Genomic DNA, 47,024 nt, shown 5'->3' with positions numbered 1-47,024 from the left:
TTTTTTTCGCTTACAATATCTCATTATATCGCGTTTGTTTAATGAAGTCAACAATAAATTTAAATTCTTTTTTTAAGAAATATGTTATTAATGACTCAACAAAATCTATAATATAATGTTTGAATTGAAAGTTCAATAGTCAAAATTACACTTTATCAACATTTGCTTTAAAAAGTTAATGAAATCTTTTCAAATAGTTAATATCGTTTTGACGACTTTTATATATTACCAAGTAATCATTTTTACGTCAACGTATTTCAACTATTTAATTTGTATAAATTTACTCAAAGTATAGTTAATTTTTATATTAAGTGAACAATAGTTTATAAAGTGTAATCCGCGTCTCAGGATTTATCATTCATCTACCCTTTATGTTGTCTCTGAAATAACTTCGCTATTCTTAATTAATAGTTACTATTCTTTGAATAGGATATAAAGGTGTTCATATGATTAAGTTGATCACATTACTCCATACTAAAAAAATAAACCATGTTTGACAATTATTGAATCAAACATGGTTTTGTTTATTGTTAACTTTTATCTTGATGAGTAAATGATGCCTATTCTTCTTTATCTTTGCATTCTTTACAAATTCCATAAATTTCCATTCGATGATGTGTTACGTCAAATTCAGTAACATGTTGTGCTAGCTGTTCCACTTCGTCTAACTGTGGATAATGGAAGTCAACTATTTTACCGCATTTTTCACAAATAATATGGTAATGATTGTGAGTATTGAAATCAAATCGACTTGATGCATCACCGTATGTGAGCTCTTTTACAATGCCAATATCTTTGAATACTCTTAAATTATTATATATTGTCGCAACACTTATATTAGGAAAATCTGGTGAAAGTGCTTGATAAATTTCGTCGGCACTAGGATGTGTTTTTGAAGAAATCATGAATTTCAAAATTGCTTGTCTTTGTGGCGTTATACGTATACCAGCTTTTCTTAAAGACGCAATTGATTCTTCAAGTTCATGTTCTATTGATTCTAATTCCGCACTCATTTTTTTCACCATCTTTCTAGTTAATAATGATTATTACTTAATACTAATATAACTGTTACAATTTACTAATGTCAATAAAACAGTTGTATTTTCATTAATATCCTTTTACTGGGTCTACTTCATTCTCAATTAGATTTCCATAATTGAGAAAATGTTTTAAGTTTTTGATGAATATTTCTGTAACATCATGATTAATACCATGATCATTGCCTGTAATATGTGCTGTTACAGTTACGTTGTCTAGATCATATAATGCGTTATCTGATGTTAATGGCTCTTTTTCAAATACATCTAAGTAGGCATGTCTTATTTCATTATTACTTAATGCTTTAATCAGTGTATCTTCCTCAACTACAGTACCTCTACCAACATTAATAAACATTGCACTTTCTTTCATGTTCTCAAAGTCTTTGTATTTGATTAAATGAATCGTTTCGTCTGTTTCCGGTAAACTATTGATTACTATGTCTCCTTTTCCTAATAAGTCACTTAGATTATCAATTGTTTGTACCTCATCAAACCATTCTTTATGTTCACCTGATTTACTTACACCTATTACCTTCATATCAAAAGCTTTCGCTAACTTTGCTGTTCGTTGTGCGATTGCTCCTGTGCCTAAAAATAATATACAATCACCATTTAACCTTCTGCCAGTCATTTTCGAATCATATATCCTATTTTGTTGATTAATAAATGATGTTTTCATTTTCTTATAATCATCTAATATAAAAGCAATGATGAATTCAGAAAGTTGTTTTGCCTGTACACCTCTACTATTGGTTAATTTAATATTTCGTTCATTAATATAGTTTAATGGTAATGAATTAACACCAGTAGCATACCAAGCAATCCATTTAAGATTAGGGCAGTCCTCTAAAAATGTTTCATCTAGACTTCCATCATATCCAATTAAGATATCTAGTGATTGTCTGTCTTCATTTGGTATATTTTTAGCTTTTTTAATAAATTTAAACTCCACCTGTGGAAATGTCTCTTTTAATTTATCTTCTAACTCTCCTAATCTGAACAGACTAACTACTTTCATCTATATCACTCCAAAATGTTTTTTAGCTCTTCAATATGGGTCTTAACTTTAACTTTTTCAATAACATCTTTAACTATGCCTTGCTCATCTATAACAAACGTTGTTCGAACTATACCCATACTTTCTTTACCAAATGATTTTTTTAATTGATATACACCAACTTCATTTGAAAGCTGATAGTCTTGGTCTACGAGTAAATCAAAGTTAAGCTCATGTTTCTCTATAAAATTTTGATGTTTTTTCTTAGAATCCCCACTTACTCCATAGATATTGACATTCAAATCATTAAACATTTCAATATTATCTCGAAAATCACAAGCTTCTGTAGTACAAGTTGGCGTATTATCTCTAGGATAGAAATATAATATTGTCACTTGCCCTTTAATCGTTTCATTAGTAATAAGTTCTCCATTTTGATTTTCTAGTGAAAATTCTGGAAATTGATCACCTTTATTTAACATTTAATCACCTGTTTCTTCATTAAGTTAATTTTATGATACGATAATAAGCGACAATATTAAATTAAAAGAGGTTGATAGTATGAACTTTACTGAAAGTGAACGACTTCAGGAATTATCAAATGAATATATTTTAGGTGGTGTAAATTCTCCATCACGTTCTTATAAAGCAGTTGGTGGTGGCGCACCTGTAGTAATGAAGGAAGGTAACGGCGCTTATTTATATGATGTAGATGGCAATAAATTTATAGATTATTTACAAGCATATGGCCCTATCATTACGGGTCACGCACATCCTCATATTACGAAAGCTATTCAAGAACAAGCAGCCAAAGGTGTACTATATGGAACGCCTACTGAATTAGAAATTGAATTTAGTAAGAAATTACGAGAAGCTATTCCTTCTCTAGAAAAAATTAGATTCGTAAACTCTGGTACTGAAGCTGTCATGACTACTATAAGAGTTGCACGCGCTTATACTAAACGAAATAAAATCATTAAATTTGCTGGTTCATATCATGGTCATTCTGATTTAGTACTAGTTGCTGCTGGTAGTGGCCCTTCTCAACTTGGTTCTCCTGATTCTGCAGGTGTCCCAGAAAGTGTTGCTAAGGAAGTAATTACTGTGCCATTTAACGATATTGAATCATATAAAGAAGCAATTAATCATTGGGGTGACGACGTTGCTGCCGTTTTAGTAGAGCCAATTGTAGGTAACTTTGGTATGGTAATGCCCGAACCAGAATTTTTAGAAGAAGTTAATCGTATTACACATGAAAATAACAGTTTAGTCATTTATGATGAAGTGATTACAGCGTTTAGATTTCACTATGGTGCTGCCCAAGATTTACTTGGTGTTATACCTGATTTAACTGCTTTTGGTAAAATTGTTGGTGGTGGCTTACCAATGGGTGGTTATGGTGGCCGTCAAGATATAATGGAACATGTAGCGCCACTTGGACCAGCCTATCAAGCAGGAACTATGGCCGGTAACCCATTATCTATGAAAGCTGGTATTGCATTACTTGAAGTTCTAGAACAAGACGGTGTCTATGAAAAATTAGATAAGCTAGGTAAACGATTAGAAGATGGTCTTTTACAACTAATTGATAAACATCAAATCACTGCCACAATTAATCGTATTTATGGCTCTCTCACATTGTACTTTACTAATGAAAAGATTACTCATTACGAACAAGTAGAAAATTCTGATGGTGAGGCATTTGCTAAATTCTTTAAATTAATGTTAAATCAAGGTATTAATTTAGCTCCTTCTAAATTCGAAGCTTGGTTCTTAACTACAGAACATACTGAAGAAGACATTGATCAAACACTTAAAGCAGCTGATTATGCGTTTAGTCAAATGAAATAATTTTTGATTATTCAAGCGGCTATGATAAAAGAGTCTTTACCTATAATCCTGCTTTGGGGATGCCGTTAATTTATCCAAGACATAATCTTTGTCTTGGATTTTATTTATTTAAAATGATTTAATTCTGGTTTAATAGACTATATCTTATTGAAAATAAATTACCTTTTCTACTTATAAAATTGTACATTTATTTCATGTTAAGTACTGGCTACCTTCTTTCTTATAATTAAACTATTCTCATTATTAAATTTAAGACCATAGTTAATGCAATTTTAAAGTCATCTATAATGGTTATATTCACTTGAAATTTATTGTCAGTCAGTGTATAACAATAGTGAATACGAATTTAATATTATATTCAATAAATCATAAAAGGAGCGCTATTTTTTGAGACTTGGAGCTCGGATTTTAAAAACTGGTATAGCAATTATATTAGCTATGTCTATCGCTTCTTTACTACCTGATGATGTTGGTCTTAAATCATTAGCCGGCGTCAGTGCTGTTGTTGCTATGCAACCCAGTGTCTATAAGTCGATAAAAACAGTTTCAGACCAAGCTATAGGTAACATCATTGGTGCGTTATTGGCTGTCACTATGGTGACGATCTTTAGTGATAATTTCATTATCATGGGTGTCACAGTTATATTATTAATTGCAATTTTATTCAGATTTAACTTAGCCCATGTTGCTACTTTAGCAAGTGTAACTGCATTAATCATTATGGGACAACATACAGGGTCTTTCTATGTTGCCGCTTTCTTTAGATTTGTTCTAGTCATGATTGGTGTACTAAGTTCTTCAATTGTGAACTTGTTATTCTTGCCTCCTAAATTTGAAACGAAAATCTATTATAATTCTGCTAACATTTCATCTGATATATTTGTATGGTTTAAACTCGTACTAAATGATACATCCGAATTTCATAATATTAAACAAGATGGCAATCAGTTAAATACTAGGATTAATAAATTAGAGCAGATTTATAATTTTTATCACAAAGAAAGACCACTATTTAAAAAGCATATCCACGCACAATATCGAAAGAAAATTTTATTCAAAGAAGTAGTAAGAACGACTAGATTAGCATATGAAGTATTAAATAGAATGTCACGTTATCAAAATGATTTACATCAACTAAATAATCAATTACTATTACAGATTAAATTAGAATTGGATTCACTTATTGCTTTTCATGAACAAATTTTAAAAAGTTTATCTAAAAAAGCAAAATATAATGTGGCTCAATTTCAATATGAAGTTGATAATCCTCAAAAGAAAGATTTAATGGATGCCTTTCAAAATGAATTGATCCATAATCCATATCAAACACATTATTCTTATGCTAATATTATGCAAATCATCGCAGCTATTGAAGAATATCGATATCATTTGGAACATTTAGATCGTTTACGAATTAGTTTCTTCACCTATCATCGTTCAGATTCTGATATTGATATCGCTGATGAAGATTTTGATTTATAATACCGAATATTTGTTAGCAATAAATATCCAACTCCAAATTAAAGAAGAGCTTAAGGCAATAAATGCCTTAAGCTCTTCTTTGTCTTATTTATAAATTTTGAATACTGTATAAGTGTTCGTATGCACCTTTTTTATCGATTAATTCTTGATGTGTACCCGTTTCGACAATTTGTCCATTTTGCATCACTACTATCTTATCTGCATGTGTGATCGTTGATAATCGATGTGCCACGATTAAAGTAGTACGGTCCTTACTTAACACATCAAGTGCTTCTTGTATGATTGCTTCACTTTCTAAATCTAATGCACTTGTTGCTTCATCTAAGATTAGTATTGGTGGATTGTTTAAGAAAATACGTGCTATTGATAGTCTTTGTTTTTGACCACCTGATAATTTGACACCACGTTCCCCTACTTCAGTGTCATATCCATCTTGCAAATTCATAATAAAATCATGAGCATTAGCCATCTTAGCCGCTTCAACGACTTCTTCGTCTGTTGCATCAGGTCGACCTAATAAAATATTTTCTTTCACAGTATCAGAAAATAGGATATTATCTTGTTGAACTAAGCCAATTTGATTTCTCAGGCTACCTGTTAGGAAGTCTTTAATATTATGTTGGTCAATCAATATTTCACCATCAGTTACGTCATAAAATCTTGGTATTAAATTGATTAAGGTAGATTTTCCTCCACCACTCATTCCTACAAAAGCAACTGTGTCTCCTTTATTTATTGTCAGATTAATATCTTTCAAAACTTCTTGTTCATTTTCATTATATTTGAAGCTTACATGTTTTAATTCAATTTGTCCTTGTTTAATCTCAATAGGTTGTGCACCTACACCATTTTTAATGTCATAATCTTCATCAATTAATTGAAAAACACGATCCATTGAAGCAAAACTTTGTGTAAGTGTAGTAAATGATGAAACTAAACGTCTTAAAGGTCCAAACAATTGTTCAAGATATCCAACAAATGCTGCTAAGGTACCGACTGTAATTGAGCCACTTATAGCTAAATATGCACCTACACCTATAACAATAATTGGTCCAATATCCGTTACGGTGTTTATCGCTGCAAATGAATATGCGTTCCATCTTGTATGTTTGAAAGCTTTTTGTAAAAAGTTTTGATTTCGATTATCAAAATTTTGAGCTTCATTGTCTTCAATAGCAAAGCTTTTAATAACTGACATACCTTGAACGCGTTCATGTAAAAATCCTTGAACTTCCGCTAATGCTTGAGATCTAACCCTAGTTAACTTTCTTAATCTTCCAAAGAAGAAATATACAGTTAAAATATAAAATGGGAATATAAATATTGCTGCAAATGTTAATTTTACATCAAGGAAGAACATGATCGTTAATGCAATTATAATTGTAATACAATCTAACCAAATGTTCATAAGACCTGTTAAGATAAAATCTTTAGTTTGTTCAACGTCATTAATTACTCGTGAAATCACTTGACCAACTTGATTGTTGGCATAAAAGCGAGCACTTAATGCTTGTAAATGATTGTATAACTGTTTACGAATATCATATAAAATTTTGTTACTTGTCCATTGAGCTAAATATTGTCTTATAAATTCAATTGGTGGTCTTACTATTAAAAAGATAAATAAAGCTATACCTATGGCAATTGCCAAATGTGAATACTTTTCACTAGCGCTTAGGGAGTGATTATTAATAACACCATCAATCGCATATTTTATAAGTAATGGAATTAACATCGGTATACCGAATTTAATAATACCAACAATAATTGTAGCAATGATTCGATATTTGTACGGTTTTACGAATTCTAAATATCGTCTAATCATTTGTTGTAATCCCCCCACATTTTATTTGATATTGATTTATTTAAAATGGAACAGAGGTTGGATACGGTAAATACATCATGAATAACGATTCACTTCAACTATCTCTTTAAATTAGAGAAATAGTTAATAGGTGTTATTCTTCGGTAATTTACTTACATATCTCAACCTCTGAATGATATGATTATCAAGTTTAGCTATATTGATAGAGATTGGTTCATATCTAATAATCATTTTAAATAATCCAATGGCAATATTAAATAATATAAACCATCTCTATATGTTTTACATCTTATTTGCTTAATAATCTCTAATTTTCTTATATCGTTCTTTCCATACTTTAATAAAGTCTGGTGCGAACGGCCCTTTTTTCTGTTCAATCCATTGTTGTAAAATATCAACACTACGTCTCAATATAACATCAATATCATGAGGGTAGTTCATTTGATTCATATGTTGTTCATACTCATCTTCATCTAACAAATGATATTTACCATTTGGATAAACTTTAATATCAAGATCATAGTCTATATATTTTAAAGCTTCCTCATCACATACAAATGGTGAAGACAAGTTGCAATAATAGTAGACACCATCTTCACGGAACATACAAATGACATTAAACCAATACTCTGAATGAAAGTAGACAATAGCTGGTTCTCTCGTAATCCATGTACGACCATCACTTTCTGTTACTAGCGTATGATCGTTACCACCGATAATGACATGATCAGTTCCTTTTAAAATAGTTGTTTCAGACCATACACGATGGATATTACCATCATGTTTATAACTTTGAATCTTTATATCTTGTCCTTCTTTAGGTATGGATTCTTTTACCATACTCCACACCACCTTTATACTTTTTAACCATTTAGATTATATCATATTTATAAAGTACTTCTGAACTTTGATGCAATTAAATTGATACTTTTAATACATTTATTTCCTTACTGTTATCCTTCAATAAATTGATAAATTTTAGCCATAGGTACTGGAAAAGTAAATTGATCTCGTTGTTCTAAATCAAACCATATCATATTCTCAGGTAAAGACGACGCTTCAATCTCAAGTTCCTCTGGTACGCTATACACCTTAATATGCCATGTTAAATGCGTGAATTGATGCTTTAATTTAAAAATCGGTTCAGATAAAGGTTCAATCTGGTGGTTTAATTGCTTTGATATTTGGTCAATTGCATGAGATGTTTCAAACATCGGGAATTCCCACATTCCACTTAATAATCTTTCTTGTCGTTTTTCTAATAGATATTCACCACGTTTATTACAAATGAGAAAAACACTTTGATCAATCGTTTTCTTTTTAACATTCTTAGTTTTAACAGGTAAATCTAATACAGTACCTTTATCGTATGCCTCGCAGTTTTCTTGTACTGGACAAAACATGCAGAGTGGATTTTTAGGTGTACAAATTAATGCACCAAGTTCCATCATAGATTGGTTAAATGTACCAGCTTCTTCACGCACGTATGGTAATAATTCTTGTTCATAAGCTTTACGTGTGGATTGTAGTTTTATATCTCTACTGTCATTATTAAGTCTAGACCAAACTCTAAATACATTACCGTCAACAGTAGGTAGCGGATGATCAAATGCAATACTCATAACTGCCGCTTGTGTATATGGCCCAACACCTTTTAAGGCTTTAAAATTCTCAGGATCTGACGGCACAATACCTTGATACTCATGTTGAACTTCTTTGATTGCATGATGAAAATTTCGTGCACGACTATAATATCCTAGCCCTTCCCAATATTTAAGTACTTCATCTTCATGCGCCTCACTTAAATCCGCAATAGTAGGGAATCGTTGTATAAATCTGTCATAATAATCAATAACTGTTTTAACTTGTGTTTGTTGCAACATAACTTCGCTTAACCATATATAATATGGATTCGTCGTTTCACGCCAAGGCATAGAACGTTGATTTTGATTAAACCATTGCATTATATTTTTTTTAAAATTGTCTTCTAAATACATATATTTCCCTTTCTTCAACGTGTTTTGATGTTTTAAATTAAGCACAAAGGCTATCTTACATACATGTTATATAAATTAATGTGAGTTGATTTTTTTATTCCAACTTTTAGATTATAATATATTATAAATTAAGACGAAATGAGTGAACATATATGGATACAGCCACGCATATCGTGATTGGTGTTGGCCTTACAGCACTTGCAACACAAGATCCTGCTATGTCAGATACATTTGCAGCAACCGCTACAACACTAATTGCAGGATCACTTATACCTGACGGAGATACAGTTTTAAAACTAAAAGATAATTCAACGTATATTTCACATCATAGAGGTATTACACACTCTATTCCTTTTACAATCTTATGGCCTATTTTAATCACGTTTTTAATTTTTGTCATATTCAACCATACGAACCCTTTACATGTATGGATGTGGGCGCAATTAGCTGTGTTCTTGCATGTATTTGTTGATATCTTTAATTCCTATGGTACACAAGCTTTAAGACCTATTACAAATAAGTGGATTCAACTTGGTGTAATTAATACGTTCGACCCAATAATATTTATTATTCTATGTATTGGCGTGGCATTGTGGGCATTTGGTGTACATCCTTACTTAGCCTTTTTCCCGATTATCGGGGTTCTCGTAATATACTATATTGTCCGCTTTAAAATGCAATCATTCTTGAGAAAACAAGCATTGAAGCAAATTAAACAAGAACATAATCCTGTTAAAGTTTTCGTGATTCCTACTTTAAAATTTATGGAATGGCGTATAGCAATTCAAACTGATGAACATGATTATGTAGGTAGATCATTTGGTAGAAACATTGTTTTTAGTGATAAGGTCAAACGTCAACATTTATCAATTGATTCATTATTATGGAAAGTTAAAAACAATAAAGATATTAGGACATTTTTAAATTTTTCATCGATTTATCGTTGGCAAACAACACCATTAGAAGATGGTACTACTGAAATTAGATTAATGGACTTGAGATATTTAAATAATGATCATTATGCATTTGTTGCAATTGCTCATTTAACTCAACAAGATGAAATCGACCACTCATATATTGGATGGGTATTTAGCGAAGATAAACTTCAGCGTAAATTATTCGCCAAATAAAATAGCCGAGGCACTTGGATAACTTCATTCTCCAAGTCCTTGGCTATTTTTCCTATTATTTCTTTTGCTCATTCTCTACTTTTTCATTATTATTTATTTCATTCAAGCTATTTTTTTCATCATTAGATTGAATTACTTTTTGTAGTTTTATATTTTGATTTCTATATTTCGCATGTGCTACATAACGTGACAATGCAAAATTGATAATAGAAATGATTGCAATAAAACATAACATGTATAGATAATATGGAAGATTAGCTACACTCACGTTTCCAAATAACACTGATTGCGCCAATCCATTAACTATATAATATAAAGGGTTTAACATTAATAGGTGTTCGATAAGCGTCAAGTGTGTCTTTGGCATATAAATTATAGGCAATATCAAAAATTCTACTACACAAAAGATATAGAAATATTTATCAATTTTGTAATTTAGTATTTTCAAAAGACCGAATGTTACTGACAATAAACTTATCAACACTATAGAAACAAATAAAAAGAATAACGTCGCTAATAATGAACTTTCATAGTTTATGGGTTTTAATAATGCAATGATAGTCATTAGTATAAATATCACTACACTTCCAACAATCGTGGTAATTACAGTAGGTGTTACTGGTGTAATATGAAAAGATTTCGTAATTAAATAATCTTTAGCATATAATCTATAACATCCATAAAAAGTTAGCATGATAAAGATAAATGCAAATAGTGTTATTAGTCTATATAACCAAATACCATGGATAACTTCTGTAGCATTTGTAAATTTAAAAAATAGTTCTGCGATTAAAATAAACACTAAGCCAACTATAAAACTTAAGGTGAACCACTTCCATAAACTTTTAATTCTTTTTAACGTGTATGTTAAAAGATGTGGTAAGTTTTTAAAATATAATATTATATTATCAATCATGTTTACACCTACAATTCAATATATATCCATTTATTATCTTTTAAATCAGCAATAAAGTAACCATCTCCTGATTTACAAATCCAAATATCCTTCTTGATATTAAACTTATCTTTCAGCTCGCTTTTATTCACAATCGGCATCACAAAACCATTTAATTGATTCTCATCGTTAAATATCATTTTAATCGGCTGAGATGTTATATCAGCAACAAAACGATTATCATCTTCAGGTACTAGTGACTTTTTCACAGAACTATGTTCTTTATGTAAATGGCTATTGAAGTAATCCACATATTTACTGTAGTTGGATTTAATATATGGAGATAGTGTTTTAAAACTATGTTTTTCATATAAACCTGCTGGATTAAAGTATTCTAATTGATTCTTTGCTATAGTATAACGATTACCACTTACATCAATACGATAATTTTTACTGTTTTCACCATCAATAGTCACAACACTATATTTGGGCAAAGTTAAATTACTTGAACCTGAAAGTTTACTACTGCCCTTTAAGGCTATACCGTATGCCAATTTATCCTCATATGTATCTTTAGCTTGTGTTTGAAGTGTGGCTTGGTTATTTTCAGGTACGTTAACTATGCCTAAATTATTGAATATAAATATACCCATCAGTGCTAAACCTAAAATAAAGCTAACCATCAATGTCCAAAATCTTACCAAGAATACTGGTGGTTTAGCATGATTATATCGTTCTATTCGTTTAAAATTATAAGTCATCTCTGGCATTCTTGTTCTACTTTTTTTCCAATCCAGGTCAAATGACGCAAGTGCTTCTTTAGATTCAATACTTTTTCGATCTTTTTCATGTTCTATAAAGGTAGGAATAACTTGGTTTACAGAGCCCTCCATACGAATTTGACCATGAGAAACCCATGTAATATAGTTACTTACTTGTTCGATTTTATCAATATCGTCATCGATAAAGACCATTGTTTGATTATTATCTATGTATTCATTAGATAGTTCTGTAGCTCTATTCATAAATGTTTCATCTAAATATTGAAGCACATGATTTAAAATGATGATGTTAGATTGGCAAGATCTCGCTATACTTAATAACAATTGCGCAAACTCTTGTTTTGACAATTTAGAAATCACTTGTTGCTCATCTACATGGGCATATTGTATCACTTGATCAGCTTTATGATTTGATATTTTATAAGGAAATAATTCAACGATATGAGTGACATAATCCTTAACAGTTTGATGAATCATACGTCTATCTTCAATATCTCCATAATATATATGATCAAGTTGAACTAATTTCCCCTTGTCAGGTTCGATAGATCCGGATAACAACCTTCCTATTAACCTTTTTGATGAACCTGGTTCTCCAATAATACCTAAAGATTCTCCTTGGTATATATGTAGTGAAATATTATTTAAATCAATGTCATCTGCGCCGTAACCAAAAGGTAAGTACCATTTTTTAGTTTTTTTGTTTCTATAATAATGAGTGACTTTCAGTAACTTTAAAACGATTGAACTTCCCATTTTATTTCATCCTTCTACAATTTTAATAATGCAATTGGTAATCCTTCTTCGGGTTCACTACTTTTAATTCGGAATCCCCAAGCAAATATACCTTTCAGTCTTTCAACTTTAAAATATTGATCACTACCATCATTTAATTGATAAATACGACCTAATTCTATTTGGTTACGATCAACAAGGTAGCTTTCTGCTACAATGACTTTACTTTGGTAAACGTCATATTCATTTAAAATACCGTTCATTTCTGCTTTTCTCATTTTTTCTTTATATGTTTGAATTTCATGTCTTAATTCTTGTTCAGACATCTCACTCAATTTCTTCTGTTCCATGTTCGATACCACTTTCTTCTAATTTAGATTTAATTTTATCATATTTATAGCCTTTTCTCATAAGTGTTTCTATCGTTTTTCTTATAACTTGTTGACCTTCATATTTACGTTGTTGCTTGTTATAAACTTTTTCTAAATCTGTTTGTAACATATGGTCCAATTGATCTTCATCTTCTGAAAAGTCTAATTCATCCATAGCATCTTTAATTCTTTCCATCGTATACCCTTTTTGCATCAATGATTGCATGACTTTTTGTTTTACCTTAGACGTCGGTCCTTTCTTAGTTCTAATTACTTTCTGCGCAACTTTAACTATATCCTCTAGTGGCTGTTGCTCTATATATATTTCTGTATACTGGTCGATAATATTAGGCTCTACGCCAGCTTGATACAACTTTTGTTTATATATTTCAGGGCCTTTATCAGTTGTATTAATCATTGTATTTTTTAAACTTTCTGCATAATCATCATGGTCTATTAATTTTTCTTGATAACAATAATCTATAACTTGTTGAATTGCACCTTCAGAAACTTCATTTTTTGATAAATGCTGTCTAACTTCTTTTTCAGTACGTTTTCGATATGACAGAAATTGAATTGCATCATTTAAACCTCTACGATAATGATCATGTTTTTGTATCTGTTCCATATCTGAGGGTTCTAATACTTGACCTTTTTTTAAATTGAATTTAACTAAAGTATCAATATCAATTCCCATTTCAAATTCATTATCAAGATATAGGTTAAACCGCTCTTTATTTTTCTTTTGAACTTCTAATTTAGTGATTTTAGGCATCATGCACCTCCACTTGCGTATTGTATATTACTTATTATGACATAGTTTGATAATTATCTAAAAACCATTGCTTTACAAAAATAAATACCCTATCAGCTACCCAATATTAGGACTTCAGTTACACATAACTGTAATTAAGTCTTTCATATTGCATATGATAGGGTAAGTTTTAGTTACCTAATTGTGCCATTGCTTCTTCATATTGTTCATCTGAAATATAATGAAGTTGTTTCATCTTTTCTAAATTTGTTTTAACTCTATTTATAAAATTATCAGACATATCGTCAATATTATAAACACTTGGTGCATTGACTTTACTAGCTAAAATAGCACTTTGCAAAACACTAATTTGCTTTAAGTTTTGATTATCTTTATTAGTAGTTGCACCGAAATAATGATTGGCTGCACCTTCTACCGTATATTGATTGTCACCAAAATATATATTGTTTAAATAAAAACTTAGTATTTGGTTTTTATCATATTGTTTCTCAACTTTATGTGCTACAAATAATTCTTTTAATTTTCTTGTAAATGAACGTTCGTTATCATAATAATAATTTTTAACAACTTGTTGTGTAATCGTGCTACCACCTTGAACATCATGATCACTTAATGTTGAAAACAATGCACGCGATGTACCCTTAAAATCAAATCCATGATGTTTATAAAATCGTTCATCTTCTAACGAAATAAATGCACCTCTTACATATTCAGGCATTTGATCAGCAGCAACGTAATCATTTTTATTTTCTATCGATTTTAAATCATCCACGTTAGCTCTAGAAGACATAAAGTACATTAATCCTAAAAACAGAACTATGATAATTGTTAATATGATTAAAATTCTCAAAAAAATACGTTTGCTTTTTTTCTTTTTAGGTGGTTTTCCTACTGGTTGGTAATAAGTATTATAGTGAGGTTCACGCATATCTCGTTGATACGTATCATTCGATTGTGCAAATCTATCGCTTCTTTTCATGCATTTGCTCCTTTACTTAAACTCACTGTTATAATGTGAGTTTACCAGTACTTACGTGGTTTAGCTATAGTTAATCATAAAAATCAGTCCCAGGGTGTACGTGATCACAAATGGTATTAACTATATTTTGTTGAAAATTTATAGTTACATTATATCCATTTATATATCAATAAATATAAAAATAGCCTGTTGAAATTAATCAACAGGCTCTATATCAGTGCTTAATTAATGCTTAAATTAATTTTCTAATTGTTTAACAATTTCTCTGTTAAAGTCATCTAAATCATCTGGTGTACGACTAGTTACAATGTTGTTATCTACAACTACTGATTCGTCAACAACATGTGCACCAGCATTAGATAGGTCTTTTCGAACATTTAATACTGCTGTTAATGTTCTACCATTTAAATCATCAGTATCAATTAACACTTGAGGACCATGGCAAATTGCGAAAGCAGGTACATTATTTGTTGTGAAATATTTAGCGAAAGTACCGTATCTACCCTCTGCATCACCACGTAAATGGTCAGGTGCAAATCCACCTGGTATTAATAAACCATCGTAATCTTCTGGTTTAGCATCAGCAATACTTACTTGAACGGTTGCTTTTTCTCCATGTTTACCTACAACCTCTTGGTTTTCATTATCTCCAACGATAACTGTTTCAATACCAGCATTTTCTAATGCTTCTTTAGGGCTTGTTAACTCTATATCTTCAAATTCATCTGCTAAAATAATAGCTACTTTTTTACTCATAATATAATCACCTTTCTATTGTACGATTATATTTATTACTTTCACTCTTTTACATAATTTTAAACATCTTCTAACAAATGAAAACTAATCGTCACTAAAGTGTCACTAATAATGATAACCTATAATTATTTTGAAACTTGTTTCACTTTTTCTTCTAATTGATCTAATAATCCAATCCACTCATCAATGTCTTCAACGCGTACTTCATCAGGGTTTACGTGATCAATATCTTCAATAAATTTGTTTAATCGTGTTTTAATTTGGTCAATCGTTTGTTGTTCACTCATATTAAATAAGCGCTCCTTTAGTTTGTTTTTTGATAATATCATCCTAACAGAATTTGACAAAAAGCGATATAATCTTAATAATGTTTACTGTACTTTTTACAAAATTTAAAGAGAAAGACTCGGTAAAAGTTAGATTTAACTATATTTTGTTATGAATCAATTCATATTAATGATTTACTTCATTTACATATCTAATTTTATACTAACGTCCCCCTCTTTTAGGAGTAATTTTCATGTTAACAACTAATAAAAAACCTATTTCAATACATAATGATCCTTGGGAAGTCGAATTTAAATATATGTAATTTTTGTGAGACGAGAAACGTTGATTTAATGCGGTTTTCGTCTTTTGTATTTTTCTCATTTTCTCAGTTTCAAAACAAAATGGTATCAAAATTGGTATCAAAAAACCACACTCAATTAAGAGTGCGGCTAAAATATTTGAAAGGTCTATTTTGGGAGCCGGAGCATAGGAACTCCAAATATATAGTAACATATTGATAAATAAAAAGCCACGCTCATATGAACGTGGCTAGTAGAATATAGTATCTTAATTTAAAAGACGTTATCGTTAGGTATATTATAACATATTATAAGTTATTTAACTCGTCTTTTACCTCTTGAATTGTGTAATCGAATTGTGTTGGTTCTTCGATTTCTTCGCCGTCGAAATGCAAATTTAAATCTTCATCTTTAATTAATTCAAGAATGTAATCTTTTTTATCAAACCATTGTGGACTAATTTCATACAAGTAGAAACTTTCTCCTTCTTTTGTAATAATTTCTAAGGTCTTATCTTGTTTGTGCATATCTACTACATAAGTTAATTTATTCATTTCAATTCGATCTATTTCGTATTCATATAATTTTTCGGCTGTTTCAAGTGTAACTTTGCCGATTTCACGTTCACCATTTCTTAATCTGGATATTACAGAATTAGAAACACCCGTTTCTTTTGAAATCTCATATGATGTGATATTGCTATTCAATAGATCTCGAATTTCTTTTCTCATTATTCGTTCTCCATTTCTTTAGTGTAATTGATAGCCCAAGAAACTGCAGGTAGGTTTCTACTTGAACCTACGAAAGAACCGCCTTTTTCATAAGTTTCAATCTCAATAGTATCTCCGTTATCTGCAGGGAACACATAGAAACTTTTATTTTCCGTCTCGAATTTAAACCAATCTTTTGTATCCATAAACCATTTACTGCTTTCTTTAGCCCATTGTTTGAATTCAGAATATATATTTAACATTTTATTTTTCCTCCTCGATTACTTTATATTTATATTATAATTGCCAACTGGCAATAAGTCAACAATTATTTTGCCATTTGGCAACATTTTTTTAGGCATAAAAAATAAGGCAACCGTCGCAACAGTTACCTCAAGTACACTCCTCAAATATGTACCGCAATTTCTATTTAATTATAGCATATTTGCGAGTGACATCAATGTCAGTCACAAAACTAGAAAATTACTAGAAATCTACTAGAAAAACCACCCAGTGACATGTGTGGGTGGTTATTGTAGCGACTATAGATTACCACTATAACACTTTACATGCGTAGTCGTATAGCTTTTCGGTTGTTCCCAACCTTAAATTATCAACATCACGCTTACCAGTTCTTAAGGACGACATAACCGTTTGGCTTAACCCTGTATCTTTGAAAACTTGATACCCTGTTATATCACTCTCGATCAATTCAATTATTTTTAATTTGTAGTCACTCATATTATCTACGTCCATTCTTTTTATATAAATAATAAAAATGCGTTTTTCTTCCTATGAATAGTAGCAATGGTAGGCTTAATATAAACAATGATAAATACATTTGTCCTGTCATAATTGAAAACCTCCAAAATTTATTATATACTTCAAGTGTAGGGAGGAGCCCTAAGGCTCCAGTTGATTACTTGTCTTAATTATCTTTAGTGATGTTTAGATAATTTAGATGCCATATTCTTAGTTGTTTTATAAGCGCTGGAAGAACTAGTATCAGTAATGATATCGATTGTTCTAGCGCTTTTTCTATCAAGTAAACCAAGGTTTTAACCTCCCTTCACTTGAAGTTCGTAAGTCATTAACTAACTTACAAATACAATTATACTACACATTAAGAAAGCATCCAACTATTTTTTTCTTTTTTTTGGTTTATTTTGTGTAAATATTTTGGTATGATTGTGTAGTTCATCTTTATATTTTAAGGTGAACTTAAAAAATCATTCCTTTCTGTGATATTTAAACTGCAATGCGCTATCTTGTCTTTTCTCGGTACAAGATAGCGCTCTTTTTTTGTATTGTAAAACTCTCACATAAAAAAAGAGGTGTCCACAAAATGGACACCCTAAATGTAAAAAGTTTTGGTTTTATGTTTATTAATATATCATATTTTTTAAAAAAAGACAGTCACGAGGACTGCCCTGAAAGGAAAAAGAAAAGTAAGGTTCTTATGAAAAATAATTCTTATAACTAAACAAGTTGGATTCTCATCCACGAGTAATATAACATATTATTTCTAATTAATGAAACCCTAATACTATTTTTTACACAAAAAAAGAGGTAGTCCCCACGACTACCTCTAAATAGAGAAAAAATATGAATATAAAATATCTTATAACTAAACTGGATTGAAATCCATATATAATATAACACATTATTTCCACTTAATGGAACCCCAATACTTCTCTTTTTTAATTCTTTCTTGCTTATCTGTTATCTTACACAAAGCACAGTAGAAATAACCTGATGATGGATTAGTAGGATATTTGAATTTCGCCCACCAATAGCCATCTTTTTTAGTAATGCTGACAAAGTCTACCCATTGATTTGATAATAACCAATCAGAACTTGGAACTACAGAACCTTTCAAGCTTGGACTACGTCTTACTTTGATTGTTGTATTAGTAGTAAATCTACCTTTCCAATTCCATGTGATCTGTTTTTCTTTCTTTTTCTCTTTCGATTTCTTGAGTAATTTAGATTCTGCTTTCTTGTTACTAAATTTAGGGCGTATAAACCACATTTGCGTGTCGTATTCGTGTTTACGACGTGTGACTGTTTCCCAACCAGTACCGTTATTGATTGGTCCACTTGTCCATCCACCGCCAAGCCAATTTTGTTCAAGTACAATGATGTAGTCGAGTGTTGCCTCAACAACCCAAGCAACATGACCCCAACCATTGCCCATTTGTTCTCCCCAAACGACTAAATCGCCTGGTTTAGCTAAAAAACTAGGTGTGTTTTTATATACTGTAGCCTCATTTTTAAACTTATCTTTATTATAAGCATTAAAAGGAATGTCTTTCGCCCCATTACCTTTAAGTCCATGACCAAATAATTTATCCCAACCTACATTTGCGTAATCGAAACATTGAAAAGCTGCGTATAAATCATAATCATATTGTTTACCTACTGTAGATTTTAACCATTTTACGAATTCATCACGTGTAAATGATGTCGCGACTTTTTCTACTTTAACTGGTGTAGCTTTAACTTTTACGTTTTGTTTGTAGTATTTAGCGACTAATTTATCAAGATTTGATGTATTTCTGCCATATCCCGACGCCTCTAATGCATTGCCTGGATCTTGTTTATCTGCTTGAATATCTTGATGTCCAGGCATTCTAGTTTTGTAATCAATATGCCAATATTCTGCAAGATATGCTAATACTCTAGCACCATTGTCTAACGCTTTTCTACTACGTTCTCTATCACTGAAATAACATATTTCAACACCTATCGCTACATCGTTAGCGTCTTTGTTGTACCAAATGTTATCTGTAGGCGCATCATAAAGCACGTGCCAAGCTTTCTCTGTCGTCGGTATACAAATGATACATTCTTTATCATCAACGAATATATGCGCGCTAGCTACACTGTTCCAAGGTATATTATAAGTATTCTCATAGTAAGTCACATTTGATTGTGCAGTTGTGTTGATATTACCTGTATCATGCGCAACGATGAACTGTGGTTTACCACCGTCCATTTTTTCACCATAACGTCGCGTGCCTTTAGTTAATAATTGGTATCTTACTTTAACGCCTTTCCAATTCTCTGTAGCCATTAATAACACTCCTATTTTAAATTATTTTCTTTTAAATATTCTTCTTGTGCTTTTGAATGCGAGTGAATAACATATGTGTTTTTATAGACGCCATATATCGCAATTACAAAAGGTACTATTGACGTAGCAAAGTTTTGCCATGCGTCTAATTTATCTGGCATTAAAAAAGGAACTTCGATACCACTTGCTTTTAATGCAAGGTATAAAGCACCTAACATACCACCAAATAATCCGATGTATTGTTTTAATTTATCTGCAGTCATTTGATTATCTCCTTTTGAGTAAAATAAAAAGCCAACCGTTACTGGTTAGCTTTGAATGTGTATTGCTTTTCTGGAATTGCATGACCGTTGTAAATGTAGCTTGCAGTGAGTGAACCTGTGTTATTTATTAACACATCAGTAACATCTGGATTATCAGTGATATTATTATGTTCTTTTAACAATACTTCTGTTTCTGGATCATTAATGTGCATGTTAATTTCTACATTGAATTGTTGTGGTAAAACCACTTTTGTATCTTCCATTTCCTTAATAAAGTTGTTTAGTTTGAAATTTTTCTTGTTTGATAAATTATTAATATAATCCTTAAAGAAATATTCTAATGTATCTCTGTCATAGTTTTTAACTGATTCACTATCGACAAATAAAGCTACATATATTGGTTCTGGTAAATTCGGGTCATCTTCTGTTGTGTATTTCAACAACCAACATTCAAGTTGTCCTTTATGTGATAACCAATCATCACGCATAATTTCTACGACTTTCTCTGCGATTGGCTCTGTTTCAACTACGACCCAATTTTCTGTTTTATCATCATAATACTTCAATACACCATTTTTAACTTCAGTCATTATTCACTCACTCCCGTATCTATCCAAATTTTATTTTTGTCTGTTGGTGGTTGATTACCTATAACGAAGTCAGAACCACTGTCTTGTTTAATCATGCCATTTTGAATGCCATAAGCTAGAATGTCATCCCACAAATTATGCGTTTCTACATTAACTATCTGACGACCAATGACACTTTCAGTCACTTGAATCTTGGTTTTTGTGTCTGATGGGAAAACATAGCGATTATCGACCCATATTTCTAATGTATACGTGCCTGCCGGTATGATTTGATTGATCACTACATCGCACACATATGCATTGTCTGATTGCTTAACCGTCGTATCGTAGGTGTATTTGACACCTGTCACATCAGTTAAATAAACTTTTGCAGGTTTACCGTTAATGTTTAAATCGTCACTATTAGCGTCAGTTAAGATGTATCTCATGTGTGATAGGTCGCCCTGCTTTATACGGTTGCCATCGTTCGAATCATTTAAATTTAGTACATTTTCCATTACTTCAACTCCTTAAAATAAAAAAGCCGACGCGTTGCGCCGACTTTACTTAAATAATATAGGTGCCAATCCAACTGCAGCAGTGAGTAAACTAAACACACCACCAACTATTGCGGTCGCTATACCTACATTAAATGTTTGTTTCTTAGTTAATATTTGACTGAAACTTTTTAATTGTTCGTCATGACCTTTAACTTCATACCTTAAATCATTCACTTCTGATACAAAACCGGTCATTTTATCACTGATTTTTTCTAAATGACTTTCTTGTTTCTTCTGTGATTCATAGGTTTGTTCTTGTATTAACGTTTGCTTGTCCACTTTATTGTTCAAACTATTAATTGCCTCTTTTTGTTTCCTGTCATTCTCATTAATTCGTTCATAAATTTTACCTGTATTACGCTCCCACTCATGACGTAATACATATTTTTCATCGTTTTCGGACAATGCCGATCACTCCAAGCACACAAATTATAAAATTTAGCACTGCGAGTGTGGAAAACTGCAGTGGACTAAGCCAATTAATAGCATGAAATATACTTGCAGATGTCATTAAGAAGTAGAACAAACCATTACCTGCGCCACCAATCATAATTAAGTAGTTAAATGTATTATTGATTTGATGTTTAGGTAAGAAAAAAGGTGCAATAATTAGCATTAAGCTAAAAATCATGCCTAATGTTCCCCATATCCATATAGGCATGATGTTGTGAAGCGCTATATAGAATTGTGAATCTCCTAAAACAGCTCCTTGTTCTTTTGTCCAAAAGAAACCTCTTTCGAACATCAACAGTCCTGTACCCATATACAGAATAACTTTATGGATGTAATCAAAGTAAGTTTTTTTCATAAAGCCACTCCTATTCTACTACATCTGTATCAGTATAAGTAACATCAACAATTTGTTTCGCTACTTTAACTACATATAATCTTGTAACGATGCCAAACTCATAATTCATCTGGTTTAATTCGCTTAATCTTGAAGCTAACTTCTGTGCTTTATTTAAATCATCAATCTTATAAGCTTGTGATGGAATTGGCGTAAAAGAAAATTGACCTCTATAGTCTAGATTTAAAACTGCCTCTTCTCCTTCTGGTGATACCTGTACCAAAATATAATTTTCTTTTCTATTTACTACTTCGTTTGCCATGATAAATTCCTCCTAATTTTTTTGTATAAAAATAGTGCCAAAGATTACTCTTCTTCGGCACTTTCTGAATTTTGTTCTTGTATGATTGCTTTTAGCATTGCATTTTCTTGTGTTAGTCTTGCTACTTCCTGTGTAAGATAGTTAATTGTTAGTTGTGGATTAGCTTGTAATCCTTGATTATTATTTTCCATTGATTTGTTCCTCCAATTTCTCAACTTTTTCATTTAATTGTTGAATAGCTTTTAAAGCATAAGTTAATAATTCATTGGTATTTATACCATCACCTGTTACAAAAACATTTGGCGTTTTATAATCATCTCCAATTACTGGACCATGATGAATTATTTCTTGTTCATCCTCTTTATATTTATAACTATATAAATCTAAATCTTCTGCGATAGTTCTTAAAGCATCTGTTTTCCAAAGTGAAATGTCTTTTTTATACTCAGCTCTTGAAGCTTTTACAAAGTCACTTGCTACAACTGGTTTATATCCAATATCTCCACCGTTATACATTAAGTTATTAGTTACTCGTAATTCACCTGTAGAAACACCTAGATAAAAGTTATTACCAGTGTTAACACGTATAGTATTAGCTTGAATATCTTTACACTGCAAATCTTTATAATTAGTATTACCGCTATTGTAACCTTTGATGTCTGTGATTCTTAACTTGTTGTTAACACATGCGTATAAGTTATCTGTTTTTGTTGTCCAATCACCGTACAGTCTATTTCCATAAAAACTACCACTACCAATATCTCCTGCATTATTTGTAGCATATACAATAGGCTCATAATCGCCATATGTTTCTGTTGGCATACCAGCTTTCCTAAATCTAATACCAGAACCTGCATTACCGTATCCAGGTATGTTTGTTTCGTTACTTATTTCTCCGAATAGTAAAACACCGTCAGTAAATTGCGGCGTGTCGTTTTGTTTTATATAGAATGAAAATTCGTTAGCTCCAACACGACCGCCTGCCCATGGTCTTAAATAGATAGAGCCTTCCCATGTTTCTATATTGGTTGTAAAACGTGATCTAGTATATATACGACTTTGTTCAGCTTGTAAGAATACAACACCGTAGGTTGAACTTAATCTTACACCTCGTGATTTATCATTCATTAAATCATAATGAAATTCTAAAGCACCCGCTTGTTCGGAACCTAATCCACCACTCATCATTGTGGATAAACCTTTTTCTGTCATATACAGGTTATAACCCGTATCTTCATTTGAACTCATAATATAACCGTTACGAATCCCTACGGTTGCATTTGGTGTATCCGTAACACCTGACCATGTTCGAGAATACTTTCCTCTAGATAAAATTTGATTATTTCTAATCGTTAAATTATTCGTTGAATCCCCGCCGACAATACCTAGTTTATTGACGTTAATATCTAATCCCTCATTAGATAAGTTAAGTCTATTGACAACTTCATCTTTACCCACTTTATTATTTAAATTTTGAGTGACTACATTAAAATCTTTGTTAACTGTGATATCAACTTTATCACCTTTCAACTTAATACCGTCACTACCAATATTCATTAATTGAATTGCGCCATTTTCGTCGTATGTGAATGTCATACCTGTAGCAACATTGTTTGTGAAGTCCGATATTACTTTAGATAATGTTTTCTTACTAGAGTTGAGTTCTTCTTTTGTAGCACGTTGTTGTATATCTTTACCGTTTTGACTGATAGAAGTATTCATATTGGTAAGTTTGGTATCTGTTTCTTCCGGTGCTATATCATAATCAGTCGGAATAGTACCTTTTTCAAACTTAATTTTTGCATTTCTGATATCATCTAATGTCATATCCGTGTTATCAGAATATCTGAATAACATTTTAATTTTTTCCACACCGGTATCAAAGTTGTAATTCAGTGTATCTGATAGTGTTGAAAAACCACTACTTTTAATTAATGCATTATTCGCATCATACTGATAAATAGACACCTGTAATGTTTTATTAGCTATAGGTTTGTTGATTTTCATAATGTAATTATCAAGTGCAGTGATAGGTATGAAATTTATATTTCTTACTCTAGTTGTTGGTGTACCTGCCGGATCACCTGTTGATGAAAAGAAAGTACCAAATTCTACATTGTCATTTGCTAAATAGTTTCTTCCGCCTACTTTTAAATTACGATACTCACTTAAACTCACTTTATCGCTAATTTGATTGCTTAATTGTAATCTTTCACTATCGGCACTATCCAGCCGTTGAACAATACCGTTTTTATCAGTTTGATAATCTATGCTTTTTACATAACTTTTCAACTGTTCTTCTGTATCCTCACGTGAAGCTTGAACGGCTTTCTCTATAACGTCTGGTGTGCCGACCATATTGTTGTTTTCATCAATAGTTAACCCAAACTTAGTAGCCACTTTATTCAATGCGTCATTAAATTTCTCATCAGTATATTGGGATTGAAGTAACTGCAATCGTTTATCTGCCGAAACTTGAGCGTCACGCATAGCTTTATATAAATCTTGTAACTTTTGTCTATAGGAACTAAATTGACTTTGAACATCTATTAAAGCACCAATAGTAGCAGTATCTGGAGTCATAGCGTTTAAATCATTTTGAATACTTAGGTAGATTTCATCAATATTATTAATTTCAGTTTGAAGTTTGTTTTTAAGATCTGTATCAACCAAGTATTCACTGTTTAATACTTCGTTTGTATCATTCAATATCTTACTATGTTGAATTGAAAGGTTGGCAAATGTGTTTTGTAATTCACTTAGTAGCGCTTTCTCTCTCGTGATACCTCCGATTTTCTCAACATCATCTACAGTTTCATTTAACCATTCACCATTCCAGTAACGACGTAACACTGCAACATTAGGATTGCTCGTATCGTACCAAAGCATATCGTTAACCGGATTTTCCGGTGGCGTATCTTGTTTAAATATCTTACGTTCAAAGTATTCTAATTGGCCTGCAACTACATCATTCACAATAGTATTGATATTCGTTACGTTATCATTCAATTTCTTACTTATATCGGCAAGTTTTTTATTGAATATATCTCTTAGGTTATTTTCTTCATATTCAACTACGTTGCCGAATTTATAGTTACTTTCATCAGTGAGTAAGTTGTAATCAACGCCAATGACTTCTGCTTCTATATAAAGCGGTGGTCTGAAATCTCTATCTTTAATACGTACTGTGTCGTGCAGAGATACAACCATTTCTGGATAGTGTTTGTGTATATCTGTAGAAGTTATTTCATAACTGATTGCCGATTTATTACGTTTGTTAAGTTCGGTTTTAGCAAGTGTGGTTAAACGCTTATCAGTCATATTACTATCGTCTGATTCAGGCTCGTATACACTCCATAAGTAACGCCCAGGCAATCCAAACTGTGCCTGAGCGTCATCATCTGTAACTATTTTTTCTAATCGTTGTCCAGTGTCGTTTTCAGGACCAATCGCATATAATGCAGTCCGTACTTCTGACATATCAACGGTACGTGTCATTCCTGTTAAGTCTTTACCTTTAGTAATTTCTTTACCTTTAAATAGACTAACTGGTTTCTTTAATGTTACATATCTATGTTCTACTGTATGAGAACCAAGTTCTATATAGTATTCTGCCACCATACCGTATGTTGTGCATAACATGTTGATCACTTCATATGGTGTTGAATAAGAAGTCCATGATGTTGTTCTCATACCACCATGTTCAGTGTCATCTGACATTTCCCAACCAGTATTACGTAGCGTCTCATTCAATGCTTGAGACGTGCTATACGAACTATATTTCCCAGGTTTAATTGGACGTGATTTATCGATATCTTCTAAATATGATGCATTACTTTCTACATCAGTTGTACCATCAAAGTTATCTACCACATGAGAAATAATGAACTCACGATAAACACCATTATTATCTTGTGCAATAATACGATTACGTTCACGCAAATGTTCAGCACGATCATTTAACATTGTGAAATCGAATGTTTCTGATTTTTCTTCGGCGTTGTTACTCATCACTGCATTTAATAATGCGCCGTCATCACGACTAATATAATCAATAATTTTGTCATTAAAATCTAAAATATGAATGCCTGTATGTTTCAATTCGTCACCTCCTTATAAATATCTATCTTGCCAATAAACGGTAGTATCAAAAGTTTTTTCTGGATAGATGATACATTCGTTATAACCACTATTGATATTAAAGAAATCACTACCAAATGTTTTTAAATCAAGTGACGGATCTTCATTAATCGTCACAGTTTTATCTTGTGTATTAATGTTAATCACATCACCTTTTTTGATTATCATGTCACGTGCTTTAGGTGGTTTAGGTAACTTCTCATGAGTGTAACTACCTAAAACGTACGTAGGCATGTGATTATAATTACCATTCTTTGCGATATAAACACTTACTGCTGCGATAGGTCGTTGGTAAAACTTCCCACTATCTTCCCATTGTTTTTCGTTTACATCGACTGGAATCACACGTTTAGGATAATCGAGTTCTTTATATTTCCATGTTTTGATTTTAAAGGTTGTACCTACACGTTCTAATCGCATGTATATGACGATGTCATCCCATTTATAAAACATAGGAGAGTTCGTATATTCGTATATCTTTTTCTGTTGACCTAACTGGTCAAATAGTGTAATTACAATACTTCCAATTGCTTGGTTTGCTCTAGCATTTCGGTAGCCGATACTTGCAATTAAGCGATTATCTGTATCGTATAAGTATTGAGCAAAATGTGTAGAACCTTTATTCTTTTGATTCACATGAATTTTACAAGTGGAAACAAAATCTTGTGCAGACTTACCAAAGCTATGCTTATATTCTGCGCCATTCCAACCTGTTGTCGATGTGATACTATCTTGTTTTAATTTAAATGCATCGTTTGATGAACTCATTTCAAAACTACCGCCATTGGTACCACCTGTGTAGTTATCATTGATGGTGCTTCCTGATTGTTTTCCCCAACCTGTAAAAGCTCGCATTTCATTATTCCAAAGAATTGGAGAGTAATCTTCTACTGGTTTATCCAAGTCATCGTCGCCAATCATGAAGTAATCTTCATCGTTTTTAGTAATCATATAGTAACTTGCATTTCGTAATGCAGTTGCTTGCACAATTACTGGACTATCTGCAGTTCCTGTACTAACCACACTGACTTGGTCTGAAATAGCAGTGTTTTTGGTGCCTTCAACGGCGTATTTGTAAGGGTCTGCTAAAACAACATTTATTTTAAAAGACCAAAAACCGATACGGTCTTTGTCTAATTCGATGGGTCCTTCTATATATGCATTCCAATACCAATCTTGAGACGTGAACTGTAACTTAACTGGTTCATCATAATTGAAAAATCGTACGACTTCATTTAATACATCGTCTAACTTTTTCATGCCTCCATGCGATAAATAATCATTACGTATGATAAGAGGTAATTCAAAACGATATTCTTTTAAATTTCTACTTTTTACAATGCTTCCTGGTCTCCCAGCTATTTCTTCACTTTCAATAGCAAAATTAAAAGAGGGTATTTCAAACCCTCTTTCAACAATCAACCATGGAAGTGTTTTATCATTTACCTTTATTGTATCAAGCATTATCTAACCTCCCACTGGTTTAAATTTTGCTTTTCTTGATTTCTGTCTTTCGTATTTATCAATACCTTTAAAAATTTGTTTTTCGTTCGCAAACTGATCAATGACAGGTTCAAAATCTTTGTCTGCAATGTCTTGATTGCTACGTGCAAGTTGCATTAATAGTGAAATCTGTTGTTGTTGTCCCTCAATCATTTTGAGTAATAATTCAGTATCGTTGTTATTAGTTTGTACACTTTTACTACTAAATGCACTAGGACGTTTATTACCTTTTGTCTTAGAACCTTGAATGTCTTTAGCAGCAAGTGCTAGTAATTTCATAGCGTCTGTGCGACGATTTGGATCTGTTGGGATTACCCATTCAGGGTATCCACCTTCTGCGATATTGTACCAACCTGAATCCTTAATCAATCCACCTGTTGCAAATCTTCGATGACCTGATGGCCCCCAACCAGAACGTCCGTAAGGTAAATCTCGACGCCAATTTGAGTTATTGAAGAATGCTAATAATTGATCATAACCATTTTTGATATTTTTATGACCTCTTACTGCATAACTTCTGAATGTACTAGGCACATATTGAAGTAATCCTTGTGCAGGTGTACCACGTAAGTTGTTTATATCACCAATATTACCTTGAGTAACACCTGCATTACCATTTGACTCACGTTGAATTTGAGCTATGATACCATTCAATTCTCTTCCTGAAAGATTTACTTTCATGCGTTTAGCAGCACGTCGAATATCTCCACGCCATTTTGATGCAGCTTTATTTTGACCTCCACCGCCACCATTGTGTTTCTTCAACCAACTTGTAGGGTCAAATGGTACACCATTTCGTTGCATTTCATAGTGTAAATGAAGCCCGGTGGAGCTACCCGCACCTGCTCCATCTTCGCCAGGATCACCACCAGAAATACCCAAATAGGTACCTGGTCTCACTTTTTTAGTTCCATTAAACGCTAGTTTATGTAGATGTCCATAAATAGATTTTAAACTACCGTTCGTAATTTCTACGTGGTTTCCAAAACCACCACTCCAACCTCTAAAAGTTTTAGCTGTACCTGACATCGTTGAGTAGACTTTGTCATGTTTATAGTTAATATCTAAACCGTGATGCGGTCGAGGGAATGGGTAACCTGCTCTTGCAGCTTCAGCAGCAGTTCTTGCAAATCCAAAGTTGATGCCTTTGGATAAGTCAATGTAACCACCGTCGCCCCCACCACTTTCTTCTAACCATTCTCCGATTTTTTTAGTAGCAGCTTCTTTAAGTTTTTTAAACATACCAGTCATCATATTGTATGGTAGTTCGGCGGCCTTACTTATACCGAAACTATCCTTACTAATACCAAAACCTTGAAGGACTTTATTAAGTAATTTCCCTGGATGTTCTATGTAGTCCAACACATCACCTACAGATTTTTTAAGCCAGTCTTTACCTTTACCTGCAGTTTCTAGTGTTTTATCTACAATAGCTTTCCCGCTTTTAACAACCTTACCTGTAATAGCACTGGCTTGTTTACCAACGTTACCTGCAGTTTTTTTAGCATTCCCTATAACATCACCAACTACATTTTCTCCGTGCTTGTGTTTTTTAGGCTTCTTGCCTCCGCCAAGCAAGTTGAAACCTGTGCCATTTGCAAAACGTGGTAATGTTCCAGTTGAGAATTGAGGATTATTTTTTAATATAGAGTGTGTCTGTTTACCATTTAATACTGAACTACCTTTAGGTAAATAAGCTGTAGTATCTCGATTAGGTGTGATTGCAGTTTTTCCATTAGGATAACGAATCATTTCATGACGGAAACCACCTGGACCATTTCCACGTCCTTTGTCTCCAACAGTAGCAAGAGTATCTCTGTTTATTTTCCCGTTAGTTACAACATTTTGTGTATGGGTTGAAGTCGTACCAGTGTGTAACTTGATATATGGTAATTTATCCATACTCAATTTACCGGCTACCCAGTTAACACCTTTGATTAATTTGTTTAATCCGCCTTTAACTCCACTGACCATACCACCGATATGACCTTTGATTCTACCAATCAATGTTTTTAATCCACTTGCCATATTTCTAAATGTATTTCTAACACTGCTCCATAAACTTTTTGCAAGACCAGTAACAGAATTTTTGATACCTTTCCATTTAGAAATCGTATCACTTTTCACTCTACTGAATGTGCTACTTGTACCACTTTTTAAGCGGTTCCATGTATTTTTTACGCCACTCCAAAGATTTTTAGCGTAATTAACCACAGAATTTTTGATATTTTTCCAAGTCTTAGTAAGCCAACCACGTAGTTTACCAAAAATTGATTTAGTGATATTCCAAGTTGATGTAAAGTTACGTTTGACACCGTTATATAATCCTTTGGTTAAACTAACTACTTTATTTTTAATATAATTCCATACTTTTACAGAAAAGTTCTTTATATTATTAAATACGCGTTTTACAAAGTTCCATGTACCAGTAAAAGCACGTTTTACACCATTATAAAGGCCTTTTGCTAAAGCAATAACCTTATTCTTAATATAAGTCCATACTTTGACTGTAAAGTTTCGAATACCAGTAAATATCTTTTTAACTATACCTGATAAACTTGTGAAAGCTCTTTTTACTCCTGCACCTAATGCTTTTGCCAATGCAACGACTTTATTCTTAATGTAATTCCACGCTGCTATAATCCAACTTCTTAAAGCGCCAATGATTTTACGAACACCATTTGAAAGTGCTCGAATTGCTCCAATCACACTGTTTTTTATAGTATTCCATATTCGAATTGAGACACTTTTAATGACATTCCAAGCGCTTGTAACAAATGCCTTTAAACCGCCAATTATGGCTTTTGCTCCTGCAATGAAAGCTCGAATAATAGCTAATACACTGTTCTTAATAGAGTTCCATATTGCTATTGAAACAGTTTTAATTGAATTCCATACCGAAGTAATTACGGCTTTCCACATGGCAAAGGACGCTTTCATCATAGTGAACCAAACTCTAATAATCGCCATTACACCATTTTTAATGGCATTCCAAATCGCAATTGATACATACTTAATACCATTCCACACTGCAGTGATGACTGTCTTCCACATACCGAAGTAAATTTTAACGGCAGTAAGCCAACCTTGAATTATTAACATAACCGCAGTCTTGATGCCTGTCCATGCAAGCACTGCGCCCATTTTAATGGCATTCCATACTGCAGTGATAACTAGTTTTAATGATTGAATTGGATGTAGTACGGCCATTTTAATAGCATTCCATGCTAATGTGGCTGATGTTTTCATTAATCCCCATATAATCATTGATGCCGTTTTAATTCCGTTCCAAATACCGATGATGTAAGGTTTAAGGAATCCAAACACAGATATAGCAGTATTTTTTATGGCATTCCAAGCAGAGATAACGAAATTACGAAAAGTTTCATTATTTTTCCATAGATATATAATACCTGCAACTAAAGCACTAATAGCAGTAATAACTATACCGATTGGACCAGTCATAAACCTAATGGCTAAACCTAATCCGCGTGTTGCTATAGCTGCCATTTTTGTAGCAATAGAATATTTACCTGTCATTATGGTTGCTAATGAAGTGTTCCTAGCATTTAATATTTGTGCTAATGCAAGAGCTCGTGTAACACCTGTCCAAATAGCCATCGAAGTTTTCGTTACATTTACTATAGCATTATATGCACCTGTTACTAACGAGGCACCACCAACTACTGTTCTATATACTCCCCACATTGGAAGAATTGCAGCCAGTGCACCACCCACTGCTGTTAAGATACCTGTCATTAGTCCCATTGTGTTATTAGCCGTAGCACCTTTAGCGATAAAGCCTGTCAATGCAGTAGTTATTCTTAACATTACTGCGCCAACTGGTGCCATTCCCTTAATTAACCCTACAATAATGGATCCAATATTCTTAAGTAATTGCCATACAATAGGTCCGTTCGTCTCTAAGTATTTCAAGAAGTTTTTAAAGCCTTCTGTGTTCTTTAAGTTCGCCGCCCAATCTTTAAACGATTGTGTCACACCTTGCATGCCTACTAGTACGTTATGTGAATGACCACTAAAAGCACTAAACAGACTGATAATACCACTAAACACATTACCAAAAATTTGACCTACAATTGGCAAGTTCGTTTTAGTGTATTGAATGAATTGAGCTATACCTTTATCTGTACTTGTGCTATTTGCCCAAGCATTAAATTTATTAGCTAGACTTTCAATACCTTTACCTGTCCATGTAAATAATGGTCCAAACTGTGTAAACATGTGGGTAATACCGTCTCCCACTTTCATTGCTGCATTTAATAAGTTTTGGAATATCGGCGGACCTATATTATTAATGAGTTTGAATGCATTGTTTGCATTATTAGATGAGTTAACCCAATCACGCATTCTAGCAGATGCTTGCGCTATTTGACTTGTGGTTTTTGAAATGAATGGTGTAAGTCTTGTCAACGCAATCTTAGCGATATTTATACCATTAGCCATAGTATTAAAGATATCTGCTTGATTAGCTTGCACTAAACCTTTCCATTGATTTTGCAAACTACTTAAAACTGACTGGTAATTTCTAACTTCTGCAGTTGCTCTCAATTCACCATCTTCAAGCATTTTCAACGCGGTTGTAGCTTGGCCACTAAATGCCGTTACTGCACCTAGTGCTACACCATAAGCACCACCAAGCCCAATAGCACCACCTGCAGCAGCAGTTGCAGCGCCACCAATACCAGATAAAGCACTTACGGCACTTCCAGCAACTGGTATGATGGTAGATATGTTAGATACTAAACCCCCGAACGATATACCTCTAACAACAAAACCAACGTTTCTAAAGCTATTACCTATCTTATTTATTTTAGCGTTGACTTCTTCCCAACGTTGACCCATAGCTGTTAATGCTGGTCCCATGCCAAAGAATTTCGTTTGTTCTCTATGAAATTCTCGCATTTCTGATGTTGTTTCATCTATTCTATTTTGTAGAACGTTGTAAGCCAATGCTTGTTGATAAACTTCTTTTTCGGCTCTGTCTAATTTGGCGGGTAGTTGACCAACTTCACGATTTAAACTGGCGTAAGATTGTTCTGCTGCGTTCGCTTCTTTTTTAGCTGTATCCATTGCAGATTTTGCACTTGCCATCGCTTGTTGATTCGCTTTACTAAAATTTTGTAATTCATTCTTGGCGTTAGCCGTTGCTATTTTAGACTCATTTAAATCACGTTTAGCACTATCTACAGATTTTGAAAGACTCGCATATTGCGTTTTAGCTTTAGTTAACTGATTACCTAATGCCGTTAGCTCTTGTTTGCTTGCTTTACCTGACTTACTTAATTCATTGAATTCATTTTGTAAACTGTCGACAGAGCTTTTAGCATTCTTCATCTTAGCACTCAATGCTGTCACTGTATTCTGCATTTGTTTTTGTGTTTCTTGTGCAGATTTTACGTTTGCTTTATGTTCTTTCAACTCATTGTTCAACTTGTCATAAGAATCAGCTAAGGTCTCATAACTTTTTTTAGCTTTTTGAGCGTTACGTGCCGATTCTTCAAGCTTATCTGACATGGTTTCTTGTGCACGTCTTAACTGATCTAACTTCTTCTGTGCTTGTTCACTCGCTCTACCTTGTTGAGTAAGTGTTTTGTTGAGACCTTCAATTTCAGTTTCGTATTTTTCTACTGATTTTTCAGCTTTATCGAAACTTGAAAGGTTCTTTTTCATTTCTGCATCAGTAGTTTGTAACTTACGCTTTAAATTGGCCATACCGCGATCAATATCTGATGTATCTAGGCCTAAATCAATCGTAAAACCTTTAATTTCATCTGCCATTCAACTCACTCTCCTTTCTTTAGAAATAAAAAAAGAGAGCCTAGCTTGAAGCTCTAGGGTCTTTACCTGTTATAGCTCCAATTAGGCTCTCGTTCTTACCAACTTTCTTCGTTTTAGATTTCTTCTTATTATTCATAATGCGAAGTAACTGATAAATATCTGTGTTGTCAATCTCAGGCATTTTCCAACCATTTTCCATCAACTCTTTATAAAGCGTATCAAGATATTCTGATTGTTTTTCATAAGTGAAATCTTCGGGCTTTAAACGAGAGTCATCTATTTCGTTGTCTTTCCCTCGTCACCTAAGATACCGCCTAATTGTTCCATTGCAACCGTGATAACTTCACGTGCATCAATTCCATCTTCAAACTCTTCTGCAGTGAATTGGCCATCATATAAATCATTTGCGATAAAGCTATATAATTTATCTAGTAAGTTATCGTCAAATTCGCCGCCATCTTGTTCTAATTTTTGGAATTCTTTACCTAAGTTGAAACCTTTACGTGCAACACTACCTTTAATAAAAGCAGGTGCATGATATTTTTTTAATTCTCCATTTTCATCGTATAATTCAATAAATTTCTTAACTGCCATAATTTATATTCTCCTTTTCATCGGGTTTTTTAGACCGAATAATTAGTTTTTATTTTTGTATACAAAAATAGACGACCGAAGTCGTCTATAAATCAATTATGCTGTTGGTTCAGTCGCGCCTGAATCTGAAGTTGGTTCAGTTGCAGTAGTGTCATCAGAAGATGTTGATGTACTTAAAGGTTCAGCTGTTGTTTGAACTGTATCAAACGTTTTACCGAAGATTGAATTGAAAATCGTGTCACGACCTTCAGTTTTGCCTTGGTCATCGTAAGCCATAACCACTGCTAACTCTTCATCGAATCCATCAACTTTACGTTCCATGAATTGACCTTCGATTTCATCTGAACCGAATTCAACACCATCTTCTTTAGTTTGTCCTTCTTTGTTTGGTCGTGTGAATACACCTTTTGATAATCCAAACCACTCTTGAGAGCCATCTTCCATTGTACGTGGGATAGCTACGGCTGTATAAGTAATACCAGTTGATTTACCAAAGCCATAAACTGTTTTATTTGTTTCATGTTCAATTAACCCTAATAAGTCTTTTTGAACATCAATTGGTAGTTTATGGAAAGTTAAAGATAATTGTGTTTCACCTGCTGATTTTGCAATCTCAGCAACCTTGTTAGAACCATAAGCTTTTTCTAATTCTTCACCAAATTCAATAGAAAGTTCTTGAACATAATCTACTTCTTTAATACCTGATGTTTTAACTGTTCCATCACTTTCTTCTTGTAATACTGCATAGTACATTTTTCCTAAACCTGTAGCGGCATTATATCTACCCATTTAAATATCCTCCTTAAATTTTTGCATTAAAATAGCCCTTCGTTTCTCACGAAAGGCTAATCACTTAAATATTTTTATCTATATGTCTTAAACCATCTATCGTATAAGGATTTCCACGGTAGCGTCGTGCATCCATATACAGTTTTAAATCTGTGTCATACTCATCAGTTCCATCCACTTGTTTAAATCCTATTGACCATAAGGTTTGACGGATCTCTTCTTGTAGAAGTTTAACCACATCATAATTAGGACCACGAACATCAATTTGGTATAGATATTCGGTTGTTAAATTAATATCACTTGCGTAGGTTTCAGGTTGTGGGGAGACAAGAGGGTCAATCAATATATAATGATTCGACCTATCTGCCGTCTCATCATATGTGTAAGCTCGAATTCGACCTGTACAATGTTGAGCAATTGTTGCATTGTTCAATAGATATTTTTTTAAAGTTTTCAACATATCAAACATTTACAAGTCTCCTTCCAATGATTTCTTTATAATTTCTCTGAATGGTCGTTCAGTCATAAACATTGTTCTGGCAATTGCACCTTTACCTCTTGGGTTTGGGTTTTTAATTGTTCCCCATTCGTTTAAATGTATAATCGCATATCGATTCATTGAACCATGCCAGTGAACTTTAACCATTCTTGTTTTCCCGTGAACATAATAAGGGTCAGTAACTGAAACTTCATGAATACTTTCACCTGTATCACGGAACACTTCAAAATTCGCTTTCAACACACTTACAAAGTATTTAGAGCCTTTGTTCAATGCTTTATCTTGAGCTTTAAGCATTTGGTCTTCTCCGTACTTTTCGCCAATTTGCCTAAGCATTTGATGAACACCTTTAACGTCTACGCTCATTCTGAAATCTTCCCAATAATCTTAATATTCCTATGGTTATCTGTATCATCAAAGACTTGTTGAATATTGTATTTTTTATTCTTATATTGGGGTAGTTGAATTTCAAAATACATATCATCAGTAATTTCTATATTAATAGGGTGATACGTTACCATAGTTAAACTAGCTTGATTGTTCGTCATATCCAAATCTTTCTGTGATGGTTGATAAACATTAGCAAAACACTTAAAAACGACCTCTTCCACAGTTTCACCAGGAAAAAAATCGTCTGTCGGTGTTGCTTTATAAAATGCAACTGGCGTTCTCATGTCGCCACCAGTCACAAATTCATTACGTTGTAGTGCCATCATCTGACACCTCCATGTTCATGATTTGAAATTGAACAATACTAGATAAAAAATTATTATGGAATTCCTCTAGTTTATCGTTGAATACATATCTTGTACGTTCATAAACTAATTCACGACCTAATGAGGATTGTTCCATATCGAAGTCCCCACATTTTGCTTTGATATCTTCATAAGACATCCCTAAATCATTTTTAATACGATCATCTTCGATATCATAAAAAATTCTATTACGATTTTTGAATTCTTCCACATGCGTATCAGTAATCATTTAAATCACTTCGATTCTCTAACTCGTTCTAAGAAAGGTCCTTTAAAACCATTTGCAGACAAAGTTTTTTCAACTTCATCTGCACGTTTCACTGTCATTTCTACTTTGTCTCCTGCTTTAAGAGACTTTTCTAATTGCTTATCGTTGTAGTTTTTTAACACTTTATAATTGGCCATTATATACACCTCCTATGCTGTCGGCTCAGTTGCTGCAGCGTCAGTTGATGTAGGCGCACCGAATGAACTGAAATCAACATCATATACGAATGAAGTTTTGTTATCGTCCGGTTCTGCATATAAGAACTGCTTAGCAGTATATAAGTCCATATCTTCTAATGCTAGTGTTTGGTCAAACTCACGTACGATGACTTCGCTACCTGCATAGAAGTTATAACGTGTTTTATCGAATGCTACTGCTTTACCTTGAGGTACAAATTCAGATTGCTCGAACGTCACGTTAAATGGAACCGGACTTACAAATTGACCATTGTGTAATTGCATGAATGCAATACCAGTGTAGATATAGTCTGCAGGGTTTAACGCAATAACAACGTTATTTAATACGCTAGCACCTTTAGAACGTTTAACATTACCGTCTTTATCATAGTATTCTTTAATTGATAAGTTTTTGATAATGTTACCAATTTCTTTAATTGATGTTTCTGCATCAGCTAATGTTAATGTGCCTGCAGAAGTTTTTTCTGATACCGCACCGTTTGTACGATTAATTTCATTCATTAATCCTACTGGTTGGTTTTTAGCAGCGCCTAAACCTTGAATAGCAGTTTTTTCAATTGCTACTGCGAAAGCTTCTTTGATTTGTGCACGTACATAACGGTCAACCCATTGTACGCCTGCATCTTTTAAGTCTTTTGGTACTACAACAAATGCAGTTGCTTTACCTAAAGTCACGTCTTGTTCAAAGAATGATGCCTCTAATTGACCTTTAATTTCTGAGAACACTGGACCCCAAACAACTTGACCTTCGGGTACTGAACGAATCACACGTGCACGTAATCCAGTGCGTTGAATTGTGATATGTTTCAATAATGGGTGTTCAGTTTCGATATCTTCAAAGATACGATCAACAACTGTTTCAGGTAATAATTCTCCATCTTTCCAGTTAGTATCAGTGTTTACATGATCTTCTGAGACTAATGCGTTGTAGAATTTCTTTTCATCGTTAGTTAAACGATTAACATTACGTGCGTTTAATACCGCATTGTCACCTTGTTCTTGTTTCATGTCTTTACGAATAGCGTTTGCTAATTCTTCAGAATATGCATTCATATATTCTGTGTATTTTGCTTTTACTTCTTCATCAGTCGCTTTTGGACTCATGTTTGAAAATTCTTTTAATAACTGTTGAGAGTTTTGAAACTCTTGTTTATTTTCCAAATCAATTGCCATAATTAAATTCTCCTTTATTATTTAATATTCATATTGAATAAACGTGCAAAACTGTTTTCTGCAGGTTTACTTTCCGTTTGTTTTTCAGTTTCTTCTGAACCTTTGTTATTAACTTTTTTAACTTCTGCTAAAATTTCTTCTAATTTGTCCATTACATCTTCAACAGTGATATCATTTGTTTCTTTTGGTTGTTGATTAGGTTCTTCGTTACGGTATCTTGCCATGAATGTCTCACCTCCCAAGATTGTTGATGTGGTTGCGGCTGCAACTCTTGAGTTCTCAGTAATATTGTCAATAAGTCCTAACTTTTTAGCTTCTTTAGCTGTTAGCCATGTTTCTTCATCCATATAATCTTGAAGAAGCGCATGGTCAATGTCAGGGTTCTTATCGACATAACTGTTAAACACAACACTATTAATACGTTCTAAATCTTCGGCTCGCTTTTTAAAACTTCTAGCATCACCTTCATTAACAGTCCATGCGTTATGGACCATAAGCATTGCATTTCCTGGCATATTAATCGTGTCACCTGCCATTGCAATCACAGAAGCAATACTTGCAGCAAGTCCGTCAACATTGACAGTAATATGAGCATCAAAACGTCTAAGCATGTTGTATATCGTTACGCCACTGAAAACATCTCCACCGTTGCTATTTATGTTTACAACGACTTCATCAACATCACCCATTGCTTTTAATTGCTCTCTTACAGTCTGGGGGCTAATCGTCATACCTTCGATTGTTTGACTATCTATAAAGCCGTAGATATCTATTTCATTATTCGCCATTTATATCACCTCCTTCATTACCTGGAGTTTCCTCATCCACGGTTTGATAATTTTTAGTGATAATAAATTTCTGCATTTCTTCACTTCCGATAGGTTCAAAGCCTGTAAGCACTCTGATCTCATCTCTATTGAAAGAACCACTTGCAATGAGTTTGTCTACTGCTTCACTCACTTCAAGTGGTCCTTTTTGGTCAATGCTTATCGCTTTGATTCGTTTACCTTCTTTATAACCACGTTCACTGAACAACTTAGCATTCAATTCATCTGTAATTTTTTCAATGATAGGTTTAATACAGAATTTCATATAGTTATCAGTCATAGCTTCTATGTCTGCCGTATCCCCATTAATCAATCCAACTGGAATTCCAAGGTTTCTAGCTACATAATTTAATAACTGATTTGGTACTTTAGCCATATCATCGATTTGTGATGATATTTTTGTACTATTATTGCTTGAATGTTCTTCATATTTATAACCTTTTTGAATAGGAACAATAGCTATATCATTACTTTCAAACGCTTTATATGCATTATTGATAAATCTCTGCATATCATCATAACTTGCGTTGGTTAATGGTGTATTAGCCTCCATACCTAAGGTAGCTCTTATCTGATTGGTCATTAAATTAGATTTAATCATGCGACCAAAGATATCTCCATAATCATTAAACAAGCCATATAACATATTTGTAATTGCTTCGTTGTTATATTCGAGATATATCACTTCGCCCATTCGGAATGAACGTTCAAACTCGAACTCTCCTACAATGATGTGGTCAAATATATCATCATAGAGTGCGTATTCCTCTCTTACAAAGTCATCCGCAATAACTAAATCTTTTGAATCAGTCACAACAATTAATACTTCATTGTCATAAATCAACTTTCGTATTACCTTTTGCCAAAATGTTGCAGCACTTTCATCAGTATTTGGCCTAACATTCAATTTATAGTGCGTTGTCGAAGATGTATCTTTACTTTCACTATCGATAATTTCAAATTTAGTTTGACTAATTGTTCTAGCTATATGATTTATACACGTATCTAATGCCCACTTTTTTATGTAAGCTTTGTGTGATGTCTCATGTAACAATTCAAAATCGTAACTAAACTCGATTGCTTCGTTCCTTCCCATAATTCTGTCGAATATACTCAAAATCTCACCTCCTAAAAGCTAATATCTGCCATGATAAATGGTTGATCATACTCTAATATCTCATCTGCACGATAAAGCGCGTGTAACATGGCATGGAAACCATCAGTTTTACGTCTAACTTCATCTTTTTTGATGTATTTCTTACTACCATCTGGCTGCATTTTGACTGCCACATTGTTGGTGAACCATCTCATCAATGGATTGTCCCCAAAGGTAATTTGTTTCTTAGCAAACATGGTGTCAATTCTAGGTGCAAGCAAACCATGTATAGCAGTTGGGTTCTTGATCACTTCTAATGGTATACCTGCCTCTTCAAATGGTCGTCTAACAATATCGGTTCTGAAATTATCTGATATTACTTTCGTTAAATTGTATTTACTTTGTTGTTGTAAAAACCAATTAACAATGTATGAAATATCAATGACGTCATCATCAACGATTGTTAATAAACCATCATCTGCCCATTGCTCAATTGGAGGCTCAAGATGTGTTGTTTCTAAAAATTCACGTCTGATAAATGAATGTGTTAACCAGTAATACTCGTCATTATCTCTAAACAATAAGCCCACACTGGCAAAGTCTCGTACTAACGCGTAGTCAAGACCGCCAATGCAGGCTTTATTTTCGAGATTAGGTAACGGCTTATTCGTTGCTTTGATTTCTTCCCAAGGCGCCACTACTTTCTCTTCATCGACTTCAGGTAAATTCATACGTTTGGTCATAAATTCAGGTTTGTTTGATCTATTGATGTGTAATACATTAAATTCTTCTTTAATTTTACGTTTTAAGTTTTTTGCATAACCGGTTAATGGTGGATGCAACATAGGATTAGCTTTCTCCCACATTGTTTCATCATCAACTTCTTTAGGGTCGTCAAGTTTACAATAAAACGGGAATATTCTATCTTCTGAATTATTACCTGCTAAGACTTCTAAAATTCTATCTTTCATACCGTCCATAAAGCCTTCACGCACAAAACCATCAGTTGAAATATAGAATGTTCTATCATGAGGTACTTTACCTAATCCACCACGCTTTACGTTAACCATGTCAGCCGTTTCATATATAGCTATCTCATCGAAAATAACACAACCTTCACGTCCACCATCTTTAGTTTTCGTATTTGAAGTATTATATTTGATTATCGATTGCGTAGATCTATTTTTAATTTCAGTTTTACTTACTTCATAAGGTGCTTTAGGTCTTTCTGCTACTTTATTTCGTTTATGTTCAAGCAAAGTATCATATATTTCATTAAATGATGTTTTCGCTTGGTCCTCACTGTTTGCAACAATTGAAATGTCGTATTTCTTAATACCATGTATTGGTGTAGTGAAGAAATCACTAATTGCGCTTATGAAACCATTTTTACCGGCACCACGCCCCATGAACAAAGCAAATTCTGTGAAGTATGGGGTATCTAACTCTTCATCCATCAAGAACAAAAAAGCAATGATGAATTTCTGAAAGGGTTGTACTGGAAAGTACCATTTATTGATGAATCTGATACACTTATCTATCCTTTCATCATCAAAGTAAATATTATCTTTCACTAAAACATGATTTTCTAAGTAGTTAATCAGATCAATACGTTCTTGATTTAAAATGATTTTACCGTCACGCCATTGTTGAATGTATTCATCTACATATTTGTTACGAATCATACATAATCATCTACTGGTTCGTCGGTTTCTACAGGTTTGGCGTCTTTAGGTAATAAATCGGTTAATTGTTTCATCACACGTTGATAAGATTGGTCACGTGTATTGTACAAACGAGCAATTGGTCGTTCACGCTCATAGGCAGGTACATTTTGAGATTGTTGGAACATGTCGTATTCGCCATTCTCTTGAATATCTTCCCACATATAGTTCAACATCACTCGCATACGTGCTGCTTGAATGATTAAGCCTTCAACGACGTTTTGTTTTTCTTGTGGTATGTCCCGGAATATATCATGTAGCCTTTTTTCTTCTTTGTCGACTAACTTTTCACGCTCTTTGCGTTGTTTTGCAGTTAATTGCATTGACTTCACTCCTTTCTACTTTATTGGGCGGGGTTAGGGTTACATATGAAAGAATTATGAAAACTTGCGAAATCGAGCCCTCACGCCGTTCTCCCTATCGGGAAATAATTGGGAAATGATTGTACCGGGGGCGTATGATTTTACCAACGTTCATCTCTCCACTTTATTTCTTTTGGTTTGAATTGATTTCCACCATATTGAAATCGAGTGTGTCTTTTATTATGACAAGCTTTACAAAGTGTTCTAAGATTATCTGGTTCAAGTTTTAAATCTGGTCTATCTTGTAACTCTTGAATGTGATCTATTTCTAATCCAGTTGTTGTGACCTTACCTTCTTCACGACACCAAGTGCATTCATAATTATCACGCTTTAGAACCTGTTGTCTAACATCTTCCCAAGATTTACTATTGTAGAATCGTTTACGTTCTTTGTATTCATTGTAATCTTCCATAGTTAAACCTCTTATATAACAAAGAAAGACACACCACTATGTGATGTGCCTCATGTATTCGTATCGTATGACTCTAGTATAATGTTATTGATATGACTAATGCACACATGGTTCGAATGGTTCGATGTGTTCGATTGGTTCGATTAATCATAGTGACCTTGTTGTGCATCCATGTATACATTAACTATTTCATTCACACATCCATAGAATGTAGACTTACTCTTTATCTCCATAAGCTCCATGATAGTCTTGTGCTTGATGCCTATCTTAATTAATTGAAGTATGTGATAGTTCATCTCATTAGTTACATACTCCTCATACTTATCTATGAACTGTAGTTTATTAAGTAGCTTAACATTACGTCGATACTCTCTATTCCTATCTAACACTTTAACTAATACTTTATCACCTGTTCCACCTTTAGCTTTAGGCATTACTGCTTCTATACCATATTGTGCAGTAGATGTACTGTCTGCATCATATACCTGTGCTTCAATAATATTACGCATCCACTTATAATTGTCTATCATGTTTCTTACTTCGTCACGTGTATACATCTACTACCTCCATTACTTACGTTTCTCATCTATATATCTAACAATGTAATCTTTCATGTAAGCATTAGCATATTTATATTCTTCTAATTCTTTCTGTTGTTCGTGTTGTACACCTAGAGAGATGAGACAAACAATGCCTAATAGTATTGATATGATTATCCACATGTTAAGTCACATCCTCTAAATATGTGTTAAGCGCTAAAACATTAAATCCATATGCATATGCAATATCATTAGCTTCTTTAATACTTGAAAATCTTTTAGCCTCATTCGGATATTGTGTAACCTTTAATATTGGATTTTTTATTCCCATGCCACCGTTTACTTGTACTTCTTCTTCATAGAAGTCACCATCTTTAGTTTCAATTACATATACTTGATTAATTAATTCGTTCATTAGTCAGATACCTCCGCGTTTAAATGGATATGATCATCTTGCGTAAAATCCTGTGGCGCTTCTATATCATCGTTAGATGTATATTTAATTAATAGTTGCTCTGTCACGTGCTTACCTAACTCATACATTGCTAGCGTGAATAATAGTTTTGAAATGTGTTTAATCATTATTTGACCTCCGACAATGTAAAAGATTCAATACTATCAGTCTTGATATAAACTTTGTTTCCAGAAATATCACCAACAGTTACTATGTTGTCGTTATCCTCTAATAAAGTATCAATGAGTTTTTCAACGTCACACTCATAAACCGCTGTATATACGTTGTTCGTTTTAGTGATAATTTTAGCTTTTTTCATTATTCTTCCACCTCCTCATATATCTTCTTCGCCTCTTCTTTACTCTCAGCCTCAACCACCGTAAACGACTGATTCTCTCTAGCTTTAGTCACATGATTGTGAGGTAAGCCTGTGCTATCTGTGAATGTTGTGATTAGGTATTGCATTAATATATGACCTCGTATGTCTTTTCAAATATATCTGGCTTAACTGGATAAAATTCTCCATGTACACCTTCAACAACATAATCATCTTTGTATACTTCTAAAAACCCTTCCAGCGTAGCTACACCAAATACTGTATTAAATTCGTCATCGTAAGATAGATTAACTCTACCTTTAGACCACTCAATAAGTTCTTTCTCGTTATCTCCTGTGTATTGAATATATTCAATTTCTACTGGTTTCTTTATAGCTTTTTTAATTTCCATTCCCACTCACTCCTTACTCACTTCTTTTATTTTCTCTATAAAAGTTAATGACAAAAATGCAATTAATAAAGATGTCATATGATGACCTTCTGCAAACTCAAAAGTGGAAATGAGCAATACAATAATTATTAGTTTATATATGATTTCCATATTTGATTTTTTAGTTTTCATATAACTATCAAAAACCACGGTATAAAATCCGAATGCAATTCCAATTAGAATTATTGTTATTATATGATTCACTTCCCCAGCACCTCCCGAATTTTAGTTAGAATATCTTTATCCTTCGATGTCTTCTGATTTGATGAAACTCCCGTCTTTTGACATGACTCCTGTTCTGTTTTTAATCTCTCCATAAGCTTGTTCTAAACACTCCTGTAACGTCATATTATTTTGTTGGGCCAATATCACTAAAGTAACAACAACATCTCCTATACCGTCTCTGAGAGCGTCTGTGTTGTCTCTACATAATGCCGCTGCGATTTCCCCCATTTCCTCGCTCGATTTAGCAAATTGCGTAAAGCTATTGCCATTATGCAACCCTTTATCGATACTCCATTGTTCTACTGCTTTTACTAATTGATCTAATTGATTAGTCATTATCGTTGTCCTCCTAAAATAAACTTAATTGTCTTTCATCTTCCAAACTTAATCCGTGCTGCTTAATGTACTCGTTAAACTCTCTCTCACTATTGAATGTAGTTTTAAAGTTCGTCCACTGTGTCTTGAAATGACCGTGCAGATAATACACACCATTCACGATATGCATGTGAGCTACTTTCACATCATCTTGGTACAAGTAACGTTTCGTGCCGAAAAATTGGTTTAGGAATGCTTTTTTAGTCATTCTCACCACCCTCTTTCAATGCTTTTATTTTGTCTGGCATCTCCCAGTTAGATATGAATTCTTTGAGCTCATCTGTTATAGGTACATCATTTAGAATTGCGTCTTCTCCATAAAGGTAAGATACACATTTGTTGTAGACTAATCTAGCTCTATTCAAATCGTCGTAATTGCCTAACGAATATTCACTTTTAGAATAATTAAGGCGTACATAATATTTATTGTTAATTTTTTTAATACCTCTTAATTTTTTCTTGTTAGTCCTTTTGTTCAATTGATTTTTATAGGTTTTATAGTTTCTTTCTTTGTTTCTGTTATCTTTTCCAATTATATTTAAGTATCCTTGACCGTCCCAATATTCATTAACCGCATTGTTATAAGCCATTGCAGCCTTATTTTCATCGTTGTAACGTCCTAAGCTCCTAACTTTTTCTCCAATTCTTATTTTGGCATACCATTTATTGCTTTCTTTATCCCATGAAACACCTTTATATTTAGAAGAATTGTTAAATCTAGCTTTTTGCCATCTACTTGCATTTCCATTAGTTGTTAAATTTTTTCTAGTAAAATCATTGTTTTTTATCATTTGAAAGCTTTTTTTAAGAATAAAATTGGCTAAATGTTTGCTATCGTTATTCATAATCATTCTGTGATTACCATTAAAAGATTTATGCCAAATATGTTGATTTACTCTCTCATAATCTTCATCATCTATGAATATTTCTTCTCCGTCTTGTAAAAATATTGATTTAACCATTTATCTCACTCCCACTTATCAAATACGCGTTGCAAGTACCATCTCGCTTTGTCGATATCTTCCTTACCATTCTTATGATTCGCTCTAGCGATATATTTAATTGCCGACCCAATAGCGAATGCTAATTCTGGTGGGTAATGTGCTGTAACTTGTTCTATGAAATCTATAATTTCAATGTCGCCATATGTGTAATGTGGCGGTTTATTGATCATATCCACTTTCTGATTACTGATTATTGTCATTGTTATCTACACCTTTACTATGTCGTATTTGTCATCAATCACTACTAACTCACTACCTACTCGTACTTTTAGATATGGTTCACCTTTAAAGTTGTAATGGAGTTCTTCCACCACTGCAGGAAATGAGTTGGTTGCGTTTGGATATTTGAACCAAATATCATCGCCTGTATTTAATTCATGTAATTCCATTCGCTTATCCCCTTTGCACTCTGCCGTATGAGTCGGTTTTTAATTTAGCTATTGCGTTATTATCCATTAAACCTTGCAAATACTTACTACGTGTGTGTTTCTGCTTAACATTGAACAAATGTGGTTTCTTTCTACGTAATTCTTGTTCTTCTCTTGTAGCGATACGTTGTTCACGTTCTTTTTCTTCAATTTCTAACTTCATAGCACCTTTATCAGCATTTATAGGTCTAGCTATGAAATATGTTGGTTTATAACCGTTCTCAATAATACGTCGTCTAATGTCATAATCACTTAAACCATTATTGATGGCTGTTTCATAAATCTCTATAGGTACATCAACCTTTGTCGAATTGATTGATAACGGGACGTATATATCGCCGAATTCATCTCTATATCTTCCAACCGTTCTAACCATTTACTCCACCTCTACTAATTCAATCAGTTCTAAATCTTCATGCATCAATTCTTTTTCTGGGTTCTTTGCGATTAAATCTAAAAGTCGTTCGCGTTCTTCTTCTGTAGTGATTCTGTTATTAATCCACACAGGGTACTTCACGCGTACTTTTAACTTTGCTTCAACTTCGATGGTTTCTTCTCTGTGTTCCAATTAATCACCCTCTACTATTTTGATTGCATCTTCCACACTTCTTGCTACTCCGTA

At 33.1% G+C, this 47,024-nt stretch carries 59 protein-coding genes and 1 pseudogene (1 of these 60 only partly in view); 3 read left to right on the top strand and 57 right to left on the bottom strand.

Annotated features, from left to right (window positions below):
• Window positions 1-560: 560 nt before the first annotated feature.
• The 3 genes from perR to bcp form a co-directional block, all read right to left on the bottom strand.
• Window positions 561-1,013, bottom strand: coding sequence for a peroxide-responsive transcriptional repressor PerR (gene perR, locus AC2D8K_RS06490; RefSeq protein ID WP_002452366.1), 453 nt, complete (start codon window positions 1,011-1,013; stop codon window positions 561-563).
• A gap of 94 nt (window positions 1,014-1,107) precedes the next feature.
• Entirely contained in the window at window positions 1,108-2,058 is a 951-nt protein-coding gene (locus tag AC2D8K_RS06485) for a phosphoglycerate dehydrogenase (protein ID WP_002452365.1), read from the bottom strand.
• 5 nt (window positions 2,059-2,063) lie between these two features.
• Window positions 2,064-2,519 (bottom strand): thioredoxin-dependent thiol peroxidase, encoded by a 456-nt coding sequence (gene bcp, locus AC2D8K_RS06480; protein ID WP_484698278.1) that lies wholly within the window; start codon window positions 2,517-2,519, stop codon window positions 2,064-2,066.
• Window positions 2,520-2,598: 79 nt separating this feature from the next.
• On the opposite strand from bcp, the gene AC2D8K_RS06475 reads away from it, so the two are divergent.
• Window positions 2,599-3,888, top strand: coding sequence for a glutamate-1-semialdehyde 2,1-aminomutase (locus tag AC2D8K_RS06475; protein ID WP_484698276.1), 1,290 nt, complete (start codon window positions 2,599-2,601; stop codon window positions 3,886-3,888).
• A 387-nt stretch (window positions 3,889-4,275) separates the two neighbouring features.
• A complete protein-coding gene (locus AC2D8K_RS06470; RefSeq protein WP_484698275.1) occupies window positions 4,276-5,370 on the top strand; it encodes an FUSC family protein in 1,095 nt (364 codons plus the stop codon).
• Between the two features lie 88 nt (window positions 5,371-5,458).
• Here the strand turns inward: AC2D8K_RS06470 and AC2D8K_RS06465 are convergent, their stop codons facing one another.
• The 3 genes from AC2D8K_RS06465 to mutY all read right to left on the bottom strand — a co-directional run bounded on the left by AC2D8K_RS06465 (window position 5,459) and on the right by mutY (window position 9,192).
• Window positions 5,459-7,195 (bottom strand): ABC transporter ATP-binding protein, encoded by a 1,737-nt coding sequence (locus AC2D8K_RS06465; protein ID WP_002452361.1) that lies wholly within the window; start codon window positions 7,193-7,195, stop codon window positions 5,459-5,461.
• Window positions 7,196-7,492: 297 nt separating this feature from the next.
• Window positions 7,493-8,035: a nucleoside tri-diphosphate phosphatase gene (gene ntdP / locus AC2D8K_RS06460; RefSeq protein ID WP_002452360.1), complete on the bottom strand. Its 543-nt coding sequence runs from the start codon at window positions 8,033-8,035 to the stop codon at window positions 7,493-7,495.
• 113 nt (window positions 8,036-8,148) lie between these two features.
• Complete coding sequence (gene mutY / locus AC2D8K_RS06455; protein ID WP_002452359.1) at window positions 8,149-9,192, bottom strand: A/G-specific adenine glycosylase; 1,044 nt, start codon at window positions 9,190-9,192, stop codon at window positions 8,149-8,151.
• A 152-nt stretch (window positions 9,193-9,344) separates the two neighbouring features.
• Here mutY and AC2D8K_RS06450 point away from each other — a divergent pair, with 152 nt between their 5' ends.
• On the top strand, window positions 9,345-10,322 hold the full coding sequence (locus AC2D8K_RS06450) for a metal-dependent hydrolase (RefSeq protein WP_002452358.1): 978 nt from the start codon (window positions 9,345-9,347) through the stop codon (window positions 10,320-10,322).
• Window positions 10,323-10,377: 55 nt separating this feature from the next.
• Here the strand turns inward: AC2D8K_RS06450 and AC2D8K_RS06445 are convergent, their stop codons facing one another.
• From AC2D8K_RS06445 to AC2D8K_RS06195, 51 genes and pseudogenes are all read right to left on the bottom strand, one after another.
• On the bottom strand, window positions 10,378-11,238 hold the full coding sequence (locus AC2D8K_RS06445) for a hypothetical protein (protein ID WP_484698273.1): 861 nt from the start codon (window positions 11,236-11,238) through the stop codon (window positions 10,378-10,380).
• An 8-nt stretch (window positions 11,239-11,246) separates the two neighbouring features.
• Complete coding sequence (locus AC2D8K_RS06440; protein ID WP_002452356.1) at window positions 11,247-12,755, bottom strand: ATP-binding cassette domain-containing protein; 1,509 nt, start codon at window positions 12,753-12,755, stop codon at window positions 11,247-11,249.
• 14 nt (window positions 12,756-12,769) lie between these two features.
• Complete coding sequence (locus AC2D8K_RS06435; protein WP_015364863.1) at window positions 12,770-13,084, bottom strand: YfhH family protein; 315 nt, start codon at window positions 13,082-13,084, stop codon at window positions 12,770-12,772.
• Complete coding sequence (recX, locus tag AC2D8K_RS06430; protein ID WP_002452354.1) at window positions 13,062-13,880, bottom strand: recombination regulator RecX; 819 nt, start codon at window positions 13,878-13,880, stop codon at window positions 13,062-13,064. The genes AC2D8K_RS06435 and recX overlap by 23 nt, the downstream gene beginning before the upstream one ends.
• Before the next feature lie 169 nt (window positions 13,881-14,049).
• Window positions 14,050-14,859, bottom strand: coding sequence for a monofunctional peptidoglycan glycosyltransferase SgtB (gene sgtB, locus AC2D8K_RS06425; protein ID WP_002452353.1), 810 nt, complete (start codon window positions 14,857-14,859; stop codon window positions 14,050-14,052).
• A gap of 237 nt (window positions 14,860-15,096) precedes the next feature.
• Window positions 15,097-15,615, bottom strand: coding sequence for a type 1 glutamine amidotransferase domain-containing protein (locus AC2D8K_RS06420; RefSeq protein WP_075778667.1), 519 nt, complete (start codon window positions 15,613-15,615; stop codon window positions 15,097-15,099).
• Between the two features lie 125 nt (window positions 15,616-15,740).
• A complete protein-coding gene (locus AC2D8K_RS06415; RefSeq protein WP_001830395.1) occupies window positions 15,741-15,902 on the bottom strand; it encodes an SE1561 family protein in 162 nt (53 codons plus the stop codon).
• A gap of 590 nt (window positions 15,903-16,492) precedes the next feature.
• Window positions 16,493-16,915, bottom strand: coding sequence for a helix-turn-helix domain-containing protein (locus AC2D8K_RS06410; RefSeq protein WP_484698269.1), 423 nt, complete (start codon window positions 16,913-16,915; stop codon window positions 16,493-16,495).
• Complete coding sequence (locus tag AC2D8K_RS06405) at window positions 16,915-17,157, bottom strand: hypothetical protein (protein ID WP_046464359.1); 243 nt, start codon at window positions 17,155-17,157, stop codon at window positions 16,915-16,917. The genes AC2D8K_RS06410 and AC2D8K_RS06405 overlap by 1 nt, the downstream gene beginning before the upstream one ends.
• Window positions 17,158-17,449: 292 nt before the next feature.
• On the bottom strand, window positions 17,450-17,635 hold the full coding sequence (locus AC2D8K_RS06400; RefSeq protein WP_037552662.1) for a helix-turn-helix domain-containing protein: 186 nt from the start codon (window positions 17,633-17,635) through the stop codon (window positions 17,450-17,452).
• Window position 17,636: 1 nt separating this feature from the next.
• Window positions 17,637-17,747: a hypothetical protein gene (locus AC2D8K_RS06395; RefSeq protein ID WP_100066988.1), complete on the bottom strand. Its 111-nt coding sequence runs from the start codon at window positions 17,745-17,747 to the stop codon at window positions 17,637-17,639.
• An 810-nt stretch (window positions 17,748-18,557) separates the two neighbouring features.
• Window positions 18,558-19,970 carry an N-acetylmuramoyl-L-alanine amidase gene (locus AC2D8K_RS06390; RefSeq protein ID WP_454340418.1) on the bottom strand — a complete coding sequence of 471 codons (1,413 nt, stop codon included), beginning with the start codon at window positions 19,968-19,970 and terminating at the stop codon, window positions 18,558-18,560.
• A gap of 11 nt (window positions 19,971-19,981) precedes the next feature.
• The gene (locus AC2D8K_RS06385; RefSeq protein WP_015365107.1) at window positions 19,982-20,233 is read right to left on the bottom strand and encodes a phage holin; all 252 of its coding nucleotides are present in this window, start codon (window positions 20,231-20,233) and stop codon (window positions 19,982-19,984) included.
• 38 nt (window positions 20,234-20,271) lie between these two features.
• Window positions 20,272-20,823 (bottom strand): hypothetical protein, encoded by a 552-nt coding sequence (locus tag AC2D8K_RS06380; protein ID WP_484698266.1) that lies wholly within the window; start codon window positions 20,821-20,823, stop codon window positions 20,272-20,274.
• A complete protein-coding gene (locus AC2D8K_RS06375) occupies window positions 20,823-21,320 on the bottom strand; it encodes a hypothetical protein (RefSeq protein ID WP_484698264.1) in 498 nt (165 codons plus the stop codon). The genes AC2D8K_RS06380 and AC2D8K_RS06375 overlap by 1 nt, the downstream gene beginning before the upstream one ends.
• A gap of 45 nt (window positions 21,321-21,365) precedes the next feature.
• Entirely contained in the window at window positions 21,366-21,767 is a 402-nt protein-coding gene (locus AC2D8K_RS06370; protein ID WP_454340421.1) for a hypothetical protein, read from the bottom strand.
• Window positions 21,751-22,170, bottom strand: coding sequence for a hypothetical protein (locus tag AC2D8K_RS06365; protein WP_454340422.1), 420 nt, complete (start codon window positions 22,168-22,170; stop codon window positions 21,751-21,753). Before AC2D8K_RS06365 ends, AC2D8K_RS06370 begins: the two co-directional genes overlap by 17 nt.
• 10 nt (window positions 22,171-22,180) lie before the next feature.
• Window positions 22,181-22,471, bottom strand: a complete 291-nt coding sequence (locus AC2D8K_RS06360) for a hypothetical protein (RefSeq protein WP_484698263.1) — start codon at window positions 22,469-22,471, stop codon at window positions 22,181-22,183.
• 44 nt (window positions 22,472-22,515) lie between these two features.
• Window positions 22,516-22,662 (bottom strand): hypothetical protein, encoded by a 147-nt coding sequence (locus AC2D8K_RS06355; RefSeq protein WP_002452346.1) that lies wholly within the window; start codon window positions 22,660-22,662, stop codon window positions 22,516-22,518.
• Window positions 22,652-26,572: a phage tail spike protein gene (locus AC2D8K_RS06350; RefSeq protein ID WP_484698261.1), complete on the bottom strand. Its 3,921-nt coding sequence runs from the start codon at window positions 26,570-26,572 to the stop codon at window positions 22,652-22,654. Before AC2D8K_RS06350 ends, AC2D8K_RS06355 begins: the two co-directional genes overlap by 11 nt.
• A 12-nt stretch (window positions 26,573-26,584) precedes the next feature.
• The gene (locus tag AC2D8K_RS06345; protein ID WP_484698259.1) at window positions 26,585-28,075 is read right to left on the bottom strand and encodes a phage distal tail protein; all 1,491 of its coding nucleotides are present in this window, start codon (window positions 28,073-28,075) and stop codon (window positions 26,585-26,587) included.
• A 3-nt stretch (window positions 28,076-28,078) separates the two neighbouring features.
• Complete coding sequence (locus tag AC2D8K_RS06340) at window positions 28,079-33,913, bottom strand: peptidoglycan DD-metalloendopeptidase family protein (protein WP_484698258.1); 5,835 nt, start codon at window positions 33,911-33,913, stop codon at window positions 28,079-28,081.
• Between the two features lie 40 nt (window positions 33,914-33,953).
• Window positions 33,954-34,193, bottom strand: a complete 240-nt coding sequence (locus AC2D8K_RS06335; protein WP_201454198.1) for a UPF0158 family protein — start codon at window positions 34,191-34,193, stop codon at window positions 33,954-33,956.
• Window positions 34,190-34,507 carry a phage tail assembly chaperone G gene (gene gpG, locus AC2D8K_RS06330; protein ID WP_002452341.1) on the bottom strand — a complete coding sequence of 106 codons (318 nt, stop codon included), beginning with the start codon at window positions 34,505-34,507 and terminating at the stop codon, window positions 34,190-34,192. Before gpG ends, AC2D8K_RS06335 begins: the two co-directional genes overlap by 4 nt.
• A gap of 96 nt (window positions 34,508-34,603) precedes the next feature.
• Window positions 34,604-35,296, bottom strand: coding sequence for a major tail protein (locus tag AC2D8K_RS06325; RefSeq protein ID WP_243590365.1), 693 nt, complete (start codon window positions 35,294-35,296; stop codon window positions 34,604-34,606).
• 64 nt (window positions 35,297-35,360) lie between these two features.
• Window positions 35,361-35,765 carry a hypothetical protein gene (locus AC2D8K_RS06320; RefSeq protein ID WP_002452339.1) on the bottom strand — a complete coding sequence of 135 codons (405 nt, stop codon included), beginning with the start codon at window positions 35,763-35,765 and terminating at the stop codon, window positions 35,361-35,363.
• Window positions 35,766-36,161, bottom strand: coding sequence for a hypothetical protein (locus tag AC2D8K_RS06315; RefSeq protein ID WP_049423793.1), 396 nt, complete (start codon window positions 36,159-36,161; stop codon window positions 35,766-35,768).
• On the bottom strand, window positions 36,158-36,508 hold the full coding sequence (locus AC2D8K_RS06310) for a phage head-tail adapter protein (RefSeq protein ID WP_124224504.1): 351 nt from the start codon (window positions 36,506-36,508) through the stop codon (window positions 36,158-36,160). The genes AC2D8K_RS06315 and AC2D8K_RS06310 overlap by 4 nt, the downstream gene beginning before the upstream one ends.
• Window positions 36,492-36,761 (bottom strand): hypothetical protein, encoded by a 270-nt coding sequence (locus tag AC2D8K_RS06305; RefSeq protein WP_454340427.1) that lies wholly within the window; start codon window positions 36,759-36,761, stop codon window positions 36,492-36,494. The genes AC2D8K_RS06310 and AC2D8K_RS06305 overlap by 17 nt, the downstream gene beginning before the upstream one ends.
• Window positions 36,762-36,784: 23 nt before the next feature.
• On the bottom strand, window positions 36,785-36,955 hold the full coding sequence (locus AC2D8K_RS06300) for a hypothetical protein (protein ID WP_002452335.1): 171 nt from the start codon (window positions 36,953-36,955) through the stop codon (window positions 36,785-36,787).
• Between the two features lie 12 nt (window positions 36,956-36,967).
• On the bottom strand, window positions 36,968-38,188 hold the full coding sequence (locus tag AC2D8K_RS06295; protein WP_243590368.1) for a phage major capsid protein: 1,221 nt from the start codon (window positions 38,186-38,188) through the stop codon (window positions 36,968-36,970).
• A 17-nt stretch (window positions 38,189-38,205) separates the two neighbouring features.
• Window positions 38,206-38,976, bottom strand: a complete 771-nt coding sequence (locus tag AC2D8K_RS06290; RefSeq protein WP_484698255.1) for a head maturation protease, ClpP-related — start codon at window positions 38,974-38,976, stop codon at window positions 38,206-38,208.
• Entirely contained in the window at window positions 38,966-40,132 is a 1,167-nt protein-coding gene (locus tag AC2D8K_RS06285) for a phage portal protein (protein WP_243590370.1), read from the bottom strand. Before AC2D8K_RS06285 ends, AC2D8K_RS06290 begins: the two co-directional genes overlap by 11 nt.
• 11 nt (window positions 40,133-40,143) lie before the next feature.
• The gene (locus AC2D8K_RS06280) at window positions 40,144-41,796 is read right to left on the bottom strand and encodes a terminase TerL endonuclease subunit (protein ID WP_243590371.1); all 1,653 of its coding nucleotides are present in this window, start codon (window positions 41,794-41,796) and stop codon (window positions 40,144-40,146) included.
• The gene (locus AC2D8K_RS06275) at window positions 41,793-42,158 is read right to left on the bottom strand and encodes a hypothetical protein (RefSeq protein ID WP_049423804.1); all 366 of its coding nucleotides are present in this window, start codon (window positions 42,156-42,158) and stop codon (window positions 41,793-41,795) included. Before AC2D8K_RS06275 ends, AC2D8K_RS06280 begins: the two co-directional genes overlap by 4 nt.
• A 140-nt stretch (window positions 42,159-42,298) precedes the next feature.
• Window positions 42,299-42,610: an HNH endonuclease gene (locus AC2D8K_RS06270; protein WP_002452329.1), complete on the bottom strand. Its 312-nt coding sequence runs from the start codon at window positions 42,608-42,610 to the stop codon at window positions 42,299-42,301.
• Window positions 42,611-42,753: 143 nt separating this feature from the next.
• A complete protein-coding gene (locus AC2D8K_RS06265) occupies window positions 42,754-43,167 on the bottom strand; it encodes a hypothetical protein (protein WP_002452328.1) in 414 nt (137 codons plus the stop codon).
• Between the two features lie 12 nt (window positions 43,168-43,179).
• Window positions 43,180-43,332, bottom strand: coding sequence for a DUF1514 family protein (locus AC2D8K_RS06260; protein WP_484698252.1), 153 nt, complete (start codon window positions 43,330-43,332; stop codon window positions 43,180-43,182).
• Between the two features lies 1 nt (window position 43,333).
• Window positions 43,334-43,564 (bottom strand): hypothetical protein, encoded by a 231-nt coding sequence (locus AC2D8K_RS06255; protein ID WP_394217404.1) that lies wholly within the window; start codon window positions 43,562-43,564, stop codon window positions 43,334-43,336.
• The gene (rinB, locus tag AC2D8K_RS06250; protein WP_484698250.1) at window positions 43,564-43,731 is read right to left on the bottom strand and encodes a transcriptional activator RinB; all 168 of its coding nucleotides are present in this window, start codon (window positions 43,729-43,731) and stop codon (window positions 43,564-43,566) included. The genes AC2D8K_RS06255 and rinB overlap by 1 nt, the downstream gene beginning before the upstream one ends.
• Window positions 43,731-43,922 (bottom strand): hypothetical protein, encoded by a 192-nt coding sequence (locus tag AC2D8K_RS06245; RefSeq protein WP_484698249.1) that lies wholly within the window; start codon window positions 43,920-43,922, stop codon window positions 43,731-43,733. The genes rinB and AC2D8K_RS06245 overlap by 1 nt, the downstream gene beginning before the upstream one ends.
• Complete coding sequence (locus tag AC2D8K_RS06240) at window positions 43,922-44,068, bottom strand: DUF1381 domain-containing protein (RefSeq protein ID WP_484698247.1); 147 nt, start codon at window positions 44,066-44,068, stop codon at window positions 43,922-43,924. The genes AC2D8K_RS06245 and AC2D8K_RS06240 overlap by 1 nt, the downstream gene beginning before the upstream one ends.
• Window positions 44,068-44,331, bottom strand: coding sequence for a hypothetical protein (locus AC2D8K_RS06235; protein WP_484698245.1), 264 nt, complete (start codon window positions 44,329-44,331; stop codon window positions 44,068-44,070). The genes AC2D8K_RS06240 and AC2D8K_RS06235 overlap by 1 nt, the downstream gene beginning before the upstream one ends.
• A 279-nt stretch (window positions 44,332-44,610) precedes the next feature.
• On the bottom strand, window positions 44,611-44,931 hold the full coding sequence (locus AC2D8K_RS06230; protein ID WP_484698243.1) for a MazG-like family protein: 321 nt from the start codon (window positions 44,929-44,931) through the stop codon (window positions 44,611-44,613).
• Between the two features lie 13 nt (window positions 44,932-44,944).
• Window positions 44,945-45,187 carry an SAV1978 family virulence-associated passenger protein gene (locus AC2D8K_RS06225; RefSeq protein WP_484698241.1) on the bottom strand — a complete coding sequence of 81 codons (243 nt, stop codon included), beginning with the start codon at window positions 45,185-45,187 and terminating at the stop codon, window positions 44,945-44,947.
• Window positions 45,171-45,932: an AP2/ERF family transcription factor gene (locus tag AC2D8K_RS06220; RefSeq protein WP_484698240.1), complete on the bottom strand. Its 762-nt coding sequence runs from the start codon at window positions 45,930-45,932 to the stop codon at window positions 45,171-45,173. Before AC2D8K_RS06220 ends, AC2D8K_RS06225 begins: the two co-directional genes overlap by 17 nt.
• 5 nt (window positions 45,933-45,937) lie before the next feature.
• A pseudogene (locus AC2D8K_RS06215) lies at window positions 45,938-46,147 on the bottom strand (DUF3310 domain-containing protein); the annotation flags it as partial.
• 33 nt (window positions 46,148-46,180) lie between these two features.
• Window positions 46,181-46,363 (bottom strand): hypothetical protein, encoded by a 183-nt coding sequence (locus tag AC2D8K_RS06210; protein ID WP_023373526.1) that lies wholly within the window; start codon window positions 46,361-46,363, stop codon window positions 46,181-46,183.
• Window positions 46,364-46,367: 4 nt separating this feature from the next.
• Window positions 46,368-46,778, bottom strand: coding sequence for an SA1788 family PVL leukocidin-associated protein (locus tag AC2D8K_RS06205; RefSeq protein ID WP_484698239.1), 411 nt, complete (start codon window positions 46,776-46,778; stop codon window positions 46,368-46,370).
• Window positions 46,779-46,970, bottom strand: coding sequence for a hypothetical protein (locus AC2D8K_RS06200; protein ID WP_002452318.1), 192 nt, complete (start codon window positions 46,968-46,970; stop codon window positions 46,779-46,781).
• Window positions 46,971-47,024, bottom strand: partial view of a VRR-NUC domain-containing protein gene (locus AC2D8K_RS06195; protein WP_482895337.1) — the end only. It continues 258 nt past the right edge of the window; only the last 54 of its 312 coding nucleotides appear in the window; its start codon lies beyond the right edge, outside the window; its stop codon occupies window positions 46,971-46,973.

This window comes from Staphylococcus sp. 510, assembly GCF_057219715.1.
The sequence above is the reverse complement of the archived record's forward strand: the minus strand, read 5'-3'. Positions and strand labels throughout refer to the sequence as shown.

What these genes read in the sequence shown, in the direction of transcription:
- perR (WP_002452366.1), bottom strand. Translation starts at nt 1,013, where the DNA reads ATGAGTGCGGAATTAGAATCAATAGAACATGAACTTGAAGAATCAATT.
- AC2D8K_RS06485 (WP_002452365.1), bottom strand. Translation starts at nt 2,058, where the DNA reads ATGAAAGTAGTTAGTCTGTTCAGATTAGGAGAGTTAGAAGATAAATTA.
- bcp (WP_484698278.1), bottom strand. Translation starts at nt 2,519, where the DNA reads ATGTTAAATAAAGGTGATCAATTTCCAGAATTTTCACTAGAAAATCAA.
- AC2D8K_RS06475 (WP_484698276.1), top strand. Translation starts at nt 2,599, where the DNA reads ATGAACTTTACTGAAAGTGAACGACTTCAGGAATTATCAAATGAATAT.
- AC2D8K_RS06465 (WP_002452361.1), bottom strand. Translation starts at nt 7,195, where the DNA reads ATGATTAGACGATATTTAGAATTCGTAAAACCGTACAAATATCGAATC.
- ntdP (WP_002452360.1), bottom strand. Translation starts at nt 8,035, where the DNA reads ATGGTAAAAGAATCCATACCTAAAGAAGGACAAGATATAAAGATTCAA.
- mutY (WP_002452359.1), bottom strand. Translation starts at nt 9,192, where the DNA reads ATGTATTTAGAAGACAATTTTAAAAAAAATATAATGCAATGGTTTAAT.
- AC2D8K_RS06450 (WP_002452358.1), top strand. Translation starts at nt 9,345, where the DNA reads ATGGATACAGCCACGCATATCGTGATTGGTGTTGGCCTTACAGCACTT.
- AC2D8K_RS06445 (WP_484698273.1), bottom strand. Translation starts at nt 11,238, where the DNA reads ATGATTGATAATATAATATTATATTTTAAAAACTTACCACATCTTTTA.
- AC2D8K_RS06440 (WP_002452356.1), bottom strand. Translation starts at nt 12,755, where the DNA reads ATGGGAAGTTCAATCGTTTTAAAGTTACTGAAAGTCACTCATTATTAT.
- AC2D8K_RS06435 (WP_015364863.1), bottom strand. Translation starts at nt 13,084, where the DNA reads ATGGAACAGAAGAAATTGAGTGAGATGTCTGAACAAGAATTAAGACAT.
- recX (WP_002452354.1), bottom strand. Translation starts at nt 13,880, where the DNA reads ATGCCTAAAATCACTAAATTAGAAGTTCAAAAGAAAAATAAAGAGCGG.
- sgtB (WP_002452353.1), bottom strand. Translation starts at nt 14,859, where the DNA reads ATGAAAAGAAGCGATAGATTTGCACAATCGAATGATACGTATCAACGA.
- AC2D8K_RS06420 (WP_075778667.1), bottom strand. Translation starts at nt 15,615, where the DNA reads ATGAGTAAAAAAGTAGCTATTATTTTAGCAGATGAATTTGAAGATATA.
- AC2D8K_RS06415 (WP_001830395.1), bottom strand. Translation starts at nt 15,902, where the DNA reads ATGAGTGAACAACAAACGATTGACCAAATTAAAACACGATTAAACAAA.
- AC2D8K_RS06410 (WP_484698269.1), bottom strand. Translation starts at nt 16,915, where the DNA reads ATGAGAAAAGAAATTCGAGATCTATTGAATAGCAATATCACATCATAT.
- AC2D8K_RS06405 (WP_046464359.1), bottom strand. Translation starts at nt 17,157, where the DNA reads ATGTTAAATATATATTCTGAATTCAAACAATGGGCTAAAGAAAGCAGT.
- AC2D8K_RS06400 (WP_037552662.1), bottom strand. Translation starts at nt 17,635, where the DNA reads ATGAGTGACTACAAATTAAAAATAATTGAATTGATCGAGAGTGATATA.
- AC2D8K_RS06395 (WP_100066988.1), bottom strand. Translation starts at nt 17,747, where the DNA reads ATGACAGGACAAATGTATTTATCATTGTTTATATTAAGCCTACCATTG.
- AC2D8K_RS06390 (WP_454340418.1), bottom strand. Translation starts at nt 19,970, where the DNA reads ATGGCTACAGAGAATTGGAAAGGCGTTAAAGTAAGATACCAATTATTA.
- AC2D8K_RS06385 (WP_015365107.1), bottom strand. Translation starts at nt 20,233, where the DNA reads ATGACTGCAGATAAATTAAAACAATACATCGGATTATTTGGTGGTATG.
- AC2D8K_RS06380 (WP_484698266.1), bottom strand. Translation starts at nt 20,823, where the DNA reads ATGACTGAAGTTAAAAATGGTGTATTGAAGTATTATGATGATAAAACA.
- AC2D8K_RS06375 (WP_484698264.1), bottom strand. Translation starts at nt 21,320, where the DNA reads ATGGAAAATGTACTAAATTTAAATGATTCGAACGATGGCAACCGTATA.
- AC2D8K_RS06365 (WP_454340422.1), bottom strand. Translation starts at nt 22,170, where the DNA reads ATGAAAAAAACTTACTTTGATTACATCCATAAAGTTATTCTGTATATG.
- AC2D8K_RS06360 (WP_484698263.1), bottom strand. Translation starts at nt 22,471, where the DNA reads ATGGCAAACGAAGTAGTAAATAGAAAAGAAAATTATATTTTGGTACAG.
- AC2D8K_RS06355 (WP_002452346.1), bottom strand. Translation starts at nt 22,662, where the DNA reads ATGGAAAATAATAATCAAGGATTACAAGCTAATCCACAACTAACAATT.
- AC2D8K_RS06345 (WP_484698259.1), bottom strand. Translation starts at nt 28,075, where the DNA reads ATGCTTGATACAATAAAGGTAAATGATAAAACACTTCCATGGTTGATT.
- AC2D8K_RS06340 (WP_484698258.1), bottom strand. Translation starts at nt 33,913, where the DNA reads ATGGCAGATGAAATTAAAGGTTTTACGATTGATTTAGGCCTAGATACA.
- gpG (WP_002452341.1), bottom strand. Translation starts at nt 34,507, where the DNA reads ATGGCAGTTAAGAAATTTATTGAATTATACGATGAAAATGGAGAATTA.
- AC2D8K_RS06325 (WP_243590365.1), bottom strand. Translation starts at nt 35,296, where the DNA reads ATGGGTAGATATAATGCCGCTACAGGTTTAGGAAAAATGTACTATGCA.
- AC2D8K_RS06320 (WP_002452339.1), bottom strand. Translation starts at nt 35,765, where the DNA reads ATGTTTGATATGTTGAAAACTTTAAAAAAATATCTATTGAACAATGCA.
- AC2D8K_RS06315 (WP_049423793.1), bottom strand. Translation starts at nt 36,161, where the DNA reads ATGAGCGTAGACGTTAAAGGTGTTCATCAAATGCTTAGGCAAATTGGC.
- AC2D8K_RS06310 (WP_124224504.1), bottom strand. Translation starts at nt 36,508, where the DNA reads ATGGCACTACAACGTAATGAATTTGTGACTGGTGGCGACATGAGAACG.
- AC2D8K_RS06300 (WP_002452335.1), bottom strand. Translation starts at nt 36,955, where the DNA reads ATGGCCAATTATAAAGTGTTAAAAAACTACAACGATAAGCAATTAGAA.
- AC2D8K_RS06295 (WP_243590368.1), bottom strand. Translation starts at nt 38,188, where the DNA reads ATGGCAATTGATTTGGAAAATAAACAAGAGTTTCAAAACTCTCAACAG.
- AC2D8K_RS06290 (WP_484698255.1), bottom strand. Translation starts at nt 38,976, where the DNA reads ATGGCGAATAATGAAATAGATATCTACGGCTTTATAGATAGTCAAACA.
- AC2D8K_RS06280 (WP_243590371.1), bottom strand. Translation starts at nt 41,796, where the DNA reads ATGATTCGTAACAAATATGTAGATGAATACATTCAACAATGGCGTGAC.
- AC2D8K_RS06275 (WP_049423804.1), bottom strand. Translation starts at nt 42,158, where the DNA reads ATGCAATTAACTGCAAAACAACGCAAAGAGCGTGAAAAGTTAGTCGAC.
- AC2D8K_RS06270 (WP_002452329.1), bottom strand. Translation starts at nt 42,610, where the DNA reads ATGGAAGATTACAATGAATACAAAGAACGTAAACGATTCTACAATAGT.
- AC2D8K_RS06265 (WP_002452328.1), bottom strand. Translation starts at nt 43,167, where the DNA reads ATGTATACACGTGACGAAGTAAGAAACATGATAGACAATTATAAGTGG.
- AC2D8K_RS06260 (WP_484698252.1), bottom strand. Translation starts at nt 43,332, where the DNA reads ATGTGGATAATCATATCAATACTATTAGGCATTGTTTGTCTCATCTCT.
- AC2D8K_RS06255 (WP_394217404.1), bottom strand. Translation starts at nt 43,564, where the DNA reads ATGAACGAATTAATTAATCAAGTATATGTAATTGAAACTAAAGATGGT.
- rinB (WP_484698250.1), bottom strand. Translation starts at nt 43,731, where the DNA reads ATGATTAAACACATTTCAAAACTATTATTCACGCTAGCAATGTATGAG.
- AC2D8K_RS06245 (WP_484698249.1), bottom strand. Translation starts at nt 43,922, where the DNA reads ATGAAAAAAGCTAAAATTATCACTAAAACGAACAACGTATATACAGCG.
- AC2D8K_RS06240 (WP_484698247.1), bottom strand. Translation starts at nt 44,068, where the DNA reads ATGCAATACCTAATCACAACATTCACAGATAGCACAGGCTTACCTCAC.
- AC2D8K_RS06235 (WP_484698245.1), bottom strand. Translation starts at nt 44,331, where the DNA reads ATGGAAATTAAAAAAGCTATAAAGAAACCAGTAGAAATTGAATATATT.
- AC2D8K_RS06230 (WP_484698243.1), bottom strand. Translation starts at nt 44,931, where the DNA reads ATGACTAATCAATTAGATCAATTAGTAAAAGCAGTAGAACAATGGAGT.
- AC2D8K_RS06220 (WP_484698240.1), bottom strand. Translation starts at nt 45,932, where the DNA reads ATGGTTAAATCAATATTTTTACAAGACGGAGAAGAAATATTCATAGAT.
- AC2D8K_RS06210 (WP_023373526.1), bottom strand. Translation starts at nt 46,363, where the DNA reads ATGGAATTACATGAATTAAATACAGGCGATGATATTTGGTTCAAATAT.
- AC2D8K_RS06205 (WP_484698239.1), bottom strand. Translation starts at nt 46,778, where the DNA reads ATGGTTAGAACGGTTGGAAGATATAGAGATGAATTCGGCGATATATAC.